General features: G+C 59.5%; 40 protein-coding genes. 32 read left to right on the forward strand and 8 right to left on the reverse strand.

Annotation, left to right across the window (positions count from 1 at the left end):
- Window positions 1-375: 375 nt before the first annotated feature.
- Both feoB and ACTQXM_RS07210 read left to right on the forward strand, forming a co-directional pair.
- On the forward strand, window positions 376-2,787 hold the full coding sequence (feoB, locus tag ACTQXM_RS07205) for a ferrous iron transport protein B (protein ID WP_441537431.1): 2,412 nt from the start codon (window positions 376-378) through the stop codon (window positions 2,785-2,787).
- 126 nt (window positions 2,788-2,913) lie between these two features.
- Window positions 2,914-4,110, forward strand: a complete 1,197-nt coding sequence (locus ACTQXM_RS07210) for an MFS transporter (protein WP_441537432.1) — start codon at window positions 2,914-2,916, stop codon at window positions 4,108-4,110.
- 220 nt (window positions 4,111-4,330) lie between these two features.
- Here the strand turns inward: ACTQXM_RS07210 and ACTQXM_RS07215 are convergent, their stop codons facing one another.
- From ACTQXM_RS07215 to ACTQXM_RS07230, 4 genes are read right to left on the reverse strand one after another with little or no spacing between them, the layout of a single operon-like run.
- A complete protein-coding gene (locus ACTQXM_RS07215) occupies window positions 4,331-4,699 on the reverse strand; it encodes a DUF6985 domain-containing protein (protein ID WP_441537433.1) in 369 nt (122 codons plus the stop codon).
- Window positions 4,692-5,396 carry an HNH endonuclease signature motif containing protein gene (locus tag ACTQXM_RS07220; protein WP_441547633.1) on the reverse strand — a complete coding sequence of 235 codons (705 nt, stop codon included), beginning with the start codon at window positions 5,394-5,396 and terminating at the stop codon, window positions 4,692-4,694. Before ACTQXM_RS07220 ends, ACTQXM_RS07215 begins: the two co-directional genes overlap by 8 nt.
- Window positions 5,396-8,827 (reverse strand): ATP-binding protein, encoded by a 3,432-nt coding sequence (locus tag ACTQXM_RS07225; protein WP_441537435.1) that lies wholly within the window; start codon window positions 8,825-8,827, stop codon window positions 5,396-5,398. The genes ACTQXM_RS07220 and ACTQXM_RS07225 overlap by 1 nt, the downstream gene beginning before the upstream one ends.
- A gap of 9 nt (window positions 8,828-8,836) precedes the next feature.
- Entirely contained in the window at window positions 8,837-11,419 is a 2,583-nt protein-coding gene (locus ACTQXM_RS07230; protein ID WP_441537436.1) for a dynamin family protein, read from the reverse strand.
- 286 nt (window positions 11,420-11,705) lie between these two features.
- Here ACTQXM_RS07230 and ACTQXM_RS07235 point away from each other — a divergent pair, with 286 nt between their 5' ends.
- On the forward strand, window positions 11,706-13,082 hold the full coding sequence (locus ACTQXM_RS07235) for an alpha-amylase family glycosyl hydrolase (protein WP_441535646.1): 1,377 nt from the start codon (window positions 11,706-11,708) through the stop codon (window positions 13,080-13,082).
- A 3-nt stretch (window positions 13,083-13,085) separates the two neighbouring features.
- Window positions 13,086-13,649 carry a uracil-DNA glycosylase family protein gene (locus tag ACTQXM_RS07240; protein WP_441535647.1) on the forward strand — a complete coding sequence of 188 codons (564 nt, stop codon included), beginning with the start codon at window positions 13,086-13,088 and terminating at the stop codon, window positions 13,647-13,649.
- 1 nt (window position 13,650) lies between these two features.
- Here ACTQXM_RS07240 and ACTQXM_RS07245 read toward each other — a convergent pair whose 3' ends face one another.
- Window positions 13,651-14,310, reverse strand: a complete 660-nt coding sequence (locus ACTQXM_RS07245) for a hypothetical protein (RefSeq protein ID WP_441535648.1) — start codon at window positions 14,308-14,310, stop codon at window positions 13,651-13,653.
- A gap of 93 nt (window positions 14,311-14,403) precedes the next feature.
- Here ACTQXM_RS07245 and ACTQXM_RS07250 point away from each other — a divergent pair, with 93 nt between their 5' ends.
- The 26 genes from ACTQXM_RS07250 (at window position 14,404) to ACTQXM_RS07375 (ending at window position 41,070) form a co-directional block, all read left to right on the forward strand.
- On the forward strand, window positions 14,404-15,540 hold the full coding sequence (locus tag ACTQXM_RS07250; RefSeq protein ID WP_441535649.1) for a pyridoxal phosphate-dependent aminotransferase: 1,137 nt from the start codon (window positions 14,404-14,406) through the stop codon (window positions 15,538-15,540).
- Window positions 15,541-16,048: 508 nt separating this feature from the next.
- Entirely contained in the window at window positions 16,049-16,570 is a 522-nt protein-coding gene (rplJ, locus tag ACTQXM_RS07255) for a 50S ribosomal protein L10 (RefSeq protein WP_117646079.1), read from the forward strand.
- A gap of 102 nt (window positions 16,571-16,672) precedes the next feature.
- A complete protein-coding gene (gene rplL, locus ACTQXM_RS07260) occupies window positions 16,673-17,050 on the forward strand; it encodes a 50S ribosomal protein L7/L12 (RefSeq protein WP_154514707.1) in 378 nt (125 codons plus the stop codon).
- 311 nt (window positions 17,051-17,361) lie between these two features.
- Window positions 17,362-18,270, forward strand: coding sequence for a UTP--glucose-1-phosphate uridylyltransferase (locus ACTQXM_RS07265; protein WP_368136490.1), 909 nt, complete (start codon window positions 17,362-17,364; stop codon window positions 18,268-18,270).
- Window positions 18,271-18,829: 559 nt separating this feature from the next.
- Complete coding sequence (gene rpoB, locus ACTQXM_RS07270) at window positions 18,830-22,258, forward strand: DNA-directed RNA polymerase subunit beta (protein WP_229770619.1); 3,429 nt, start codon at window positions 18,830-18,832, stop codon at window positions 22,256-22,258.
- Between the two features lie 6 nt (window positions 22,259-22,264).
- A complete protein-coding gene (locus ACTQXM_RS07275) occupies window positions 22,265-26,740 on the forward strand; it encodes a DNA-directed RNA polymerase subunit beta' (protein ID WP_370450532.1) in 4,476 nt (1,491 codons plus the stop codon).
- Between the two features lie 438 nt (window positions 26,741-27,178).
- A complete protein-coding gene (gene rpsL / locus ACTQXM_RS07280) occupies window positions 27,179-27,556 on the forward strand; it encodes a 30S ribosomal protein S12 (protein WP_154514699.1) in 378 nt (125 codons plus the stop codon).
- A 73-nt stretch (window positions 27,557-27,629) separates the two neighbouring features.
- Window positions 27,630-28,103: a 30S ribosomal protein S7 gene (rpsG, locus tag ACTQXM_RS07285; protein WP_006235013.1), complete on the forward strand. Its 474-nt coding sequence runs from the start codon at window positions 27,630-27,632 to the stop codon at window positions 28,101-28,103.
- A 19-nt stretch (window positions 28,104-28,122) separates the two neighbouring features.
- Window positions 28,123-30,222, forward strand: coding sequence for an elongation factor G (gene fusA, locus ACTQXM_RS07290; protein ID WP_154514697.1), 2,100 nt, complete (start codon window positions 28,123-28,125; stop codon window positions 30,220-30,222).
- Between the two features lie 60 nt (window positions 30,223-30,282).
- A complete protein-coding gene (rpsJ, locus tag ACTQXM_RS07295) occupies window positions 30,283-30,591 on the forward strand; it encodes a 30S ribosomal protein S10 (RefSeq protein WP_427717612.1) in 309 nt (102 codons plus the stop codon).
- Window positions 30,592-30,732: 141 nt separating this feature from the next.
- Window positions 30,733-31,887 carry a cation diffusion facilitator family transporter gene (locus tag ACTQXM_RS07300; RefSeq protein WP_441537437.1) on the forward strand — a complete coding sequence of 385 codons (1,155 nt, stop codon included), beginning with the start codon at window positions 30,733-30,735 and terminating at the stop codon, window positions 31,885-31,887.
- Between the two features lie 39 nt (window positions 31,888-31,926).
- Window positions 31,927-32,547, forward strand: coding sequence for a histidine phosphatase family protein (locus ACTQXM_RS07305; RefSeq protein ID WP_441537438.1), 621 nt, complete (start codon window positions 31,927-31,929; stop codon window positions 32,545-32,547).
- Window positions 32,548-32,999: 452 nt separating this feature from the next.
- The gene (gene rplC / locus ACTQXM_RS07310) at window positions 33,000-33,620 is read left to right on the forward strand and encodes a 50S ribosomal protein L3 (RefSeq protein ID WP_089572481.1); all 621 of its coding nucleotides are present in this window, start codon (window positions 33,000-33,002) and stop codon (window positions 33,618-33,620) included.
- A gap of 46 nt (window positions 33,621-33,666) precedes the next feature.
- Window positions 33,667-34,293, forward strand: a complete 627-nt coding sequence (gene rplD / locus ACTQXM_RS07315; RefSeq protein WP_006235032.1) for a 50S ribosomal protein L4 — start codon at window positions 33,667-33,669, stop codon at window positions 34,291-34,293.
- Window positions 34,294-34,581 carry a 50S ribosomal protein L23 gene (gene rplW / locus ACTQXM_RS07320; protein ID WP_006235033.1) on the forward strand — a complete coding sequence of 96 codons (288 nt, stop codon included), beginning with the start codon at window positions 34,294-34,296 and terminating at the stop codon, window positions 34,579-34,581. It begins immediately after the preceding gene.
- Between the two features lie 179 nt (window positions 34,582-34,760).
- Window positions 34,761-35,591 (forward strand): 50S ribosomal protein L2, encoded by an 831-nt coding sequence (gene rplB / locus ACTQXM_RS07325; protein ID WP_441547634.1) that lies wholly within the window; start codon window positions 34,761-34,763, stop codon window positions 35,589-35,591.
- 32 nt (window positions 35,592-35,623) lie between these two features.
- Complete coding sequence (rpsS, locus tag ACTQXM_RS07330; RefSeq protein ID WP_006235035.1) at window positions 35,624-35,884, forward strand: 30S ribosomal protein S19; 261 nt, start codon at window positions 35,624-35,626, stop codon at window positions 35,882-35,884.
- Window positions 35,885-35,898: 14 nt separating this feature from the next.
- Window positions 35,899-36,270, forward strand: a complete 372-nt coding sequence (rplV, locus tag ACTQXM_RS07335; protein ID WP_006235036.1) for a 50S ribosomal protein L22 — start codon at window positions 35,899-35,901, stop codon at window positions 36,268-36,270.
- Between the two features lie 6 nt (window positions 36,271-36,276).
- Complete coding sequence (rpsC, locus tag ACTQXM_RS07340; protein ID WP_154514689.1) at window positions 36,277-36,987, forward strand: 30S ribosomal protein S3; 711 nt, start codon at window positions 36,277-36,279, stop codon at window positions 36,985-36,987.
- On the forward strand, window positions 36,987-37,424 hold the full coding sequence (gene rplP / locus ACTQXM_RS07345; protein ID WP_427727118.1) for a 50S ribosomal protein L16: 438 nt from the start codon (window positions 36,987-36,989) through the stop codon (window positions 37,422-37,424). The genes rpsC and rplP overlap by 1 nt, the downstream gene beginning before the upstream one ends.
- On the forward strand, window positions 37,424-37,639 hold the full coding sequence (gene rpmC, locus ACTQXM_RS07350) for a 50S ribosomal protein L29 (RefSeq protein WP_006235039.1): 216 nt from the start codon (window positions 37,424-37,426) through the stop codon (window positions 37,637-37,639). Before rplP ends, rpmC begins: the two co-directional genes overlap by 1 nt.
- Before the next feature lie 16 nt (window positions 37,640-37,655).
- Entirely contained in the window at window positions 37,656-37,916 is a 261-nt protein-coding gene (gene rpsQ / locus ACTQXM_RS07355) for a 30S ribosomal protein S17 (RefSeq protein ID WP_006235040.1), read from the forward strand.
- 118 nt (window positions 37,917-38,034) lie between these two features.
- Entirely contained in the window at window positions 38,035-38,403 is a 369-nt protein-coding gene (gene rplN / locus ACTQXM_RS07360; RefSeq protein ID WP_117734331.1) for a 50S ribosomal protein L14, read from the forward strand.
- A 13-nt stretch (window positions 38,404-38,416) separates the two neighbouring features.
- Window positions 38,417-38,722: a 50S ribosomal protein L24 gene (rplX, locus tag ACTQXM_RS07365; RefSeq protein WP_006235043.1), complete on the forward strand. Its 306-nt coding sequence runs from the start codon at window positions 38,417-38,419 to the stop codon at window positions 38,720-38,722.
- Window positions 38,723-39,240: 518 nt separating this feature from the next.
- Entirely contained in the window at window positions 39,241-40,320 is a 1,080-nt protein-coding gene (locus tag ACTQXM_RS07370) for a Gfo/Idh/MocA family protein (RefSeq protein WP_441537439.1), read from the forward strand.
- A 3-nt stretch (window positions 40,321-40,323) separates the two neighbouring features.
- Window positions 40,324-41,070, forward strand: coding sequence for a DeoR/GlpR family DNA-binding transcription regulator (locus ACTQXM_RS07375; RefSeq protein ID WP_427727123.1), 747 nt, complete (start codon window positions 40,324-40,326; stop codon window positions 41,068-41,070).
- 451 nt (window positions 41,071-41,521) lie between these two features.
- Here the strand turns inward: ACTQXM_RS07375 and ACTQXM_RS07380 are convergent, their stop codons facing one another.
- Entirely contained in the window at window positions 41,522-42,181 is a 660-nt protein-coding gene (locus tag ACTQXM_RS07380) for an RluA family pseudouridine synthase (protein ID WP_441038833.1), read from the reverse strand.
- Between the two features lie 15 nt (window positions 42,182-42,196).
- Window positions 42,197-44,692, reverse strand: a complete 2,496-nt coding sequence (locus tag ACTQXM_RS07385; RefSeq protein WP_441537440.1) for a DUF3656 domain-containing U32 family peptidase — start codon at window positions 44,690-44,692, stop codon at window positions 42,197-42,199.
- 299 nt (window positions 44,693-44,991) lie between these two features.
- Here ACTQXM_RS07385 and ACTQXM_RS07390 point away from each other — a divergent pair, with 299 nt between their 5' ends.
- The gene (locus tag ACTQXM_RS07390; protein ID WP_441537441.1) at window positions 44,992-45,369 is read left to right on the forward strand and encodes a RidA family protein; all 378 of its coding nucleotides are present in this window, start codon (window positions 44,992-44,994) and stop codon (window positions 45,367-45,369) included.
- A 244-nt stretch (window positions 45,370-45,613) separates the two neighbouring features.
- On the opposite strand, the gene ACTQXM_RS07395 is transcribed toward ACTQXM_RS07390, so the two are convergent.
- Complete coding sequence (locus tag ACTQXM_RS07395) at window positions 45,614-46,270, reverse strand: helix-turn-helix transcriptional regulator (RefSeq protein WP_441537442.1); 657 nt, start codon at window positions 46,268-46,270, stop codon at window positions 45,614-45,616.
- 351 nt (window positions 46,271-46,621) lie between these two features.
- Here ACTQXM_RS07395 and ACTQXM_RS07400 point away from each other — a divergent pair, with 351 nt between their 5' ends.
- Entirely contained in the window at window positions 46,622-47,221 is a 600-nt protein-coding gene (locus tag ACTQXM_RS07400) for a solute carrier family 23 protein (RefSeq protein ID WP_441537443.1), read from the forward strand.
- The last annotated feature ends 774 nt before the right edge of the window (window positions 47,222-47,995 follow it).

Here is a 47,995-nt window from a genome sequence, read left to right on the forward strand (position 1 = left end):
CGATACAATACGGAGAGGCGCAGCGATGCGCTCGGCGGCCGCACGCCGGCCGAGTTCCGCGCCGCGCTGGGAAGGGCCGCGTAACGGTCCAAGAAATCGTCCGCAGTCCCGTTTCGGAGTGGGATGCAGTTTCCCCAGGAGCCCCCATCGGGAAACTGCATCCCGGAATTCGCCTGAATAGTGGGGTGCGGTTTCCGAAAGGGTGCCGTCTGGGAAACCGTGTCCCGGAATCCCCTCCCGCGCCTGGTTGTTCCGCATCGCATCTATTGGGCAAAGCGATCTGTCCCCATTGCAACAATCTGTTGATTGAACGTCGCTGTATGTTCGCGCTATCATGCATGGTTAAAATTGGTTAGCCATGGCAAACGGTTAGCAATGGTGAACATAAATGCAACGCCCTGTGGGCGTCGGGGGAGGAACACGGACGTGAAGCTCGATACACTCGAGATTGGGAAGGACGCCGTTGTCGCATCGGTGGCATCGGACGATCAGGCACTCCGACAGCATATTTTGGACATGGGCTTAACGCCGGGCACCGAAGTCACCATGATGAAGTACGCCCCCATGGGCGACCCGCTCGAGATTCGCCTGCGTGGCTACGAGTTGACGCTGCGCAAAGACGATGCTGCTCGCATTGAGCTCGTGGGTATTCACGACACCGATACGAGCCCGCGCGTTAACGCCGCAATCGGCACGACGGAGCACCCGGCGCTCGGTGAGGGGACGTATTCGCCCCGCGCGGCAAAAACGGCCGTGTCCGAGGGCGCGCCGCTGCACTTTGCCCTCGCCGGCAACCAAAATTGCGGCAAGACCACGCTGTTCAACCAGCTGACGGGTTCCAACCAACATGTTGGTAACTTTCCCGGCGTGACGGTCGACCGCAAGGACGGTACTGTCCGTAACCACCCCGAGGCGAGCGTTACCGACCTGCCCGGCATCTATTCGTTGTCGCCGTACACGGGCGAGGAGATTGTCAGCCGTCAATTCATCCTTGACGAGCATCCCGACGCCATCATCGACATCATCGATGCCACCAATATCGAGCGCAACCTCTACCTGACGCTGCAGCTTATGGAGCTCGACTGCCCCATGGTCATCGCGCTCAACATGATGGACGAGGTGACGGCCAACGGCGGCGCCGTGGACGTCAACCTGCTCGAGAGCCTGTTGGGCGTGCCTGTTGTCCCCATTAGCGCTGCCCGCAACGAGGGTATCGGCGAGCTGGTGGATCACGCTCTGCATGTGGCGCGGTTCCGCGAGCGCCCGGGTCGCCTGGACTTCTGCGCGCCCGATGGCCCGGACGGCGGTGCGCTGCATCGCTGCATCCACGGCATTGCCAACCTGATCGAGGACCATGCCGTGACGGCCCGCATTCCGGTGCGTTTTGCGGCGACCAAGCTGGTTGAGGGCGACGAGCTGGTGACCGAGGCACTTCACCTGGATCGCAACGAACTTGACGCTATCGAGCACATCATTACCCAGATGGAGGGCGAGGCTGGCACCGACCGCCTGTCCGCGCTGGCCGATATGCGCTTTAGCTTTATCGGCGACGTGTGCGGGCGCTGCGTGGTGAAGCCGCACGAGAGCCGCGAGCACGTGCGCTCCGTTAAGATCGACCGTATCCTGACGGGTCGCTACACGGCCATCCCGGCGTTTCTGGTGATCATGGGCCTCGTCTTTTGGCTGACGTTTGGCGTGATCGGCGCGGCGTTGCAGGGACTTATGGAGGACGGCATCGCTGCCATCATCGCCTCGGCCGATGCGGGTCTCAAGGCGTTTGGAACCAACGACGTGGTGCGCTCGCTGGCTGTCGACGGCGTGCTTACGGGCGTGGGCAGCGTGCTGACCTTCCTGCCGATTATCGTCGTGCTCTTCTTGTTCCTCTCCATTCTGGAAGACTCCGGCTACATGGCGCGCGTGGCCTTTGTCATGGATAAGGTGCTGCGTCGCTTTGGCCTGTCGGGCCGCAGCTTTGTGCCCATGCTCGTCGGTTTTGGCTGCACCGTGCCGGCTATCATGTCGACCCGTACACTCCCATCCGAGCATGATCGCAAGATGACGGTCATGCTCACGCCGTTCATGAGCTGCTCGGCCAAGTTGCCGGTTTACGGCTTGCTGTGCGGAGCATTCTTCCCGCAGGCGACGGTCCCAGCCATGGTCTCGCTCTATCTGATTGGCATTGCGGTCGGTTGCATCGCGGCTTTGGTGCTCAACCGCACGGCATTTAAGGGCGACCCGGTGCCGTTTATCATGGAGCTTCCCAATTACCGCCTGCCGAGCATCAAGACGACGGTGATGCTGGCGTGGGATAAGGCCAAGGACTTTATTACCAAGGCCTTTACCATCATCTTTGCCGCCACCGTGGTCATCTGGTTCCTCCAGACGTTTGACATCCGCTTTAATGTGGTCGCCGATCAGTCGCAGAGTCTACTTGCCGGTCTGGGTAGCATCATCGCGCCGGCGTTGGCGCCGCTTGGCTTTGGCGACTGGCGTGCATCCACGGCGCTCGTCACCGGACTTATCGCCAAGGAGAGCGTCATCTCGACCCTCACCGTGCTTTTGGATGCAACGTCACCCGCGGCGCTGTCGACCATGTTTTCGCCGTTTACCGCCTACGTGTTCTTGGTCTTTACGCTGCTGTACCCGCCCTGCGTGGCGGCAATCGGTGCCGTCAAGAGCGAGTTGGGCGCGCGCTATGCCGTTGCCGTGTTTGCGTTTCAGGTGACGGTCGCCTGGATCGTGGCGTTTGTCGTGCATTCGGTGGGCATATTGCTGGGGTTGGCTTAGCTATTTATTGACAGCGCAACCTCTGTGTATTGAGTTGTTGATTGCGGCCCCGCATCTGTGCTGACGGATGCGGGGCCGTTGCTATATAATCGCCCACCGCCCAAGACAATCGGAGAGGTTTCCTACATGACTCAGGCAAGACAAGATGGCATCTCGCTCAAGCAGTGGCTCCCGCTTATCGGGCTCGCCTGCTGCGCGTTCGTGTTCAACACATCGGAGTTCATGCCCATCGGCCTTCTGACTGATATTGCCGTATCGTTCTCGCTCACCGAGGCCCAGGCAGGCATCATGATTTCGGTCTACGCCTGGGGCGTCATGCTGCTGTCGCTGCCGCTTATGGTGTTTGCCTCGCGCTTTGAGTTCAAGCGTATGCTGCTCGGCGTGCTCGCCGTGTTCTCTCTGGGTCAGTTCCTGTCCGCCGTGGCGCCCACCTATCCTATTTTGGTCTGTGCACGCCTGGTGGTCGCTTGCGCACATGCCGTGTTCTGGTCGGTCGCCTCGATTATGGCCTCGCGCCTGGTCGACACCCGTCACGGGGCGCTCGCCATCAGCATGATCGCCACGGGCTCGTCCATCGCACAGATCTTTGGCCTGCCGATCGGCCGCGCCATCGGGCTGGCTGTGGGCTGGCGCATGACATTCGCTGTGGTCGGGGCCTTCTCTGCCGCCGCGGTGGTGTACCAGGCAGCGGTGTTCCCGGCCATGCCGGCGGGTGAGCGCTTTGCCGTTAAACAGCTGCCCGAGCTGCTCAAGAACCCGTTCCTCATCGCGCTCTACGCGGTCACGGTTTTTATGGCGACCGGCTATTACACAGGCTACAGCTATATCGAGCCCTTCCTGGCGCAGGTCGCGCACGTCGGCGCGGGCGCCATTACCATGACGCTGACGGCGTTTGGCTGCTCCGGTCTGGTGGGCAGCTGGCTGTTTGGCCGCCTGTTCGATGGGCACCGCTTCCCGTTTTTGGCTGTCACGCTCTCCGGCGTGCCAGCGGCCCTGCTGCTCATAGGTTCGGCCGCATCGTCGCTCGCAGCAGTGCTTGCCGTCTGCGTGCTGTGGGGCTGCTGCGCCACGGCCTTCAATGTGGCGTTCCAGGCCGAGCTCATCAAGTACACGCCCGCGGATTCGTCGGCTGTCGCCATGTCGATCTTCTCGGGCCTGTTTAATCTGGGTATCGGCACGGGCACCGCGATCGGCGGCGCCGTGGTTTCGGGCCCCGGTATCGCCTGGATCGGCTCCGTGGGCGGGGCGATTGCCGTCGTGGGCGTCATCCTCGCCATCACGGTGATGTTCCCGGCCATACGCCGCGCAAAGCCCGTCGCCTAATCACGTCCCCTCATCAGTTGCGGTGGAATACGGACTGCTGGGCCCAATAAACCAGGCAAACAGTCCCTATTTCACCGCAACTTAGAAAGGGGCTGGGGTAGCTAATTTGGGACGGGGCTATTTTAGCTACCTCGCGGAGCATACGTAAAAGAGGCCGAGGCCGCTCCGGTATGTACTGGAGCGGCCTCGGTTTTCGTTTTTCTGTCTGCGTATGATCGACCTAGAGCTCGTCTTGGGGGACGACGGCTGTAAGTTTTTCGTTCTCAAATACCGCAGCAAGTCCGTGTTCGGGGTCAAAGCGATAGTTGCACATGAGCGCTGCTTTGCGAGCATCATCGCTTCGAAGTACCACGATGCTGGTCGGAATAACGTATCTAAAGATGTTTGTAATGGGGCCCTCAATCTGATCGCCGTCTCTTTCGAGACAATAATCTTCGATCGCTTCCTTGCTGTCCTCAACGATATCCCAGCTTGCAAGCAGGGCGTCCTTTGCTTCCTTTTGAATGTCGAGGACGCCTTGGTCCGAGTCGCACTCGTAATAGACGGGGAGCGAGAAATCTCTGCCCCACAGATTTATGCTGTTAGTCATCGAAGCCGCCAATCTGATTCAGTATATTTTTGATTTCGCTTACGCCGCCGAGATGCCTGCATACGTCGTGAACTTCGGTCGGAACAAGGTAGCACGTTTTCATGTCATTGTGCTCGTGCCAGGTGTACCCGTTTGCCACGCGCCATTTTTTGACGTCTTTATTGGTCCAGTCTTCTTTGCCATCGCGTTGCTCAAGGTTCCAAGCTTTTGCGCATTCAATGTCTGCCTTTTCATAGTTGCCGACAATGCGCTCGCCGTTCTCACCCATCTGCGAAAGCCTATGCTGGCTCATGCCTTGTATGGTTACTTTCGCCTCAGAGATAGGGTTGAAGTCAGGAATTCCATCCCTGTAATTGATGCCCTCAAGACCTTTGTTTCGAAGAATCTCGCAAACCCTATCGACTGTGGGAACAAACATCGACTCCCCTCGATCGCTCGACCATTTGCCATTGGGATTCTCCATGGTCGGTGTACGGTCCAGCCGTTCCTCATAAGTAGAAGGGTAGTCACACGATTCCACTGAGGATTCAATCAATTTGTCAGGATTGATGTGGTCCGCTCGGTCGATATCGCTAACTTCTGTTTTGGTTTCCTTTGATTCGGGGCCAATGAGTTTATCGGGATTGAACCCAAGTTTATCGCCTGGTTTGGGTTCGTCGATTTTCATTTGCGTGAACTCCATTAGCTTAAATGTCATTAGCTCACCTCGCTATTCTCGTTCCAGTTGTGCCAATCGGAATATGCTTGGGTATCTTGCATTTGCAGGCACAAGACATCGGTCATGATGCCCTGAATGATGACCTGCCTGGTGCGGCTGTCGATATCGCGGTTGATGGAAGCCCCGAGCGCCGCTTCTGCCGCTCTTGTCAATTGCTCGGCTTCATTGCTGCTCTTGAGCTCACGTTCGACCGTTTTGACGACATCGGGGAACAGCGCGCTCATAATGGGCGCCAGCTTGGTCATGTGCGGTTCGTTGGGCGGGTTTTGAGCGGTGCGCAGAATACTGACCTTTGTGGACGAGCCGATATGGAGGCGATCGAGCCGTTCGCGAATGCTATGCAGCTCCGCCTTGGTTCCGATGCTGATGCCGTATGCCAACATACGCGCTACGGAAAGAGCGTCATCGTGTTGGTTGTCTGTGGTGTCTTCGATGGGGCGGCTGTACGTAAAGTGCTCGCCATCCTCTGCTTTGGCGATCTTGCAGAGCACCGGCTCAACCCAATCGTTTTGGTAAATGGCCGCAACGCCCTTAGGCAAGCGTGCCAGCTCGACGATCTGTTGGTCGTTGAGGTTGGCAGCGCGACCGGCGAGCTCGCGGTCCGAAAGATCGGGCAGGCGATGGATGATCTTGGTATTTGTGTTGCGAATGGCTGCCATATCGAGAAGGCCGGGCGCCTGGTCGGCGATGATGAAGCCTTCGCCGTATGTGCGCATCTCGGCGATGGCATTTGAGATCATCTCGACGCTCTTGCCTGTCAGGTCGCCGCTCTCCGAGCCTTGGTTGCTCGTCGATCGCTTAAGCAGGTTGTGCGCCTCTTCAAGCACGGTCAGATGGCGAAGCGGCTGGTTCATGTCCTTTTTCTCGGCCATGCGATGTTCTTGAAGTTTGAGTACAAGAAGACCCATGAGTAGGGATTTTGTTTCGGCGGAGCCAATGCGCGATAGATCGATGACTGTGTTGGCGTCAAAAAGCACGCTAGCATCGACTTCGTTCGACGAAAGCATCATGCCGTTGAGCCCGTTGGTGAGCGAGTTGAGACGCGTGAGCAGCGACCCCTTGTAGGCGCCTTTATTTTCGGCATCGTACTCGCTGGAGTCGAGAATCTCGCGGACGTTGCGGGCAACATCTGCAAAGCAGGGAAAGAGATCGGCTCCATACGGGTTATCAGAAGCGGCAAGATCCCATCCGCAGTCTTCGTATGACCTGGCGACAGCGTCTTTAAGGACGGCGGGCATGGCGGCGTACATGGGCCAGCAAACATTAAAGATCTCAACGAGTCGGTCGAGGTGCTCCAGCACATGGATGCCGGACGGGAAGCTAAAAGGATTGATGCGCAGGAGCGGTGTGAATTCTGGATTGGTTCCAAAGACGTTTACGTCTTCGCGGCCCCCGTACACGTCCTTGTATTCGCCCTTGGCAGGTTCAATGACAAGAAAGTTGACCTGCTGATCGAGCGCCTGATCGAGGATGCGGCAGACGGTATTGGTCTTTCCTGCGCCGGTGCTGCCCGTAACAAAGGTGTGCGAGGCAAGTGAGTCTTTTGACAGGAACGTCCTAATGCGCTCCTCGCGATGCATATGGAAAACCTTGCCTATGCAAAGGCCTTGTTGGGGCTGCGTGCCATCGAACGTTGAGACATTGCGTCCAAAAGAGGCACACTCGATAACGGGCAGCCCTGGGACGGATTTCTTGGGAAAGTTGAGCGAGTAGGCAAGCTCTTTGCCCGAAAGGGCGGTCGTTGCATCGACTGTTGCTGGGTAAACCGAAAAACTTGGATGTTGATCGAGCAGGGCGGGGGAGAGGGCAAAAGCAGGGTGGCGCAAATCGCGAAGGTAGGAACAGACTGCCGCAGCGTCGGCGCTTTGCTCTCCGAGGTCTCCGCGCCAGAGGTTTACCGCAGCCTGAGACATATAGGACTCTTTGCCCTGGGTGAGGGCGAGGTAGGTGTGGGCAACGTTATTCGCGACGTTGTGGTCTTCTGACAGCACGTAGGCGCAAAAGTCCCACATGCCGAGTGCCGAGGCGAGGTCGTAGCGTTTCATTTGCAACTCGAGGATTTCGAGCGCGTGTTGGATGGAGTAATTCTTGAACGTCTGTGTGATGCCTTCGTCGGCGCCGATGGTAGCGGTGACCGTGCTTGAGCGCGCGAATGATCCGCCAAAGTTGGCGCCAAGATTTACGGCCTGCGAAACGCCGGAAGTTACGGACGCTCCCTTAGAGACAGCCTTGCCAACGCCGCTGGTAACGGCTTTGCCGAGCGAGTTTGATATGGCTTTGCCGGTAGATGAACTTGTGCCTTTAGACGTAGATGTGGAGTGTGACGAGCCCTCGGTATGGCTTGCGGATACGCTTACGCCTATGCTTCCACTTGAGGACTCATTTCTCTCATCGGTGACCGTATCCGTGATGCTTTCGGTCGATGTGGACGAGTCGGTTACGCTCTCGTTGCTCGATTCCGAGGTCGACTTGTTTGTCGAGTCCGTTTCGTTGTAGTTTTGAGCAACAGCCTGATTGCTCCCCACCTGCCTGCCGGCACTCACGCCTGCATTGATGCCAACCGTCGCGGACGATCCGATGGAGTCGTTTTGGTGGTAGGTATAGTTGGTCGTCCATGAGGCATAGGGCGTCAGCAGTGAGTGGAGTTCGGCGAGACGGAGTTTGCGCGATTCGATATCATGGATCGGGGTTGCGAGCAGCACGATAGTGTAGTCTTCGCTCGGCCTGCCAGGCACAATGCCGTCAAGAACTTTTTCAATGGTTTGCGTGACGAACTTCTCGTTCTTTTCGGCCGGAATATTCGAAACGGCGGCAACCGAAGACGAGCGTCGATTGTCTAGACACGGAATGGGGCCTCGGTTGGCGGGTCCCACTTCGGAACCGGGGAAGTTGCCCCTCAAGGCATCCGACATGCGCCGGGAAAAATTATCGGCGTCGATGTTGTCGCGGGCATTGTCGCTGTTGACGACTGCAAGGAATACCTCGGTGCTTGCGCTGGTTCGATTAAAAACCAGCGCAATGTTGCAATCTTCGTCAGAGAGAACGTCGTACACATTTACGAGCTTCTCGAGACTGTCCTCGTTGGGGTCGACGACCCACTTCGTGATATTCATGAAGCGGATGTTGTTGTCGGCGTTAAAGCCCGTGGGGTATTCGATAGAGGGGTCAATCGGCGCGTATACATTTCGTAGCTGCGGCAGATAGGCGTTGTGAAGCTCAACGGCGGCAGTTGCCAAGAGCCGATTGGTGAGCTCGATAGCTTGCTCGTCTGCCGGATTCGGCTTTTCTGACAAGTATGCTGTTCGCTTTTTGTCGACCTCATCGAGTTGGGAGCTGCTGAGTACCGAGACGGTTGCGACCGCGTTGCCGGCTTTATCGGCAGCGCGCATAATCGCGTTTTTGATGCCCATGCGATCAGCCTATTCCTTCCAATTAATGACGCGCGCAATGTACTCTTTTCGATTATTGAGCGTCTCGAGTTTTGCCTCGAGAGCGTTGATCTCCGCGGTTTGCCTGTTGATGCCTTCGACATGGCCATGGAGCACCGGGTTGTAGTCGGTGATATTGCTCGTAATTTGGCTGAGCAGCTCGTTGAGCCATTCGGTAAAGCCGTAGGTATGCTCGCGCTCTGTTTCGGCGCGTGCTTCGCAGAAACACCGTGAGATTTCGCGGTTGAATTTGTCTTCGACTTTCCTAAGCAAAAGCTTGTCAGATTTAAAGATGACACGGTCCATGAGCTTCAGTTCGGTAAAGTCTGCCTTGCTGAAAATGGGACCCTTTGTCTTATTGAGCGCGAGGCCACGATATTTAAGAATGATATCGCCGACCTCTCGGCGCTTCTCTTCGGAAAGAGGATTGTCGCTGCTGGTAGCGATGCGATAGAGGGCATCGCGGCTATGCTCTGCGCAATCTTTCCAATAGCTTTGCGACAGTTCATCGATGGTCCGAGCTATTTGCTCGGTACATTCGTCATAGTGATTGATGACCTCGTTAAAGAGCTGGTCGGCGGCATCTTTGTCGGCTGTTCTTTCGGCAGCCTTTGCGTCGGATCTTTTTTGGAGCGCATCGGTGATGTCATCACAAAGGCCTTTGCCAACCTCCGCTAACCCAAATGTTGGGTGAGAGCCGACGTCCTTTTGTGTGTTTGCCGAGCTTCCTTTTATCGAATCGCCGAGCCTATTGAAAAAGTTAGGGGCGATTGAGTCAAACGCTTGCGCGGCTGCGTTCGATCGTTTTGAGTATTCGAGGCGCTCTCGCTTGTCTTCGGTAATGGCGCCTTGACGTGCTTGAAGCGTGTCAAGGTTGGTTTTCCACTGCTCGGCGGAAACGTTCCTGTCGATGGCGTTGGCATAGCTGGCCGAGGAGTCCAGCCTTGCATGCTCTCTGCAGTCTTCGAGCTGGTTGATGAGATTGCGCTTATCCTCTTCGAGCTCGGCTTCTCGCTGTGCTTTCTTTTGTTCGAGGTCGGTTTTCTTATTGGCAATCTCTTCTTCGGTTATGCTGACAATATCTTGTAGGAGCGATTCCGACCTGCTGCATTTGTTATATGCGGAGTACCGCTCGGCAAACAGGCGTATCTCGTTTTCGATACAAAAGAGTCCGCTGTTGGCAAGAAGGAGGTCCTTGCAAGCCTCGGATTCGCGGTTGGTTCTGCGCGAGATCTGTCCTGGAAGGATGTCGTAGCGGTAGAGCGTTTTGTAGAAGCGGCTTGTCGGATCGGTGTATTTACGCTGCTGGTCTTCGAATTTTTCGGCATAGTTGTCGCTTATAAACTCGCTGGAGTTCTTTGAGCCTAGGCCGAGGATGGAAGAAACAAAGTAGATACCTTGCCCGTAAAGGCTGGCCGGAATGGACCAACGCATGATTTGCGAGACGGCTTCATCGTCGAATCCGCCTTTGGGAAGGTCGGCGGAATCTGCTTTGTTGACTACGATCATGGCAAAGCGTTCATCGATTGCGGGGATCTGCTCTATTTCGTTGGAGAGGTTCTTGTTGTCCTTCGTATCGAGCGAGTTGTACTCCGCAACGAAAATGGGAAGGCCATTTGAGAGGCCCTCCATTGCCTGTTTGAGCACTCGGGCGTGATCGGCGTTGGAGGCAGAGTTTGAGCCCGGGGTGTCAAAGATGACAAACTCCCTGTCATGGGGCCACGGGTCGGTATCGCTAAAGGGGACTTCGATTCTGATCAGATCGGAGATAGTCCGGTCGTCTTCATCGGCATGATATGAGTTAAGAACCTTGAGAGCGCTGTTCATATGGGAGGCCATGCCGGGCATGGAATCGGCGACTTTGGCTGCGATCATGTCGTATAGGGGCTCCCCCACAAGCTCTTTGTTTTCCATGAGGCCATCAAGATTAAAGCGCAGCAAGAATCGCCTGTTGCCACAGGAGAATTGAACCATCGCGCGATCTCGGTCTTTTGAACGTTTGATTTGGAATATGCGGGCCGTTACAGGCTCGTCGCCGCTGGGAAGGATCTCCATGCCAATGAGGGCGTTGATGAACGTCGATTTGCCTGCACTATAGCTGCCGAGTACACACAGCGGGATGATGTCGCTCGAGACATCGGTGAACTTTCTAATTTGCTCAGAGACTTTTGTTCGCTCGGAGACTGATTCGTCTACAAGCCCCTGGATTTCCCTGAAGACTTCGACAATTTCTGGCAAGACGTCTCGGGCGTTTGATAGATAACGCTCGTCTCGTATGGCCTCGTATGTGTTGGCGCGTGGCCCTTCGGTGCAGATGGCGAGCAACTCCTGCCATTCGTCATCCGCGCCTTCAAAATGCAATTCGATTTTGTCGCCGCCGCCGAACTCTTTGGCGAGGATGTCGATGATCTCTTCGGCCTTAAAGGGGAAGAAACCATTAACGATCTTCGTGCTATGGAGCGCGCTATTGGGATTTGTAGATGTCGTTATTTCTTGCCAGCCGTTATCCCATCGGAAGAACCGAACAGTTTCTTGATATGGATTGCTGACGATCTTGATTTTAATGTCTGCCATCGTTCAACTACCTTTGTAGGTCAGGTGTGGGAATATGCCGCCTTCATCATAGGATAGCCACTCGTGCGGACACCTCTTTATTCGCTCAGCGGCATCTCAGCGGTGCCATTTATTTGGCAAGATCCTCGCCATCGCCGTGCTGTTTCCAGCCATCCGCCGCGCAAAGCCCGTCGCCTAATCACAACCTAGGAGAGGGTCGGGGTAGCTAAAACAGCCCCGTCCCAAATTAGCTATCCCGCCGGGCATACAATGTATGTCGTTGTGTTGAGCTTACCGGGAGGTTGCTATGTGGGCATACGAGACGACGTTCTATCAAATCTATCCGCTGGGCTTTTGTGGAGCTCCGCGCGAAAACGCCGCGCCCGTTGCCGAGGATGAGCTTGCCCAGGCTGCCAACGACGCGCCCAACCCCGATGCCCCCATCATGAAAATCGCCCAATGGGCCGACTACCTGCAGGAACTAGGTATTGGCGCTGTGCTCATCAACCCACCGCTCGAGTCCGATAGCCATGGCTACGACACGCGCAGCCTGCGCCACATCGACCGTCGCCTGGGTGGGGATGCCGACTTTGCCGCCGTGTGCGAGACGCTGCATGCCCACGGCATCCGCGTGGTGCTCGACGCCGTCTTCAACCACGTCGGTCGCGGCTTTTGGGCCTTCCGCGATGTGCAGGAGCGCAAGTGGGACTCGCCCTACAAGGACTGGTTCCACATCAGCTTTGACGGCGACTCGTGCTACGGCGACGGCTTTTGGTACGAGGGCTGGGAAGGCCATTTTGAGCTCGTGAAGCTCAACCTGCAAAACCCCGCCGTGGTCGATTACCTGCTCGAGTCCGTGCGCCGTTGGGCCGAGGTCTTTGGCGTCGACGGTCTGCGCCTGGACGTCGCCTATATGCTCGACCGCGACTTTATGCGCCGCCTGCACGCCTTTGTCCGTGAGCTCAAACCCGATTTTGTCCTGATCGGCGAGACGCTCCACGGCGACTACAACCAGATCGTCAACGACGAGATGCTCGACTCCTGCACCAACTACGAGTGTTACAAGGGACTGTACTCCAGCTTTAACTCGATCAACATGTTCGAGATCGCCCACTCGCTGCACCGTCAGTTTGGCGGCGACCCGTGGTGCATCTACCGCGGCAAGCACCTGCTGTCGTTTGTCGACAACCACGACGTGCCACGCCTGGCGAGCATCCTTACCGACAAGTCGTGCCTGCGTCCCGCCTATGGCATGCTCTTTGGCATGCCGGGCATCCCGTGCATCTACTATGGCAGCGAGTGGGGAATTGCTGGCGAAAAGGGTGGCCCCGATGGCGACTGGGCGCTGCGCCCTGCGCTCGATGAGCCTGCACCCAACGAGCTGACGGCGTTCGTCACACAGCTTGCGCACCTGCGCTCGGCCGACGACGCGGCGGCACGCGCCCTCAACTACGGTGCCTATCGCAACGTGGTGATCCAGAACAAGCAGCTGCTGTTCGAGCGCGCCTGCGACGACGCGACGGTGCTCGTGGCGGTCAATGCCGTGAACGAGCCTTATACCTTTGGAGCCGGCGAACTCAACGGCTCCTTCGTCGACCTACTTGCCGACGATGCACCCACGGTCGAGCTGACGGGCTCTCTTGAACTTGCGCCCTACGAGGTGCGCTATCTGTTGAGGGCCTAGGTCATGGCGGCGTCAGACGAGGGCTATCAACATATTGAGCATGGGTTTGAACCCGTGTTCGACCAGCACTCGCGCGTTTTGGTGCTCGGGTCGTTTCCCTCGGTGCTTTCGCGCGCCAATGCCTTTTATTACGGCAACCCTCAGAATCGCTTTTGGCGCGTGATGGCCGCGTGCCTTGGTGTGCCTGTACCACCCAACGAGGGCGACCCTTTGGTGGGCGGCGAGCCCGCGACGCTCGACGCCTCTATTGCCGCCAAGCGATCCATGCTGTTGAACGGTGGTGTGGCCCTGTGGGATGTGGTCGAGAGCTGCGACATTAAGGGGTCGAGCGACGCGAGCATCAAAAACGTTGTGCCGGCATATATCGAACGCATCACTGGAGCTGCGCCCATCGAGCGGGTGGTATGCAACGGAGGTACGGCGGGGCGCCTCTATAAGCGCTATCTACAAGAACGCACCGGGCTGCCCGCTGTCGTATTGCCGTCAACTAGTCCCGCTAACGCGGCCTGGCGCCTGGAGCGGCTTGTCGAGCGCTGGCGCGAGGCAGCTGACTGGACCGCACGGTAATCTAGATCCTTGATTGAGCATGGGCACCGAGGCGTTTGATGATGGCATGCCAGATTGGTGCGGGCACGGCGGGCTTGGCGCGCACCATGCCGTCGGCATCGACACTGCCGGCATCGCCGCCGCCAAGCAGCTGCGCATGCTCTATGGAGCAGCCCATGCGTACGGCGCCTACAAGCTTATCCATCGCTTCGGAAAATGGCCGGCGTAAGAGGCCCATACGCGGGGAGTGGCGAAGCGCCGCAATACCGCTGCCGGCACAGATGACAACGCCACCGCACCACGACAGGTCACGAAGACGACAGGCCCGGCGCAGCCGCACGGCGGTTTCGTGTGCCCGTTCGGCGTCCTCGGACCCAGCAAGAACGACGACATAGACGCGTGTCTCTGTATCCCCGAAGCGATCGAGTATCTGCTCGACAGTGATCATCGCCTCATCATCAAATGCATCATCAACAGCGAACACCATGCCATCGACTACACCGGCATCATCCGCCTCCAAGTCGACCGAACGGGGGAGCGCGGTGTCGGAAAGCTGAGCATAGGCGGCGATGGCATCCTGCAGGTCCCAAAGCAAAAACTCAAGATCGGCGCTCTCGGGAATACTGATATATGCAATGGTTTGCAGCGTTTTTGGTACATCGCCGCGTGCAGTTGTCTCCATGCCGCCTCCTTTCCGGTTGGTTTCCGTTTAGGTTACACCGTCTGGTGGCGCGCGGGCGCGCTATCCTAGTGCAACCCTTACGAAAGGAACGCCATGCGTCTACCCATGAACACCTCGCTTGCCACGCTTAAGCCCTCCGGTATCCGCCGGATCAACGCACTCGCCGCCCAGCATCCGGGGTGCATCGCGCTCGCGCTTGGCGAGCCCGATTTTCCCACGCCCGATGTGATTAGCGCCGAGGTGACCGCCGCGCTGGGCCGCGGCGACACGCACTATCCGCCCAACAACGGTCGCCCCGCCCTGCGCGAGGCGCTGTCTACCTACATGGGAGACGCGGGCCTTACGTTTTCGGCCGACGAGGTCATCCTGACCGACGGCGCGACCGAGGCCCTGTCGGCAACATTTATGGCCATGCTCAACCCCGGCGACGAGGTTATTATCCCCACGCCGGCCTTTGGTCTGTACGAGAGCATCGTCGTGGCCAACCACGCCAAAGCGGTCTTTTTGGATACGGAGCCCGCGCAATTTCAGATTGACGAGGACGCGCTTCGCGCCTGCGTGACGCCGGCGACTAAGGCCATCGTCATCTGCACGCCCAACAATCCCACGGGCTGTATCCTCGACGCGGCATCGCTCGACGCCGTGGCACACGTGGCAGAGCAAGCGGGCATCTACGTAATCTGCGACGACGTATATAACCGCCTGGTCTATGTGGATGGCTATGAGCGCTTTGCCCAGCGCCACCCGGAGCTACGCGAGCAGACGGTGGTCATCGAGAGCTTCTCCAAGCCATGGGCTATGACCGGCTGGCGCCTGGGTTGGCTCGCAGCTGCAGCCCCCGTCATCGCCGAGATCGCAAAGGCCCACCAATACTTAGTATCGAGCGCCGTCTCCTTTGAGATGGACGCCGCAGCCCGAGCCCTGACCGTCGACCCAACCCCCATGCTCAAAGTCTACCGAGCTCGCCGCGAACGCGTGCTCGCAGCCTTAGACACCATGGGCCTCGACGTAGTGGAACCAGCCGGCGCCTTCTACGCTTTCCCCAGCATCAAACAATTCGGCCTAACAAGCGAAGACTTCTGCATCAAAGCCATCAAAGAAACCAACGTAGCCCTAGTCCCCGGAGATTGCTTCGGAACCGAAGGCCACATCCGCCTCAGCTACTGCGTAAGCGATGAAAATCTGGACGAAGGCCTCCGCCGCCTGTCCACCTTCGTCTCAACCCTATAGCCCACCGGGACCCAAAACCATCAGCCCACCGACCCAAGCATTATGAGTGGGGCGCGCCGGCCAACGGAAAACCGGGCTGCCCCATAGTTGACGCAGGCCGCGCCGCCGAAGGCCAGGCGCAAGGTTTTCGTAGATTCCGCACGAGCCGAAGGCCACTTAATGTGGCCTTCGTGCGAGCCCAGGACTTGACCGAGCGAAAACCTTGCGCCTGGCCTTCGGCGGAGCGTGCCGGATGGTGGAATTGTGTGCAGCCCGGTTTTCCGTTGACCGACGCCGGGGTCCCCGCCATAATACTTTCGGTTCACGCACGAATCCGCTGCCAGAGACAGCCGGTGCAAACGGGCATTGCCCGCGAGCTCAATGGGATATCCCGCCAGCCGAGGTGGTCGAGTAGATATGTCTTCTCGCCCCCGTCGCTCATGCAGCGCGGGGGCTTTCTTTTTGGACATGCCCCCGTCACGTCCTTGTGGCGGACCGTGCCCGGAAAGAATTCGAGGAGGTGTAATTCATGCCCCAGCAGTACAAAATCGACAAGGTTGCAGAGATCGAGTCCCGTATCGCCGAGAATGCCGGTCTGTTCGTCGTCAACTACAACGGTCTGACGGTTAAGCAGGCTCAGGAGCTGCGTCATCAGCTTCGCGAGTGCGGCGCCGAGATGAAGGTCTACAAGAACAACCTGGTCAAGATCGCTCTCAAGAACCAGGAGCAGCCCGAGCTCGACGAGATCCTCGCCGGCCCCGTCGCTTATGTGTTCTACGAGACCGAGCCGGTCGAGGCCGCTAAGACCCTTAAGGACTTCTCCGCTAAGTCCAAGGGCGTCCTTGAGATCAAGGGCGGTATCTCCGACGGCAAGGCCGTTTCCGCTGATGATGTTAAGGCTATCGCCGAGCTGCCCACCAAGGACCAGCTTCTCGGCCAGATCGCCGGTCTCATCTCCGGTTTCGCTCGCGACATCGCTGTCTGCGTCAACGGCGTTTCCTCTGGTCTCGCTCGTTCGATCCAGCAGGTCTCCGAGCAGAAGGCAGCCTAGTCGCTGTTTTCACCCGCGGCGGCAACGCCGCACCCCTGGCGCATTCGCGCCGTGTTTTAACTGATCTCCGTGCACAGACACGGAAACCGAAAGGACTTAGAAATGGCTAAGCTTACCACCGATGAGATCATCGATGCTCTTAAGGAAATGACCCTTCTCGAGGCTTCCGAGCTCGTTAAGGCTATCGAGGACACCTTCGGCGTTTCCGCCGCTGCTCCTGCCGCTGTTGTCGCCGCTCCCGCTGCTGGCGCTGCTGAGGCCGAGGAGAAGACCGAGTTTGACGTCGTGCTCGAGGGCTTCGGCGACAACAAGATCCAGGTCATCAAGGCCGTCCGTGAGCTCACCAACCTTGGCCTGAAGGAGGCCAAGGAGGTCGTCGAGAGCGCTCCCAAGGCTGTTCTCGAGGGCGCCAAGAAGGAGGACGCCGAGGCTGCCAAGGAGAAGCTCGAGGCTGCTGGCGCTGCTGTCACCCTCAAGTAATCAGGCTTTCTCGCCAGATTTCTTTGCAGACGGGGTTCGCATTGCGAGCCCCGTCTTTTTTGTTTTGGCCCCTCATTCCCATTGCTCGGCACGCAGAACACCGCTGTCTTCGCCGTGCCAATCCCGTTACCGCTGGGGCATAAAATTGCACCATTCGAGCAATAATTTGCGTTGACCTGCTGAAGAATTGCGTTTGCCTTACGGCGACGTATGTCTCCGGCGGTAAGATACTTCGGTATCGCAATTTGGTCTGCGGCCGCCGTGCCGCACGCTTGGGGCGCTTTGCGCCTGCGAAAGGATCCTTGAATAATATGAAGGCAATCATCCCCGCCGCCGGTCTAGGCACGCGTTTTCTGCCTGGCACTAAGTGCACGCCCAAAGAGATGCTGCCGGTTCTCGACAAGCCGGTTATCCAGTACGTCGTTGAGGAGGCACTCGACCCCGAGGAGGTCGACGACGCCATCATCGTTACCTCTCCCGGTAAGCCCGAGCTGCTGAGCTACTTCCAGCCCGACCGTTCGCTCGAGAACCTGCTGCGCGAGCGCGGCAAGAACGCCTATGCCGATGCCGTCGCCCACGCTGGCGGTATGCCGGTCGACTTCCGCTATCAGTACGAGCCCAAGGGTCTCGGCCATGCCATTCGCTCGGCGGCCGATGCTGTGGCGGGGGAGAACTTCCTGGTTCTTCTGGGCGACTATGTTGTGCCCAACCATGACATTTGCGACAAGATGCTTGCCGTCTCCAAGGAGCATGGCGGCGCTTCGGTTATCGCTGTTGCCGCGTGTGCTCCCGAGGAGGTCAGCCGCTATGGCGTTATCGCCGGCGAGCGCGTGGGCTCCCTCGAGGGCGCTGAGGGCGTTGGCGATGCCGAGCCTGGCGCCGTGTGGCGTATCGGCGGCTTGGTGGAGAAGCCTGCTCCCGAGGCTGCGCCTTCTAACCTTTACATCGTCGGACGCTATCTGCTGAGCCCGCTGGTCATGGAGCTGCTTGCCGACCAGCAGGCCGGCAAGGGCGGCGAGATCCAGCTGACCGACGCCATGGCCCGTTCGCTCGACCGCGAGGCCATGTACGCCGTCGTCATCGATCCTCTGTCGGGCTACGACACCGGCACGCCTTCTGGCTGGATGGCCACCAACGCCCTTATGGCCGCAAGCGATCCTCGCTTTGCCGATGCCTTCTGGGATGCCATCGACGAGCGCGGCGGCTTGATGCGCAAGTAAACAGCGCTTACGGGTGCGGACTTCGGTCTGCACCCGTTTTTTTGCGAAGTGCCGCTTAGCTCCGGAAAGTGCGACCCACAATTTGGTCGAATTCTGGGATGCGCTTTCCGGCTGAGGACCCTAGCGGAAAGCGCATCCCAGAATATCGGCTCAGGACGGGATACAGTTTCCCAAACGGGGCTCAATCGGAAACTACGACCCAGTTTGAGGCCTCAAAACGGGACGCAGTTTCCGCCCGATCAGCCTTCGCCGCCATTCCGCCATTCAGCGACGCGCATCAGCAACTCTGTTCACAGAAAATATATGAATATATGTTCGATATACGCACATCTACCTGCGTATTTTCTGTCGAAAAACTTTGCTACTCCAAAAACACAATCGCGTCAAGGCTTTTCTTGCCCAACGGTCGGTACCTGATAAACTATTAGGTTGCGATAACTGGCGAAGCTATGCCTCGCCAACCCACCGAGCATTTCCGTGAAGGAGGAAAAACCTGGTGACCTACGCATACACTGCCACTGAGCGCAAGCGCGTCAGCTTCGGGAAAATCCCGGAGGCCATGGAGCTCCCCAACCTTATCTCTGTTCAAAGGGAATCCTTTGAGCGTTTTAAGGACGAGGGCCTTCGTGAGGCGTTTAAGGAATCCAGCCCCATCCAGAGCCAGAACCATGTTCTCGAGGTTACCTTCGGCGAGCATCAGTTTGGCGACCCCGCGCACACCGTCGAGGAGTGCCGCGAGAAGGATATGACCTATCAGGCTCCGCTTCTGACCGACGTCCGTCTCACCAACAAGGAGACCGGCGAGATCAAGGAGCAGCTCGTCTTTATGGGCGACTTCCCCATGATGACCGATCAGGGCACCTTCATCATCAACGGTACCGAGCGTATCGTCGTCTCGCAGCTCGTCCGTTCCCCGGGCGTGTACTTCAGCTCCGAGATGGATTCGGGCAAGCAGATCTACAAGGCTCAGATCATCCCGTCCCGCGGTGCCTGGCTTGAGTTTGAGGTCGACAAGCGCGACCAGCTCATGGTCTCCATCGACCGTAAGCGCAAGCAGAGCGCCACGATGTTCCTGCGCGCCCTTGGCATCGCCGTCACCAACGACGACATCATCGAGCTGCTCGGCAACTCCGATGTGATCAAGCGCACCCTCGAGCGCGATACCGCCCTTACCCGCGAGGATGCTCTTATCGAGATCTACCGTCGCCTGCGCCCGGGCGAGCCTCCCACCGTGGATGCTTCCCGCAGCCTGCTCGAGGGCCTGCTCTTCAACCCGCAGCGCTACGACCTGGCCCGCGTCGGTCGCTACAAGGTCAACAAGAAGCTCAACCTCACTACCGAGGAAGAGGTCACGGTGCTCACCGACGAGGATATCGTCGCGACGCTGCGCTACCTTCTGTCCCTCGCTGCCGGCGAGCAGGGCTTCAAGGTTGACGACATCGACCACTTTGGCAACCGCCGTATTCGCACCGTCGGCGAGCTCGTCGCCAACCAGTTCCGTATCGGCATGAGCCGTATGGAGCGCGTCGTCCGTGAGCGCATGAGCTCCCAGGACATCGACGAGATTACCCCGCAGTCGCTCATCAACATCCGCCCGATCGTGGCCTCCATCAAGGAGTTCTTCGGTTCCTCGCAGCTCTCGCAGTTCATGGACCAGGCGAACCCTCTGACCGGTCTGACCCACAAGCGCCGTCTGTCCGCACTCGGCCCTGGCGGTCTTGCCGGCCACAAGTCGGGCTCCAGCCGCCGCACCAACGTGCCGACGGCCGTCCGCGACGTTCACAACTCGCACTACAGCCGCATGTGCCCGATCGAGACCCCCGAAGGCCCCAACATCGGCCTGATCGGCTCGCTTGCCCTCTACGCCCGCGTCAACGAGTATGGCTTCATCGAGGCCCCGTTCCGCCGCGTCGAGAACGGCGTTGCCACCGACCAGATCGACTGGATGACCGCTGACGAGGAAGAGAAGCACGTTATCGCGCCGGCCAACACGCCGCTCGATCCCAAGACCAACGAGTTCATCACGACCGATGCCGAGGGCAAGATCGTCCGTCCGCATTCCGTGATCGCCCGTACCCGCGACTTCGACGGCTCCTTCGGCGCTCCCGCCGACGTGCCCGTCGAGGACGTCGACTACATGGACGTCTCGCCGCGCCAGATGCTCTCCGTCGCAGCCACGCTGATCCCGTTCCTCGAGCACGACGACGCTAAGCGTACGCTCATGGGCGCCAACATGCAGCGTCAGGCCGTGCCGCTGGTTCACCCCGCCGCTCCCTATGTCGGTACCGGCATGGAGCGTCGCGCCGCCCTGGACTCTGGCGAGGTCACCCTGGCCAAGAACGCCGGCGAGGTCATCTTTGCCGACGCCTCCAAGATTATCGTCAAGCATGCCGGCGGCATGGACGAGTATCACCTGGCCAAGTACCAGCGCTCCAACCAGTCCACCTGCATCAACCACCGCCCGCTCGTGCGCGTCGGCGACACCGTTGAGCAGGGTGAGCCTCTGGCCGACGGTCCTTCGACCGATCACGGCGAGCTCGCACTGGGCCAGAACCTCACCGTTGCCTACATGCCGTGGGAAGGCTTCAACTACGAGGACGGTATCGTCGTGTCTGAGCGCCTGGTGGCCGAGGACCTGCTGACGACCATCAACATTACCCGTCACGAGATCGACGCCCGCGATACCAAGCTCGGCCCCGAGGAGATCACTCGCGAGATCCCGAACCTCTCCGAGGACATGCTTGCCAACCTCGACGAGGACGGCATCATCCGCATCGGCGCTGAGGTCGGCCCTGGCGACATCCTGGTCGGCAAGGTTACCCCTAAGGGCGAGAGCGCTCTGACTGCCGAGGAGCGCCTGCTGCGCGCCATCTTCGGTGCCAAGGCTCACGACGTTCGCGACACTTCCCTTAAGATGCCTCACGGCGCTTACGGCCGTGTCATCGACGTCGTCCGCTTTAGCCGCGAGAACGGCGACGACCTGGCCCCCGGCGTCAACGAGCAGGTGCGCGTCTACGTCGCCCAGCGTCGTAAGATCCAGCAGGGCGATAAGATTGCCGGCCGCCACGGCAACAAGGGTGTTATCTGTAACGTTCTGCCGGTCGAGGACATGCCCTACATGGCTGACGGTACCCCGATCGACGTTATCCTCAACCCGCTGGGCGTTCCTTCGCGTATGAACGTCGGTCAGCTGCTCGAGTGCCACCTTGGCTGGGCTGCTGCCTGCGGTTGGGATACCGAGGATGCCGATTCCGACAAATACGTCCCCGGTCCGTTCTTTACCGCGACGCCCGTCTTCGACGGCGCCAAGGAGGACGAGATCGCCGAGGTCATCCGTCGTGCCAACAAGAATATGCTCAACAAGGCCACCGCTGCCTTTGGCGATCACATGCGTCCCGAGTTTGTCACCCAGCTTGACGAGCGCGGAAAGACCCGCCTGTTTGACGGCCGCACCGGCGAGGAGTTCCGCGAGCCCATTACCGTGGGAACGTCCTACATCCTCAAGCTCGGTCACATGGTCGACGACAAGATCCACGCCCGTTCGACTGGCCCTTACAGCCTGGTTACCCAGCAGCCGCTGGGCGGCAAGGCCCAGTTCGGCGGCCAGCGCTTCGGCGAGATGGAAGTTTGGGCACTGTACGCATACGGTGCTTCCAACGTCCTGCAGGAGATCCTGACCGTCAAGTCCGACGATACCGTGGGCCGCGTCAAGACCTACGAGTCCATCGTCAAGGGCGAGAACGTCCCGGTTCCGGGTATCCCCGAGTCCTTCAAGGTTCTCGTCAAGGAGATCCGTTCCCTCGCACTGGACATCGAGCCCATGCGCGATGCCGACGAGGACGCCTCCGCCCCCGTGACCGCCGAGGAGACCTCTGCCCTCGATGACCTGGCTGCGCTCGCCGGCGTTGACGCCGACGTCGAGGCCCAGGATGCCGAGACCGCCGAGGCACCCGAGGCTGTCGCCGCCACGACCACTGATAAGGAGTAGTTGACTGTGGCAGATTTCGAAGCTACTGAATTTGACTCGGTAAAGATCTCCCTTGCCTCCGCCGACCAGATCCGTTCCTGGTCGCACGGTGAGGTCAAGAAGCCGGAGACCATCAATTACCGTACCCTCAAGCCCGAGAAGGACGGCCTGTTCTGCGAGAAGATCTTCGGTCCCGCCAAGGACTGGGAGTGCTCCTGCGGCAAGTACAAGGGCATCCGCTTTAAGGGCATCGTCTGCGAGCGCTGCGGCGTCGAGGTCACCTCGGCCAAGGTGCGTCGCGACCGCATGGGCCATATCGAGCTCGCCGCTCCCGTTTCCCACATCTGGTACTTCAAGAGCCCCACGAGCTTCCCGATGAGCCGTATGCTCGACATCAAGTCCAAGGACCTCGAGAAGGTTCTGTACTTTGCCAGCTACATCATCACCGAGGTCGACTACGAGGCTCGCGAGGCCGACGCTGACGACCTGCGTGAGGAGCTCGCCGCCGATCTGGAAGAGATCGATGCCGAGTGCGCCCGCCAGATCGAGTCCCTCAAGGAGCAGGGCAACCCCGAGAACTTTGACGAGTTCTCCGACGAGGAGCCGCTGACCCCCGAGGAGATCGCCTCCGGCATCGTCGACATCGAGGAAGAGTGCAAGGACGAGAAGCAGCTCCGCACGGACGCCTTCAACGCCTTCATGAAGCTCACCGAGCGCGACCTCATCTCCGATGAGCCGCTGTTCCGCGAGATGACCCGTTACTACTCCATGTACTTCAAGGGTGGCATGGGTGCCGAGGCCGTCCGCGACCTGCTCGCTGCCATCGACCTCCCCTCCGAGGCCGAGAAGCTCAAGGCCATCATCGCCGACGAGGACTCCCAGAAGCAGAAGCGCGAGAAGGCCGTCAAGCGCCTCGAGGTCGTTGACGCCTTCCTGAAGGGCGGCAACAGCCCCGCGAACATGATTCTGGATGTCATCCCGGTCATTCCGCCCGATCTGCGCCCGATGGTCCAGCTCGACGGCGGCCGCTTCGCCGCGTCCGACCTCAACGACCTGTATCGTCGCGTGATCAACCGTAACAACCGACTCAAGCGCCTGCTCGACCTGGACGCCCCTGCGATCATCGTGAACAACGAGAAGCGCATGCTCCAGGAGTCCGTGGACGCCCTGTTCGACAACGGCCGCCGTGGGCGCCCGGTCTCTGGTCGTGGTGGTCGCCCGCTCAAGTCGCTCGCCGAGGCCCTCAAGGGCAAGCAGGGTCGTTTCCGCCAGAACTTGCTGGGCAAGCGTGTCGACTACTCCGGCCGTTCGGTAATCGTTACCGACCCCAAGCTGCTGCTGCACCAGTGCGGTCTGCCCAAGACCATGGCGCTGGAGCTCTTCAAGCCCTTCGTCATGAAGCGCCTGGTCGAGCTTGGCAAGGTCGAGAACATCAAGGGCGCCAAGCGCGCTATCGACCGCGGTGCCACCTTTGTGTGGGACATCCTCGAAGAGGTCATCGACGGCCGTGTCGTGCTGCTCAACCGTGCACCGACCCTGCACCGTCTGTCCATCCAGGCCTTTGAGCCGGTGCTGGTCGAGGGCAAGGCTATCCACCTGCACCCGCTGGTCTGCGCGCCCTTCAACGCCGACTTCGACGGCGACCAGATGTCTGTCCACGTGCCGCTGTCCAGCCAGGCTCAGGCCGAGGCCCGCGTACTCATGCTCTCTGCGAACAACCTGCGCTCGCCGGCATCCGGCAAGCCGGTCAACATCCCCTCGCAGGACATGATCATTGGTGTGTACTACCTGACCCAGGTCCGCGACGGTCTGCCGGGCGAGAACCACGTGTTCTCGAGCTTCGACGACGCGCTGCACGCCTATGACTGCCGCTCCGAGGTCGACATGCAGGCCAAGATTCAGGTCCGTGTGTCCGCCGAGAACGCCAACGTCATCAACGAGGACGGCACCCGTATCTTCCGCGTCAAGAACGGCAAGAACGAGTTCGTCGACTACGATGTCACCGGTAACAAGACCGCACGTTTCGAGACTTCTATCGGCCGCATCATCTTCAACCGCCAGTGCCTGCCCGAAGACTACGAGTTCATGAACTACAAGATGGTCAAGGGCGATGTGGCCAAGCTGGTTGCCGACTGCTGCGATCGTTACCCCGAGGCCAAGGTCGGCCCGATCCTCGACTCTATCAAGTACTCCGGCTTCCACTACGCTACCCGCGCCGGCCTCACCATCTCGGTGTGGGACGCTCTCATCCCTGCCGAGAAGCAGGAGCTGCTCGACCGCGCCCAGGCCAACGTCGACCAGATCAACGAGTACTTCGAGGAGGGCTTCATCAACGAGACGGAGCGCCACATCGAAGTCGTTAACGAGTGGACCGCTTGTACCGATAAGGTCGCAGCGCTCATGCTCGACATGTTCGACGAGGAGAACCCGCTGTACATGATGGCCGACTCCGGCGCCCGTGGTTCTAAGACCCAGCTGCGTCAGCTCGGCGGCATGCGTGGCCTGATGGCAGATATGTCCGGCGAGACGATCGACCTTCCCATTAAGGCGAACTTCCGCGAGGGCCTGCTGCCGCTCGAGTACTTCATTTCGACCTACGGCGCCCGTAAGGGCCTGGTCGATACCGCATCCCACACCTCGGACTCTGGCTACCTGACCCGTCGTCTGGTCGACGTGGCCCAGGACGTCATCGTCCGCGAGGAGGACTGCGGTACGCACGAGGGCGTCACCTACAACCTCATCATTCCCGGCACCACCGACCTCAACACCGATCTTGTCGGCCGTTGCTTTATTGAGGACGTCGTGGCTCCCGATGGCACCGTGCTCTTTGAGCAGGACGGCTATATCGAGAAGGTCGCCGACATCCAGAAGATGGTCGATGCGGGCCTTAAGAAGGTCAAGCTTCGCGCGCTGCTCACCTGCCGCTCCAAGTACGGCGTGTGCCAGAAGTGCTACGGCTGGGATCTTTCCACCCGTCGTCCGGTCGCCATCGGTACCGCAGTCGGCATTATTGCCGCCCAGTCCATCGGCGAGCCCGGTACGCAGCTTACGATGCGTACCATTCACTCCGGCGGCGTCGCTGGCGTCGACGATATTACGCAGGGTCTGCCTACGGTCAGCCGTATGTTCGATATCGTCGGCAACGTCAACGAGAAGATCCTGGGTCGCGAGGCCGAGCTGGCTCCGTACTCCGGCCACCTCTCGATTAAGCCCGAGAAGTCCGAGTACGTGCTGACGCTCACCGACTCCGAGGATCACACCCGTGTCCTCGACGAGCGTCGCGTCCCCGCTTCGGTGCGCTTTATGCCCGAGATCGAGGACGGCTGCGAGGTTCGCGCCGGCGACCAGATCACCAAGGGCTTCGTCAACTTCCGCAACCTGCGCAAGCTGACCGACATCGAGTCGACGATGCACACCTTCGTCGAGAGCGTCAAGGACGTCTACACCAGCCAGGGCGTCGACCTGAACGACAAGCACATCGAGGTGCTCGCACGTCAGATGCTGCGTCGCGTTCAGATCACCAACCCCGGCGACTCCAAGTACCTGCTTGGTCAGTACGTCGACCGCTACGAGTTCGCCGACGAGGTCGAGCGCGTTGCCCGTCTGGGCGGTCAGGCTCCCGTGGCTGAGCCCGTCATCTTGGGTACGCTCAAGGTTGCGTCCAACATCGACTCCTGGCTGTCGAGCGCTTCGTTCATCCGTACCGCCGGCGTCCTTACCGAGGCTGCTATTGAGGGCAAGGTCGACCACCTGCTCGACCTTAAGTCCAACGTCATCGTCGGTAAGAAGATCCCGGCTGGTACCGGCCTCAAGCCGTACGCTAACGCCAAGCTGACGTATCGCACGGCCGACGGCTACGTGGACATCGATGGTCCGGCTTCGCCCAACGCCAAGTCGCTGCCCGAGTGGGCTCCCGTGGAGCTCAAGGACCTGGACGAGCGGCTCCCACAGCAGCTCGACTGGGCCGGCTACGACGAGTTTGGCGGTGCTGACGGTTCGTTCACCCGCAACGGCCACACCATCTCCGCCGAGAAGGCTCGCCTGTACCTGTTCGACGACCTGGGTGTGTCGCAGCGCTGGACCAACAAGTTCAGCGAGGTCGGCATCGAGACGGTCGGCGACCTGGTTGGCAAGTCCGAGGAGGATCTGCTGCGCATCGATGGCATCGGTGCCAAGGCGATCGAGGAGCTCCGTGACGGCCTCGAGGCCCACGACCTGCTCTACATCCTCGAGAACAACGACGACGTTGCCGACGAGGAAGACCTTTCGCAGCTGCTGCAGATGGTCTTTAGCCCCGACGGTCCGGACGACATCCTGCTGGGCACCTCCGCTCCGACGCATCACGCCGATGCCGACGAGGAGCTCCTGGGCGCCCCGATCGACGACAAGAAGGCTTCCGCCAACGGTGCCATCAACGAGGACATGGCTTCCCTCGACGAGCTGCTCAACCAGCTCGTGGATACCGACGACGCCGAAGAGGCCAAGGACAACGACGGGGAGTAATTTCCCAGTACGTTAACCGCCCTTCCAAAGACCCGCTTCCCAACAGGGGAGCGGGTCTTATTTGTTGAGGAACGTTGCCCTGACGAGCACGTAGGATTCCCGGTCCAGGCGGCCCAGGGGTTAAGTTTGTCGCGAGTTCCGCACGAGCCGGAGGCCACTTAATGTGGCCTCCGTGCGAGCCAGGACTGTAGAGCAGCAAACTTAACCCCTGGGCCGCCCGGACCGGGAATCCGCCCTCGCGCACAGGAGGGGATTCCTTTTGTGTAGGCTTTGCGGAAATGTGGCTATTTTAGGATACGCCCGGCGGCGTGGTCTGTTGACGACACAGCTAACGGCACGTATCCTATCGAACTGCGTGTTTCGTAGGGGGATGCTGACCCCTCGATTCAAGCCGTTGCACTTTACAGAAAGCTGGAATCATTCGAGAAGGAGTACGCTTTGCCTACTATTAACCAGCTGGTTCGCCAGGGCCGTCGTTCCGCGCCCAAGAAGTCCAAGAACGCTGCTCTGCAGCACAACTCCCAGAAGCGCGGCGTGTGCACCCGCGTCTTCACCACGAGCCCCAAGAAGCCGAACTCGGCTCTTCGTAAGGTTGCCCGTGTTCGCCTCGTCAACGGCATCGAAGTTACTGCTTACATTCCGGGTGAGGGCCACAACCTGCAGGAGCACTCCATCGTGCTCGTCCGCGGCGGTCGTGTTCGTGACCTCCCTGGTGTCCGTTATCACGTCATCCGTGGCGCCTACGATGCTGCTCCGGTCCAGAACCGTATGCAGGCCCGTTCCAAGTACGGTGCTAAGCGCCCCAAGGCCAAATAAGCCAGATAACGTTTTGATACTTTCGCCGTGTGCCGCCTAAGCGCCGCACGGTAGACACTTAAGGAGATTTCACATGCCGCGTCGTGCAGCAGCTAATCGTCGTGAGGTTCAGCCTGACGCCGTTTACAACAACCGCCTGGTGACTCAGCTCATCAACAAGGTCCTTCTTGACGGCAAGAAGGCCACCGCTGAGCGCATCGTTTACACCGCTTTCGAGATCGTTGCCGAGAAGTCCGAGGGTGGCGACGCTCTCGCTACCTTCAAGAAGGCTATGGACAACGTCAAGCCCACGCTCGAGGTTAAGCCCAAGCGTGTCGGTGGCGCTACCTATCAGGTCCCGATGGAGGTCAACTCCCGTCGTTCCACCGCTCTGGGCATCCGCTGGATCGTCAACTTCTCCCGCGCCCGCAAGGAGAAGACCATGGCTGAGCGTCTCGCAAACGAGATTCTGGACGCTTCCAACGGCCTGGGCGCTTCCGTCAAGAAGCGTGAGGACGTCTTCAAGATGGCCGAGGCCAACCGCGCGTTCTCTCACTATCGTTGGTAAGTTAAGGTAAGGAACTAACATGGCTAAGGCTAAGCACAAGCTTTCCGATACCCGTAACATCGGCATCATGGCCCACATCGATGCCGGTAAGACCACCACGACCGAGCGTATTCTTTACTACACCGGTAAGACCCACAAGATCGGTGAGGTCCATGAGGGCGCTGCCACCATGGACTGGATGGTTCAGGAGCAGGAGCGCGGCGTAACCATTACCTCCGCTGCTACCACGTGCTTCTGGAACAAGGACGGTAAGGACTACCGCATCCAGATCATCGACACCCCGGGCCACGTTGACTTCACCGCCGAGGTCGAGCGCTGCCTGCGCGTCCTCGATGGCGCTGTCGCCGTCTTCGACGCCGTTGCCGGCGTCCAGCCCCAGTCTGAGACCGTTTGGCGTCAGGCTTCTACCTTCAACGTTCCCCGCATCGCCTTCATCAACAAGTATGACCGCGTGGGCGCTGACTTCTTCAACGCTATCGAGACCATGAAGGATCGTCTCGACGCTAACGCCGTGGCCGCTCAGGTCCCGATGGGCGCCGAGGACAACTTCTGGGGCGTCATCGACCTGGTCACCATGACTGCATGGGACTTCAAGGCCGACGAGAAGGGCATGACCTACCCCGAGCCGATGGATGAGATCCCGGCTGAGTTCGCCGACATCGCTGCCACCAAGCGCGAGGAGCTCCTCGACGCCGCTGCCAGCTTTGACGACGAGCTCATGGAGAAGATCCTCATGGAGGAGGACTTCACCGTCGAGGAGCTCAAGGCTGCTCTGCGCAAGGGCGTTCTGGCCAACGAGCTCAACCTCGTCTTTGTGGGCTCCGCCTACAAGAACAAGGGCGTTCAGGAGCTGCTCGACGCTGTCGTCGACTACCTGCCCAGCCCCCTCGACGTTGAGGCCGTCACCGGTACCGATCCGGAAACCGGCGAGGAGATCGTGCGTCATCCCTCCTTCGACGAGCCCTTCTCCGGCCTGGTCTTCAAGATCATGACCGACCCGTTCGTCGGTAAGCTCACCTACGTCCGCGTTTATTCCGGTCGCGCCGAGTCCGGCTCCTACGTGGTCAACGCCTCCAACGGTCAGCGCGAGCGCCTCGGCCGCATCCTCGAGATGAACGCCGCCGAGCGTATCGACCGTGACGACGCTTGCGCCGGTGACATCGTCGCCTGCGTCGGCTTCAAGAACTCCACCACCGGTGACACCCTGTGCGCCGAGGGCAAGGAGATCGTCCTCGAGAAGATCGAGTTCGCTAAGCCCGTTATCGACGTTGCCATCGAGCCCAAGACCAAGGCCGAGCAGGACAAGATGTCCCTGGCTCTGACCAAGCTCGCCGAGGAGGATCCGACCTTCACGGTGTCCACCAACCACGAGACCGGCCAGACCATCATCGCCGGCATGGGCGAGCTGCACCTCGAGATCATCGTTGACCGTCTGCTCCGTGAGTTCAAGGTTGACGCTAACGTCGGTAAGCCCCAGGTTGCCTACCGCGAGACCGCTGGTCACGACGTCGAGAGGGCTGAGGGCAAGTTCGTCCGTCAGTCCGGCGGTCGCGGTCAGTACGGCCACGCCGTCATCAAGCTCGAGAAGATGGAGGAGGGCTTCGGCTACGAGTTCGTCAACGCTATCGTCGGCGGCGTCGTGCCCAAGGAGTACATCCCGTCCATCGACAAGGGCATCCAGGAGGCCCTGAACACCGGTGTTATCGCCGGCTTCCCGGTCCTCGACGTTAAGGTCACCCTGTTCGACGGTTCTTACCACGAGGTCGACTCCTCCGAGGCCGCCTTCAAGATCGCCGGTTCCATGGCTATCAAGGACGCCCTCAAGAAGTCCGATCCGCAGCTGCTCGAGCCGATCATGGCTGTCGAGGTCGAGACCCCCGAGCAGTACATGGGCGACGTTATGGGCAACCTCTCCGGTCGCCGCGGCAAGATCGAGGGCATGGAGGATCGCAAGAACACCAAGCTCATCCGTGCCAAGGTGCCGCTGGGCGAGATGTTCGGTTACGCTACCGACCTTCGCTCCCAGACCCAGGGCCGTGCATCCTACACGATGCAGTTCGACTCTTATGAGCCTGCGCCCAAGTCCATCGTGGACGAGGTCATGAGCAAGAACGCCTAAGTTCGAGCTCCCTGTTACGTAATCCGCGAGAACATCTCTCGCACTCTTTGGAGGTTTAAGTTGGCTACCCAGAAGATCCGCATTCGCCTCAAGGGCTATGATCACGAGGTCGTCGATCAGTCCGCGAAGCTCATCGTCGAGACCGCTCAGAAGACCGGCGCTCGCGTTTCCGGTCCTGTCCCCCTGCCCACCGAGCGCAACCTCTACACGGTCATCCGCTCGCCGCACAAGGACAAGGACTCCCGTGAGCAGTTCGAGATGCGCACCCACAAGCGCCTCATCGACATCCTCGACCCCACCTCGGGCACCGTTGATTCGCTCATGCGTCTCGACCTCCCCGCCGGCGTCGACATCGACATCAAGCTCTAAGCTTTTTGCTCGATAGTGCGATTTGTAAGGCCGCAGCCCTAAGGGTTGCGGCCTTTCTTTGTATCGATGGGGTAAAGGGTCTACACTACTGAGCTATTCGACAAACGAGTGTATGAGTAAAACTGTTGGGGGCAGATATAGATGGTCGAGTGGATCGTTCGTCGTGCGCAGGGCGACCGTGCGCGCGTGGGCACGTTGGCGGGCGTGGTGTGTATTCTCGCCAATGTGGCACTATGCGCTGCGAAGGGTGCAATTGGCGTGCTGTCGGGATCGGTTTCGATTGTGGCGGACGCCATGAACAACCTGTCCGACGCCAGCTCAAACATCGTGAGCGTGCTTGGCTTTAAGCTGGCGGGCAAGCCGGCAGACCCCGAGCATCCTTACGGCCATGGCCGCTACGAGTATCTCTCGGGTCTGGTCGTGGCGGCGCTCGTGCTGCTCATCGGCCTCGAACTGGTGAAGTCCTCGTTTGAGCGCATCGTCCACCCCGAACCCGTCGAGTTCTCGCTTGCCCTGGTGGCAGTCTTGGCGCTTTCGATGGTTGTTAAGCTGTGGATGGCGGCCCTCAACCAAAAGCTCGGTGACCGTATTGAGTCTGAGACGCTGCATGCGACCGCGCAAGATTCCAAGAACGATGTCCTTGCCACTGGCGCCGTGTTAGCGTGCGCAATTGTTTCGCAGGTGACGCATGTCAATCTTGATGCTTGGGTCGGCCTTGCCGTTGGCGCCTATATTGGCTGGAGCGGTTTTGAGCTCATCCAGGATACGGTGAGCCCGCTTTTGGGTCAGGCGCCCGATCCCAAACTGGTCGAATATATTCGCGGCAAGATCATGAGCTACCCTGGCGTTTTGGGCGTTCATGACCTAATGGTTCACGACTACGGCCCGGGCAGGAAGTTCGCAAGCGCTCACGCCGAGATGGCGGCCGAGGCCAGCCCGCTGGAAAGTCACGACACGCTCGACAACATTGAACAGGCATTTAGGGACGAAGACGACATGATTGTCACGCTTCACTACGATCCCATCGTGACCGATGACCCCAAGGTGGCGAGCATGCGCTTGCGCATTCACGCCATGGCCCAACAGATCGATAGCCGCCTTTCGATTCATGACCTGCGCTGTGTGCCGGGTCCTACGCACACCAACGTGATCTTTGACTGCGTGCGTCCCTCGGATTTGGGCATGGGGTCCGATGAGCTCAAGCACGCGTTGGCCCAGAGGGTCGAATCGGAATTTCCCAAGTCGATTGCCAAGATTACGATCGACGATGACTACGTAGGGCATACCCACGAGTAGGTCTGCGCCGGCAAAGCACGTTATACAGAAGGGGAGAATATGAAGAGGCTGTATCTGCTCCGCCACGGCCAGACGGAATTCAACGTAAAAAAGCTCGTCCAGGGTCGCTGTGATTCACCGCTTACCGATTTGGGCCGTCAACAGGCCCAAGCGGCAGCCGAATGGCTCAAAGCCCACGGCGTCGTCCCCGACAAAGTGGTCTCATCGCCTTTAGGCCGAGCCATGGACACGGCAAGTCTCGTCGCATGCGAGATCCTCGGTCCGGATGCTACTGTCGAGCCCTGCGAAGGCATCATCGAGCGCGGCTATGGGACCTTCGAGGAAGGCCCGCACGACGCATTGCCTACCGACGTTTGGGATCCGGGCGAGGATTTGGTCCCCTTTGGAGGAGAAGGAAGCAAAGCGCTGCAAGAACGCATGGTAGACACCCTCACCAATCTCATGGGCGCCGAGGGCATCGAAACCCTCCTAGCAGTAAGCCACGGCAGCGCCAGCCGCCAATTCATCAAGGCTGCAGCTCCAGAGGGCTTCGAGCTCCCAGCAAAACTCCCCAACTGCGCCATTATGATCTTCGATTTCGACGATGCGCGAGAAGAGGACGATACGCCCCAATGCAAGTTCACCTTGCAGCAAATTGTGGATCCCCAACAAAGTCATTAGCTGAGCGAGCAGAGTTAAGCAGACATCAACGTGTCGTTCCCAGTGTGCGGCGGAGGGGGCGGGCCTGAGACATATTAAGGTTGTCGCGAGTTCCGCACGCAAAGGAAAGCACTAAATGTGCTTTCCGTCTTGCGCAGGACTGTAGAGCAGCAAACTTAATATATTTCGCCGCCCCTCTGCCAAGCCCAGGCGACTCCACGCACTTTACCTGCGTAAACAATGTGAGTGAAATATGAATCTCGATGGATACGCCCGCAGCCGTGTATACTAAACAGCTGTGTGAAACCAGGGGAGTATTCTGGCTGGACAAAATGCCTGCTTAATAGGGTTGTCAGGTAGTCCGGACGCAATACAAGGCTGGGGAGCACGTTGTGTAAGTAGTGGTCCTCTAGGGGCGTACGCTCGGTGGTGTACGCATTGTCCCAAGACCACGCGAGAGTTGGGATCATATCTTGATCAGCATGATTCTCGGCCGCAAGATTGGCATGACCCAGGTTTGGGACGAGAACGACAACGTCGTTCCCGTCACGGTCATCCAGGCTGGCCCCTGCGCTGTCTCGCAGGTTAAAACTCAGGCAACCGACGGCTATGACGCCGTCCAGATCGGTTTCGGCGACATCAAGGCCAAGAACGTGAACAAGCCCATGGCTGGTCACTTCGCCAAGGCCGGCGTCGAGCCTGTCCGCTTCCTTCGTGAGGTCCGCGTCGAGAACGGCGAGGAGCACAAGGTCGGCGAGGTCGTCACCGTCGCTGATTTCGCTGATGTCGAGAAGGTCGACGTCATCGGTACCTCCAAGGGTAAGGGCTTCCAGGGTCGCATCAAGCGCTGGGGTCAGCGCCGCGGTCCTATGACGCATGGTTCTCACTTCCAGCGTCACCCCGGTTCTATCGGTCAGTGCGCCTATCCTGCGCGCGTCCTCAAGGGCGTCAAGATGGCCGGCCACATGGGTAACGAGCGCGTTACCGTCAAGAACCTTTCCGTTGTCCGCATCGATGCCGAGCAGAACCTCATCTTGGTCAAGGGCGCTGTCCCGGGTGCCAAGAATGGTCTCGTCGCCATCCGTATGGCCTAAGGGCCCAGCCCATTTAGCCCAGCGTCATACCAAGGAGAACACTTAAATGGCAAAGTTTGAAGTAAAGAACAGCGAGGGCAAGAAGGTCGCCGAGGCCGAGCTCGCCGCTGAGGTGTACGGCATCGAGCCGAACATCCACGTTATGCACCACATCGTCAAGTGCCAGATGGCCTCTTGGCGTCAGGGCACCCAGTCCGCTAAGGGCCGCTCTGAGGTTTCCGGTGGCGGCAAGAAGCCTTGGCGTCAGAAGGGCACCGGTCGTGCCCGCCAGGGTTCCATCCGTGCTGCCCAGTGGCGTCACGGTGGCGTTGTCTTCGCCCCCAAGCCCCGTTCCTACGCTAAGCGTATGAACAACAAGGAGGTCAAGCTGGCTATGCGCTCTGCGCTGTCCGCCAAGCTGGCCGATGGCGAGCTCGTGCTCGTCGACGACTACGGCTTCGAGAAGCCTTCCACCAAGGCTGCCGTTGCCATGCTCAAGGCTCTTGGCCTTGAGGGCAAGCGTCTGACCATCATCGTTCGCGATGAGGACGTCAACGCCTACCTGTCGTTCCGCAACATTCCCAAGACGTTCATCATCACTGCCGACGAGGCCAACACCTATGATCTCGTCAACAACAACGCTGTGCTGATGCCCGCCGACATCGCCGCTCACTTCGGGGAGGTGCTTGCATAAATGACCGCCCACGAGATCATCATCCGTCCGATCGTGTCCGAGCGTTCCTTCTCCGGCATGGAGCAGAACAAGTACACGTTCGAGGTCGCCAAGGATGCTAACAAGTATCAGATCAAGGACGCTGTCGAGGAGATCTTCGGCGTCAAGGTCGTTCGCGTGAACACCCTGACGGTCAAGCCCAAGACCAAGCGCGTGCGCTATGTCGCCGGCAAGACCCGTTCTTGGAAGAAGGCCATCGTTACGCTGGCCGAGGGCGACACCATCGAGGTCTTTGGCAACCAGGCCTAAGACTCGCTGCTGTTGAGTGAGCTCATGCCTCCCAAATAGGGGAGGCGAGAGCTCAAGGTTTTGGGCGTATAAAATGGACACGCCCGGAACCGTGTATACGTCCGGTGTCATCGCACCCGAGGCAGAACCTCGAATCCCTGTCTGCGATGGCTAACGGATACCTATTGAAAGGGATTGTAATGGCTGTAAAGCACCTTAAGCCGACCTCCGCTGGTAGGCGTTGGCAGACGATCTCCGACTTCTCTGAGATCACCTGCACCAAGCCCGAGAAGTCTCTTCTCGAGCCCCTGCCCAAGAAGGCCGGTCGTAACAACAACGGCCGCATCACCACCCGCCACCAGGGCGGCGGCGTGAAGCGTCGTTGCCGCGTGATCGACTTCAAACGCAACAAGGACGGCGTGCCCGCCAAGGTTGCCACGATCGAGTACGATCCGAACCGTTCCGCTCGCATCGCTCTGCTGCACTATGCTGACGGTGAGAAGCGCTACATCCTGGCCCCCAAGGGCCTCGAGGTCGGTCAGACCGTCATGTCCGGTTCTGACGCCGACATCAAGCCGGGCAACGCTCTGCCCCTCGCCGACATCCCCGTCGGTACGCTCATCCACGCCGTCGAGTTCCAGCCGGGCAAGGGCGCCGCTATCGCCCGTTCCGCCGGTAACTCCTGCCAGCTGATGGGTAAGGAGGGCAAGTACGCCATCGTCCGTATGCCTTCCTCCGAGATGCGCCGCATCCTCGTTACCTGCCGCGCCACCGTCGGTGAGGTCGGCAACGCCGATCACGCCAACATCGTCATCGGCAAGGCCGGCCGTAAGCGTCACATGAACGTGCGCCCGACCGTCCGCGGTACCGTTATGAACCCTGTCGACCACCCGCACGGCGGTGGCGAGGGCAAGAACCACACCTCTGGTCGTCCCTCTGTTACCCCCTGGGGTAAGCCGACGAAGGGCCTTCGTACGCGCAAGAAGAAGAAGGTCTCGAACCAGCACATCATTCGTCGCCGTAAGAAGTAATTTCGGATACCGAGTTTTAGGAGAAAGCACTTATGAGCAGAAGTCTCAAAAAGGGCCCGTTCGTGGAGACTCGCCTTCTCTCGCGTATCACCGCGATGAACGAGGCTGGCAAGAAGGACGTCGTGAAGACCTGGTCCCGCGCGTCCACCATCTTCCCCGAGATGGTTGGTCACACCATCGCCGTCCACGACGGCCGCAAGCATGTGCCCGTGTATGTTACCGAGTCCATGGTTGGTCACAAGCTCGGCGAGTTTGCGCCGACTCGTACGTTCCGTGGCCACAAGGCCAAATAGGGGGTTAACCGTAAATGGCAACTAAGTCTATTGAAACTGAGGCCACCGAGGTTCGCGCCGTCGCTAAGTACGTGCGTGTTTCCCCCAGCAAGGCCCGCCTGGTGGTCGATCTGATCCGCCGCAAGCCTGTCGCTCAGGCCTTCGACATCCTCCACTTCTGCGACCGCGCCGTCGCCGTGGATGTCGAGAAGGTTCTCCGTTCCGCCGTTGCGAACGCCGAGAACAACAACGGTCTGCGTGCCGACAACCTGGTTGTCGCTGCTGCCTATGTTGACGAGGGTCCGACGCTTAAGCGCATCCGTCCCCGCGCCAAGGGTTCCGCTTCTCGCATTCTGAAGCGTACTTCCCACATCACCGTCGTCGTTGCTCCTCGAAAGGAGGCGTAAAGCTGTATGGGTCAGAAAGTCTACCCCACCGGCTTCCGTCTTGGCATCACCGAGAACTGGCGCTCCCGCTGGTTCGCAGAGAAGGATTACGCTAAGACCCTCGGTAACGATCTCGAGATCCGCAAGTACCTCGAGAAGCGTCTCTCCCGCGCAGCTGTCTCCCGCGTCGAGATCGAGCGCGCTGGCGACAAGGTGAAGGTCATCATCTTCACCGCTCGCCCCGGCGTTGTCATCGGTAAGAAGGGTGCCGAGATCGATACCCTCCGCACCGAGCTCGAGAAGGTCGCTGGCGTCTCCAAGGGCCAGCTCTCCGTCGACGTTGTCGAGATCAAGCGCCCCGAGCTCGACGCCAACCTCGTTGCTCAGTCTATCGCTGAGCAGCTCGAGGGCCGCGTTGCCTTCCGTCGCGCCATGCGCAAGGCTGTCCAGTCCGCCCGCAAGGCCGGCGCCAAGGGCATCCGTATCCAGTGTTCCGGTCGTCTCGGCGGTGCCGAGATGGGCCGTCGTGAGTGGTACCGTGAGGGTCGCGTGCCTCTGCACACCCTCCGTGCCAAGATCGACTACGGCACGGCTGTCGCCAGCACCACCATGGGTGCCTGCGGCGTGAAGGTCTGGATCTACCTGGGCGAGAAGCTCCCGGGCCAGCCTGTTCCCAACCCTGCACTCGAGGGCTCTTCCCGTCCTCGTCGTCGTAACTCCGAGAGGAGGGGTCAGTAGTGCTTGCCCCTAAGCGTATTCTTCACCGCAAGGTGCAGCGTGGCTCCATGAAGGGCCAGGCCAAGGGTAATACCGAGCTGCATTTCGGCGAGTTTGGTATCCAGGCTCTCGAGGCCCATTGGATCACCAACCGTCAGATCGAGGCCGCTCGTGTTGCCATGACCCGCTACATGAAGCGTGGCGGTCGTGTCTACATCACGATCTTCCCCGATAAGCCCATCACTAAGAAGCCTGCCGAGACTCGCATGGGTTCTGGTAAGGGTAACCCCGAGGAGTGGGTGGCCGTCGTCAAGCCCGGCCGCATCATGTTCGAGGTCAAGGGCGTGCCCGAGGAGGTCGCTCGCGAGGCTCTGCGTCTGGCGCAGCACAAGCTCCCCATCAAGACCAAGATCGTCGCTAAGCCTGCCGCTACAGAGACGGCCGAGGAGGAGAACTAATGAAGCCCGCAGAGATTCGTGAGCTCTCGGACGCTCAGCTCGTTGAGAAGCTGAAGGAAATGCGCGCCGAGCTCTTTAACCTTCGTTTCCAGATGGCCACCAGCCAGCTGGACAACACCGCTCGCGTCAACACCGTGAAGAAGGACATCGCTCGCGTCCTCACGGAGCAGCGCGCCCGCGAGATCGCAGCGGAGAAGTCCGCTGTCGCCGAGTAGGACCTAAGGAGAGAACATGACTGATTCGCGTAACTCGCGTAAGGTCCGTACGGGTGTCGTTACCTCCGTCTCCGGTGCCAAGACCATCGTTGTCACCATCACCGAGCGCAAGCGTCACCCCAAGTACGGCAAGATGATGACCAGCTCCAAGAAGCTGCACGCTCACGACGAGGAGTGCACGGCTGGCGTGGGCGACACCGTCCGCGTTATGGAGACCCGTCCTATGTCCAAGATGAAGCGTTGGCGCCTCATCGAGGTCGTCGAGCGCGCTAAATAAGCAGTCGCTCTTACGACTTGTACGTTTCCGAAGATGTGCGTATGCCTGGCTTGCATACCACGGGCCGTATAAAGGCTGCGCACCTCTCTTCGGTTCTTAGTTCGGAGGAACATCTACCATGATTCAGATGCAAACCATGCTGAACGTCGCCGACAACTCCGGCGCTCGCAAGATTCGCTGCATCAAGGTGCTTGGCGGTTCCAAGCGTCGTTATGCAGGCATCGGCGATGTGTTCATCGGTGCTGTCCAGGAGGCTACCCCTGGCGCCAACGTCAAGAAGAAGGACGTTGTCCGTTGCGTCGTCGTTCGCACCGTTAAGGAGATCCGCCGCAAGGATGGCTCCTACATTCGCTTTGATGATAACGCCTGCGTTGTCATCAACAACGATGGTTCGCCCGTCGGCACCCGTATCTTCGGGCCCGTCGCTCGCGAGCTTCGTGACAAGAAGTACATGAAGATCGTCTCGCTCGCTCCCGAGACCCTGTAGTTAGGGGAGATATATGTATATCAAGAAGGGCGATAAGGTCCAGGTTCTCTCTGGTAAGGATCGCGGCAAGCAGGGCGTTGTCCTGCGTGCTCTCCCCGCCGAGAACAAGGTCGTTGTCGAGGGCGTTTCGGTCGTCAAGAAGGCCGTCAAGCCCAACGCTGCCAACCAGCAGGGCGGCATCGTTTCGCAGGAGGCTCCTATCGATGCCTCCAACGTCAATCTCGTTTGCCCCGAGTGCGGTAAGGTTACCCGCGTCGGTCACGAGAAGGACGGCAAGAACAAGCTGCGCGTCTGCAAGAAGTGCGGCCACAAGTTCTAAGCTGCCCGCAACATCTAAGTTGCTAGCAAAGGCCCGGATGCCACGGCACCCGGGCCTTTTTCTATCCCTACTCATTGGGGACAGACTCATTGGGGACAGACATAAATGACTAGTCGTTGGGGACGTTCTTAAACGGCTAGTTGATGGGGACAGTCTTGCCACGAAAGCGTCGTACGGGGAACGCCCCCAGGTTTCGGCAGCCTGGGACAGTCCCTATGTGCCGGCAGTTAGGGATGGTCTTTTGATGTCTGATGCCCCTAGGGGGCAGAGTAAGACAGCCTGCTTTCCTTTAGGGGTTTTGGTGTTCCGCCTTTTTCTGCATCATAACGATCGATGCATGCGTATTTACGCGCAGAGTCTTGCGCGATAATGCGCATAGCCGCGCAAATATCTGCTAATTATGGTTTAATAATAACCGATAAACAAATAAACACGCAAATACAAGCAAATGCGCGCATATTTGTGCGAATATAAGGCTGTTGGAAATGAAGAACTTCCGGTGACTCAGGAGGCACATGATGACAGATTCCAAACAGGCCCCGCTCGACGCCGAAGCAGCCGCTAAGGCGGCGTTTGCCTCGGTCCAGGATCAGCCGTTCCCTAACGACATCTTTACGGCTCCCGAGCTTCGCTGGGCCGTGATCGGATGCGGCGTTATCGCCAACCAGATGGCCCAGTCTCTCGCCCTTGCCGGCCGCAAGCTTGCGGGCGTCGCCAACCGTACGCTTTCCAAGGCCCAGGCTTTTGCCGAGCAGTATGGCGTCGAGAAGGTGTACGAGACGGTTGAGGACCTCTACGCCGATCCCGACATCGACGCCGTTTATATCACCACGCCGCATAACACGCATATCACCTACCTGCGCGCCGCTCTGGCAGCTGGCAAGCACGTGCTCTGCGAGAAGGCCATCACCCTCAACTCCGCCGAGCTCGACGAAGCGCGTGCCATTGCCGACGAGCATAACGTGGTTCTTATGGACGCCACCACGGTGCTCCACATGCCCTTGTATCGGGAGCTGCGCCGCCGCATGGATGCCGGCGAGTTTGGCCGCATGAACCTCGCTCAGCTCAACTTTGGCAGCTACAAGGAATACGGCGACCTGACCAACCGTTTCTACAATCGCAACCTTGCTGGCGGTGCCATGCTCGATATTGGCGTGTATGCCCTGTCCGTCATGCGCCTCTTTATGGCAAGCCAGCCTGTTGAGGTCGTTTCGCTCGGCAACACCTGTGAGACCGGCGTTGACGTTGCGGGCGGCATCGTCTGCCGTAATGCCGAGCAGCAGCTGGGCGTGGTGAGCCTTACACTTCACTCCAAGCAGCCCAAGCGCTCGGTCATCAGCTTTGACAAGTGCTATATCGAGGTCAACGAGTATCCCCGCGCCGATCACGCGACCATCGTGTGGACTGCGGACGGGCACCGTGAGGAGGTCCACACCGGCACCGAGGCATACGCTCTGTGCTACGAGATGGCCGACCTGGAGAAGGCCGTTGCCGGCGATGATTCGAAGCGCGCGCTTCTGGATTATGCTTCTGATGTTATGGAGCTTATGACCAAGCTCCGCGCCGACTGGGGAGTCGTGTACCCCGAGGAGGAGTAAGCGATGCTTGCGGAGGATAGGCTCAACGCGATCGTGTCGATGGTCCAGCAGGCTGGCTCGGTTACTGTGCAAGAGCTTGCCGATACCCTGGGCGTGACGGCGTCTACCATTCGGCGCGACCTGCAGACGCTCGATCGAGCACACCGTATCGCCAAGGTCCACGGCGGAGCGACGAGTCTTGAGCGCGCACACGTGACGCGCGACCTAACGCTCAATGAGCGCAGCGACCTCCATAACGACGATAAGGAGCGTATCTGCGCCCGTGCGGCGGCGCTGGTGGAGCCCGAGAGCTTTGTATACATCGACTCGGGCTCGACGACGCTCAAGCTCATCGAGCATCTTCCACACCTTGAAGATGTCACCTATGTGACCGATTCCGTGCTCCATGCTCAGCACCTCGCTTTGCGCGGCATGCGTACCGTGGTACTGGGCGGCGAGCTCAAGCCCGAGACCGAAGCACTCGTTGGCCCCGATGCCTTGGCAACCTTAGACCGCTACAACTTCAACTGTGGCTTTTGGGGTTCTAACGGCATTGCCGCCGAGCAGGGCTTCACGGCGCCCGATATCGAGGAGGCGCAGGTTAAGCGCATCTCGATGCGCCATACGGCCAGGCGCTTTGTAATCTCGGACGCCAGTAAATTTGGCATGGTGGCGCCCGTCAAGTTCGCAGATTTTCGCGACGCAACGATTATTACCGCGGGCGAGGTACCCGCCAAGTATCGGGCAATGGACAACGTCATCACGGTCTAGCAAGCAGGAGCAGGCCAAGGCCAAAACCATCACAAAGGTGCCTGTCCCCATTGTGGTGGTTCGTAACGAAAACCGAGTAGTTTTCTCAATAGAAAAGCGGCAACGTCCATCACAGGCGTTGTCGCTTTCGTTGTCCGCCGGTTTGTCTAAGTCTGTAACAACTGGACCGTTAAAAGTGGGTTAGTTGTTACAGATTGAGATACTTCCGAACCGCACCATCCCTTTGTCTCAATCTGTAACATCTGGGACCGATTTTGCCGAGTTATTGTTACAGATCGAGATTTTCCCTTGAGGGGGATTTGAATGTCTCGATCTGTAACAGATAGACCGGAAAATGGGTTCTAACTGTTACAGATCGAGACGTTTTGGCGCCGCGGCTGAGCCATCGTGGCGGCTTGACGTTTGCCCAGATAAAACCTGCCAAAATAAACCTGTCCCTTTTTGGCAGGTTTTAGGGCTCCCAGGGGCAGGGGGCTTCGATGTAGATGTGCTCGCCGGTTACGGGATGGGTAAAGGATACGCTGTGGGCGTGGAGCATGAGGCCACAGGGGCGCGGCGTTCCGTACAGGTCGTCGCCAACCAGGGGATGGCGCTCGCTTGCCAGGTGCACGCGGATCTGGTGTTTGCGGCCCGTGAGCAGCTCAACATCGATATACGAACGGGTGGGCAGGCCTCGGCGGCTCTTAAGGCGCTTGAGCACCTTCACGCGCGTCTGCGACGGCTTGCCGCTGGCACCGACGCGCATCTTGCGGCTATCGTGGCGGTCGCGGGCGATGGGCTTGTCGATGAGCTTTTCGTTCCAGTCGATCTTGCCCTCGGCGAGCGCCAGATAGTGCTTTTCGAAGGCGTGGTCGATGACCATCTGGTCAAAGGCGGGCTGCGTCTGCTTGTCGAGCGAGAACAACACCACGCCGGTAGTGTCGCGGTCCAAGCGGTTGAGCGGCTGCATGTCGGTCGCGGCAAAGCCGTCGCCCATCGCCAGCAAAAGGTCGCTGGCATAGTCGGTAAGCGTGCGCTCGCCGGTGCCGTCGCCGTGGACGATCATGCCGGCGGGCTTATCGATGGCCATGAGCCAGGCGTCGCAGTAGAGGACTTGGGGTTCTTCGTTCACGTGTAAGCCTTTCGGTTAGCTAATTCCCACAAACATGCAGCCCGAAGTGGCGCCGCGCAGGCGGGCGGCGGGCTTACGGCCGGCCTGCGCGGCCTCGACGGCTCGACGGACGCGGGCGACGGCGCGGCCAATCTCATCGGCCTCGAGCAGGGTTCCGTCGACCATGAGACGGCGCACGCCGGCGTCGAGCAGCTGTGGAACCTGCGGTGTGAGGTCGATGGGGTAGGCGTCGTACAGGCGCGAGCGGCCGTGGATATCGGTACGCACCGGCATGACCTTGCCGTCGATATTCTTGAGCGACAGCTTGCGGGCGCGCATGCGGCAGTGGGCGCAATCGTGGATGCAGCCATTGGCCACCTGCAGGATACAGTGCTCGCTCGTCATAACGCGCGGGCGGCCGAAAACGGTGATGCCCAGGGCTGCGGGCGCGGAGGTACCAAGCGAGATAATCTCGTCGAGCGTGATCTCGAGCGAGAGCCAAAACGCCCCGGCTCCGCGCTCGGCGAGTGCCTCCATGCAAGGCGTGTTGTGCACGGGCAGGCAAGAGCGAATCTCGGCCGTGGCACCAACCTGGGCGGCCAGGGCAAGTTCAGAGATGTTGCCAATAGCGACCGTGGCACCGGCAACAACCCACGGGTCGACGCGCGCGTGGTCGACGGCGCGGCAGACCTCATCGAGCACGGGAACAATACCCTGCTCAAACGCATCGGCGGGGGAGAGCTCGGCCGCATCGAGCGCGTCGGTGGTCATGTAGATGCGCGCGGCTCCCTCCGCGCGCGCTGCCTCGGCGGCGTCGAGCGAGGTGACGGTGGCGCAGATCTGAGGCTCATCGCGGTAGTGCTCGGGCGCGGGGCGGGAATCACTGGTGACAATCGCCGGCAGCTCGAGCGTTTTCGCGCGCTCCTCGTAAGGCGCCAGAATGGCCTTCTCGAGCGCCTTGCAAGCGGCGGCGCGCACCTTGTGCACAGCGGAGAAACCCATGCCACAGCCCTCATCGAGCACCACGTCAAAGCTCGCGGCCTCAAAGGGCGAGGAACCCATGCGGCCCACATGCTCCACCAGATCGGATGCCTCGACGGCGCGGGTCTTGGCGGCCTCGACGGTAAAGCCGGTGGCGGTGGCGGTGAGCGTGGGGTCGTCGCAGCAGGTGAGCGTGACGGTAAACGGCTCGCCTAGGCGCGCCGCGACGGACACGTCTACGGCGCGGCGGCGCAGCACGTCGCGCTTGAGCGCGGCGCCGGCAGCGTCAATGGCGCGCTGGCTGCGAATCACACGCACGCGGCAGCCCTCGGGCATACTACGGGGAACGCGGCACTCGATGATGTCGCCGGCGGCGGCATCATCGGCGGCGATGGTGGTCAGGAATTGGTCGAACTCATCGTCGTGACGAAGCTCCAACAGGTCGCCCTTGCCCACGGGCTCAAACAGCTCAATGCGGGCGATGGCGGCGCGGCGACGACGGTCGTCGGGTTTGAGCCCGCGCACGTCGCGGTTGGCCATACGGCTGCCCAGCACCGTGCCCACAATCTGGCCGCGGTTGTTGGAGCGCTCGTAACTCATCATCTCGTCGCCCGAGGTGCCGTCCTGATAGGCGTGCGTAAAGTCGCGGTTAAAGCAGCGCTTGAGTTGGCGCTGGCGAGCGGCGTCCTCGTCCTTATCTACGACGGCCCCGGCCAGCATGTCATCGATCTGATGACGATACACATCGACGATGGAGTACACGTAATCGGGCGCCTTCATGCGGCCTTCGAGCTTGAGCGATGCGGCGCCGGCGTCATACAGGCGGCGAACAAGCTGTGAAGTGTTGGTATCGCGCGGGCATAGCGCGCGCTCGCGACCGGCAGGGGAGAGCGAGTGGCCGTTTTCGTCAATTAGCTCGTAAGGCAGGCGACAGGGCTGGGCGCACATGCCGCGGTTGGCCGAGCGGCCCGCCATGGCAAAGCTCGAGAGCAGGCACAGGCCCGAGTAGCAAAAGCAGATGGCGCCGTGGCTAAAGACCTCCAGGTCAACGTCGGGCGCGGCGTCGTGGATGGCGGCGATCTCGTCGATGGAAAGCTCGCGCGAGAGGGTCACGCGGTCGGCGCCCTGCTCGCGGCACCAGATGGTTCCGCGGTCATCGTGGATGTTCGCCTGGGTCGAGATATGGGTCTCGATGCCGGGCATGGTGCGCTTGACCTCAAAGAACAGGCCCCAGTCCTGGATGATAAAGGCGTCGGCGCCCAGCGTGGAGCAGCGATGGATGAGCTGCAGCGCATCGCTCATCTCGGACTGCTTGATGACGATGTTGACCGTGACGTAGACGCGCGAGCCGGCCAGGTGCGCGGCGCGGCAGGCCTGTTCAAAGGCCTCATCGGTAAAGTTGGTGGCCTTGCGGCGGGCGTTGAAGCTGCCCATGCCGCAGTAGATGGCGTCTGCCCCGGCGGCGAGCGCGGCGGCAAAGGGCTCCGGGCCTCCGGCGGGGGCCAGAAGCTCGGGCCTGCGGTTGGTGGTTCGGCTGGCGGTTGCGGTCATATCCTGCCTTTCAAAATGCTCAGATACCCAAAAGTATAGTGGCGCCGTCGCGATGGGCGATGCCCGCAGCCTAAGCAGGACAAAGTCTTCAGTAGCCTGGGCTGGCTGACCCCGTGGAGAACCGTTCAGCGGTTCGGGGAAACCGTTGGGCGATAAAATATTCTCGCATTCTGATAATTATCTTGCAGCAGGCGAAATCATCCCCTACTATCCCAATCAAGCGCGGTGTTCAGACCGAACTGTGCCTCCCGGTGCGAACGCCGCGCTCACGCTCTCTATTTGATCGTAAGGAGAAAAACATGAGCAAGACCGTCGTGTCTTCCGATAACGCGCCCGCAGCCATCGGCCCGTATTCCCCCGGTATCCAGACCGGCAACATGGTGTTCCTGTCCGGCCAGCTGGGCATCGATCCCGTGACCGGCAAGCTGCCCGAGGGCATCGAGGCCCAGACCAAGCAGTCCCTCGCCAACGTCGAAGCCCTGCTGACCGCTGCCGGCGCTACGTTTGCCGATGTCGTCAAGACCACGGTCTACCTGGCTGACATCGCCGACTTTGCCGCCGTGAACGAGATTTATGCCTCCAAGTTTGAGGCCCCGTTCCCCGCGCGCAGCGCTTTCCAGGTTGCCGCTCTTCCGGCTGGCGGTCTGGTCGAGATCGAGGTCGTCGCCGCTCTCTAAGGCGTTGGCAACAACTAAACATGACATGCAAAAAGACCCTGCAGCGCGTGTGAGCTGCAGGGTCTTTTGTCACGTGACGGATCGCTTGCGGAGCCACCAAGGGCAGTCTTTTTGGGACGGGGCCATTTTAGCTACCCCTATATGCAGGATTGATTTTACTTGCGGCTCATCGAAATCGTGGGCAGAGGGAGGGTAGCTAAAATAGCCCCGTCCCAAAAAGACTGCCCGCGCTCCATTTTGCTCGTTAGCCCTCCTTGCGAACTTTTTGCAGGTAGCGGTAGACGCTGGGCTCCGAGATGCCCAGCGAGGTGGCAGCGCAGGCAACAGCGCCCTTGAGCATAAATACGCCGTTGCCGTTAAGGTGGCGAATAACGTCCACGCGATCGGCCTGCCCAAGCGAGGCGACATCCTGGCCGCGGCTTTCGAGCAATTCGGAAATGCTGCGGTCGATGAGCTCCTGCGTGGACTCCGAAAGGCGTTCGATCTCGATGGGGGAGGGCTCCGCCTGCCTTGGCACGGCGTCGAAGCAGGCCATGAGCTGCTGAGCCATGGCGTTGATGGAGCGTACCGTGGAAAGATCGGTGTTGACACAGAGCATGCCGACGATCTCGTTATCCTCGCGAATAAAGTACGATGCGGATTCCAACGCCTTGCCACCGGCACCGCGCCCCTCGTAGCCCGTAGTAAACGGCAGGTCGCGATACTTGGGATCGTGCATGATCTTGAGTGCCAGATCGGTGGCGGGACCGCCGACCTTGCGGCCGCTTACGATGCCGTTGCGGATATCGACGATGGCGTGGTCGGGATCCGAGAAATCGTGCAGCACGATTTCGCTGTTTTTGCCGAGTATCTGCTCCAGGAAATCGACCATCGGCAAAAAGCGACGTATAGTCTCGTTCACGGGCAACTCCTTTGGATGAAATCGGAAGTTTCATAACAATTTTTTCTCATGGTAACACGGTGTCTATTGACTCGTATATTCGCAGGTACATTGCGTAATACAGACGAACGGTAGGATTTTGGCGGTAAGCGGTCGACCAAAAGAAATGTTAGATGTTATTTTGACCAGACACTTTCCTGACCTTCGGAAATGCGTTGTCTCAGCTGAAAAATAGTCTGATAACAAAAAATTATTATTGAGAATGAGAAAATTCTTTAATACGATATTCACCGAAGGCACAACCTCAACCCCGCACTGCGTCACAATAGAGCGCTAGATGCGAAAACAACTACTTCGAGGATTGGTGGTCAAATGGCCCAGGAGACGGTTACGAACGGCACTGAAGCCCTGTTCACTCGCGAAGGCATGCCGCCCGTTAAGGAAATGATTCCGTGTGCCCTTCAGCACGTACTGGCATCGTTTGCCGGCATCATTACCCCGGCGGTCATCATGGCCGGCGTCTACGGCTTTAACAGCCAGCAGAGCACCGACATCATTCAGGTGGCGCTCATTCTTTCGGCAATCGACACGGCCCTTCAGGCCTTCGCTCCCTTCCGTCGCATCGGCGGCGGCCTGCCCATCGTCATGGGCGTCTCGTTCGCGTTCCTGCCGGCCCTGCAGGCTATGGGTGCTTCGGGCTTTAGCTTTGGTGCGCTGCTGGGCGGCGAGATTGTCGGCGGTGCCGTCGCGGTCCTCTTTGGCCTGGGTATCTGGATGGCCAGCGGTTGCCTTGCCGGCGAGGGCATGCCCACCTGGGTGTCCACCGTCATCGGCTCCAATGCCGTAACCCCCACCGCCATCATGGCCATTGTCCTTAACCTGATCCTTCCGCAGACGCTGGTCGTGGCTCAGCACATCGATGCTGCCAAGGACGCTGCCGTGGATCTGGTCTTGCCCGAGAGCAAGAAGTAACCAATTTGGTGCTATTCGTCGGCGGACGCATCGCCTCGTCCGCCGACGCCATGCGGCGCCAAGCCGCACTTCAAAGGGTTTGTCCCGTGGGTAAAATAAGGCTGACGGCAGCCCAAGTGGTGAAGAGCTGGGCAGTGTCGTTGTTTAGATTAAGGGGTCGATGCCTTAACGGCGTCGACCCCTCTTTTTATGCTTCGGACGCTGCTTGAGTGCCTCGGAAAGTCCGATGAGCGCTGTGAGGAGCGAGACCAGAGCGGTCAGGAGCTTCCGGAACGGTCCGTGTGCGGTGGTGTACCGCCCCTTTTGCGTGCGCCGCTTGTCGAATTACGTTATAGCTAGCTATATTATCGGAAAGTATAATATAGCTAGCTATAACGTAAAGGAAGCTGAGGGTCCGTCCTGTGTTGTTGGTGACGGGGCTTTGCCCGATCGCGTGGTCTTTAGCATTTGCGGTTGAGTGCTCCGTGGATGTTGAGTGGTGGCTGGAGTAGAGCGACGAGTTGAGCGAACGCAGGAGCGGGCGCCGAGGCCTCGTTACTGAAAATTCATTTGTTAAACCTGGCAACCGTGGGTAGAATAAAGTCGACGGCAGCCCAAGGGTGATAGCTGGGCAGCGCCGTTGCTTTGATCAAGGGGTCAATGCCTTAACGGCGTCGACCCCTCTAATATGAGAAAGCCATTGTCAATAGGCGTGTTTGTTCGAGCCCGGTTTTAAACCGGGCTTTTTCGTTTCCCGTCGGGAGGGCCCGCGCACGCTGCACGTTTAGTCGACGC

Source organism: Collinsella sp. LCP19S3_D3, assembly GCF_052121455.1.
Lineage (GTDB): Bacteria > Actinomycetota > Coriobacteriia > Coriobacteriales > Coriobacteriaceae > Collinsella.

Coding starts and splice junctions, on each gene's coding strand:
- feoB (WP_441537431.1), top strand. CDS start 376: ATGGTGAACATAAATGCAACGCCCTGTGGGCGTCGGGGGAGGAACACG.
- ACTQXM_RS07210 (WP_441537432.1), top strand. CDS start 2,914: ATGACTCAGGCAAGACAAGATGGCATCTCGCTCAAGCAGTGGCTCCCG.
- ACTQXM_RS07215 (WP_441537433.1), bottom strand. CDS start 4,699: ATGACTAACAGCATAAATCTGTGGGGCAGAGATTTCTCGCTCCCCGTC.
- ACTQXM_RS07220 (WP_441547633.1), bottom strand. CDS start 5,396: ATGACATTTAAGCTAATGGAGTTCACGCAAATGAAAATCGACGAACCC.
- ACTQXM_RS07225 (WP_441537435.1), bottom strand. CDS start 8,827: ATGGGCATCAAAAACGCGATTATGCGCGCTGCCGATAAAGCCGGCAAC.
- ACTQXM_RS07230 (WP_441537436.1), bottom strand. CDS start 11,419: ATGGCAGACATTAAAATCAAGATCGTCAGCAATCCATATCAAGAAACT.
- ACTQXM_RS07235 (WP_441535646.1), top strand. CDS start 11,706: ATGTGGGCATACGAGACGACGTTCTATCAAATCTATCCGCTGGGCTTT.
- ACTQXM_RS07240 (WP_441535647.1), top strand. CDS start 13,086: ATGGCGGCGTCAGACGAGGGCTATCAACATATTGAGCATGGGTTTGAA.
- ACTQXM_RS07245 (WP_441535648.1), bottom strand. CDS start 14,310: ATGGAGACAACTGCACGCGGCGATGTACCAAAAACGCTGCAAACCATT.
- ACTQXM_RS07250 (WP_441535649.1), top strand. CDS start 14,404: ATGCGTCTACCCATGAACACCTCGCTTGCCACGCTTAAGCCCTCCGGT.
- rplJ (WP_117646079.1), top strand. CDS start 16,049: ATGCCCCAGCAGTACAAAATCGACAAGGTTGCAGAGATCGAGTCCCGT.
- rplL (WP_154514707.1), top strand. CDS start 16,673: ATGGCTAAGCTTACCACCGATGAGATCATCGATGCTCTTAAGGAAATG.
- ACTQXM_RS07265 (WP_368136490.1), top strand. CDS start 17,362: ATGAAGGCAATCATCCCCGCCGCCGGTCTAGGCACGCGTTTTCTGCCT.
- rpoB (WP_229770619.1), top strand. CDS start 18,830: ATGGAGCTCCCCAACCTTATCTCTGTTCAAAGGGAATCCTTTGAGCGT.
- rpsG (WP_006235013.1), top strand. CDS start 27,630: ATGCCGCGTCGTGCAGCAGCTAATCGTCGTGAGGTTCAGCCTGACGCC.
- fusA (WP_154514697.1), top strand. CDS start 28,123: ATGGCTAAGGCTAAGCACAAGCTTTCCGATACCCGTAACATCGGCATC.
- ACTQXM_RS07300 (WP_441537437.1), top strand. CDS start 30,733: ATGGTCGAGTGGATCGTTCGTCGTGCGCAGGGCGACCGTGCGCGCGTG.
- ACTQXM_RS07305 (WP_441537438.1), top strand. CDS start 31,927: ATGAAGAGGCTGTATCTGCTCCGCCACGGCCAGACGGAATTCAACGTA.
- rplD (WP_006235032.1), top strand. CDS start 33,667: ATGGCAAAGTTTGAAGTAAAGAACAGCGAGGGCAAGAAGGTCGCCGAG.
- rplW (WP_006235033.1), top strand. CDS start 34,294: ATGACCGCCCACGAGATCATCATCCGTCCGATCGTGTCCGAGCGTTCC.
- rplB (WP_441547634.1), top strand. CDS start 34,761: ATGGCTGTAAAGCACCTTAAGCCGACCTCCGCTGGTAGGCGTTGGCAG.
- rpsS (WP_006235035.1), top strand. CDS start 35,624: ATGAGCAGAAGTCTCAAAAAGGGCCCGTTCGTGGAGACTCGCCTTCTC.
- rplV (WP_006235036.1), top strand. CDS start 35,899: ATGGCAACTAAGTCTATTGAAACTGAGGCCACCGAGGTTCGCGCCGTC.
- rpsC (WP_154514689.1), top strand. CDS start 36,277: ATGGGTCAGAAAGTCTACCCCACCGGCTTCCGTCTTGGCATCACCGAG.
- rpmC (WP_006235039.1), top strand. CDS start 37,424: ATGAAGCCCGCAGAGATTCGTGAGCTCTCGGACGCTCAGCTCGTTGAG.
- rpsQ (WP_006235040.1), top strand. CDS start 37,656: ATGACTGATTCGCGTAACTCGCGTAAGGTCCGTACGGGTGTCGTTACC.
- rplN (WP_117734331.1), top strand. CDS start 38,035: ATGATTCAGATGCAAACCATGCTGAACGTCGCCGACAACTCCGGCGCT.
- rplX (WP_006235043.1), top strand. CDS start 38,417: ATGTATATCAAGAAGGGCGATAAGGTCCAGGTTCTCTCTGGTAAGGAT.
- ACTQXM_RS07370 (WP_441537439.1), top strand. CDS start 39,241: ATGACAGATTCCAAACAGGCCCCGCTCGACGCCGAAGCAGCCGCTAAG.
- ACTQXM_RS07375 (WP_427727123.1), top strand. CDS start 40,324: ATGCTTGCGGAGGATAGGCTCAACGCGATCGTGTCGATGGTCCAGCAG.
- ACTQXM_RS07385 (WP_441537440.1), bottom strand. CDS start 44,692: ATGACCGCAACCGCCAGCCGAACCACCAACCGCAGGCCCGAGCTTCTG.
- ACTQXM_RS07390 (WP_441537441.1), top strand. CDS start 44,992: ATGAGCAAGACCGTCGTGTCTTCCGATAACGCGCCCGCAGCCATCGGC.
- ACTQXM_RS07400 (WP_441537443.1), top strand. CDS start 46,622: ATGGCCCAGGAGACGGTTACGAACGGCACTGAAGCCCTGTTCACTCGC.